Source organism: Nostoc sp. JL23, assembly GCF_017115065.1.
GTDB classification, from domain to species: Bacteria; Cyanobacteriota; Cyanobacteriia; order Cyanobacteriales; family Nostocaceae; genus Nostoc; species Nostoc punctiforme_A.
In genome coordinates this window covers 1-57,671 of record NZ_JABXKN010000098.1, presented here as the reverse complement: position 1 = coordinate 57,671, position 57,671 = coordinate 1, and the positions used below count along the sequence as shown (strand labels likewise).

Annotated in this window: 49 protein-coding genes and 1 pseudogene (1 of these 50 running past the window's edge); 24 read left to right on the top strand and 26 right to left on the bottom strand. The window is 40.9% G+C overall.

Features of this window, described 5'->3' with window-relative positions; all coding sequences use genetic code 11:
• Positions 1–291: the end of a DUF4079 domain-containing protein gene (locus HWQ42_RS19935; protein WP_292815353.1), read on the top strand. The gene continues 429 nt to the left of window position 1, outside the view; 291 of the gene's 720 nt are visible here — the last part of the coding sequence; its start codon lies off the left edge, out of view; its stop codon occupies positions 289–291.
• Positions 292–420: 129 nt separating this feature from the next.
• Here HWQ42_RS19935 and HWQ42_RS19930 read toward each other — a convergent pair whose 3' ends face one another.
• A complete protein-coding gene (locus tag HWQ42_RS19930; RefSeq protein WP_292815351.1) occupies positions 421–1,599 on the bottom strand; it encodes a hybrid sensor histidine kinase/response regulator in 1,179 nt (392 codons plus the stop codon).
• A gap of 540 nt (positions 1,600–2,139) precedes the next feature.
• Complete coding sequence (locus HWQ42_RS19925) at positions 2,140–2,334, bottom strand: hypothetical protein (RefSeq protein WP_292815349.1); 195 nt, start codon at positions 2,332–2,334, stop codon at positions 2,140–2,142.
• Positions 2,335–2,654: 320 nt separating this feature from the next.
• Here HWQ42_RS19925 and HWQ42_RS19920 point away from each other — a divergent pair, with 320 nt between their 5' ends.
• Positions 2,655–3,152, top strand: a complete 498-nt coding sequence (locus HWQ42_RS19920; RefSeq protein ID WP_292815347.1) for a GNAT family N-acetyltransferase — start codon at positions 2,655–2,657, stop codon at positions 3,150–3,152.
• 83 nt (positions 3,153–3,235) lie between these two features.
• Here the strand turns inward: HWQ42_RS19920 and HWQ42_RS19915 are convergent, their stop codons facing one another.
• A complete protein-coding gene (locus HWQ42_RS19915; protein ID WP_292815344.1) occupies positions 3,236–3,853 on the bottom strand; it encodes a class I SAM-dependent methyltransferase in 618 nt (205 codons plus the stop codon).
• Positions 3,854–4,439: 586 nt separating this feature from the next.
• On the opposite strand from HWQ42_RS19915, the gene HWQ42_RS19910 reads away from it, so the two are divergent.
• From HWQ42_RS19910 to HWQ42_RS19880, 7 genes are all read left to right on the top strand, one after another.
• A complete protein-coding gene (locus tag HWQ42_RS19910) occupies positions 4,440–4,727 on the top strand; it encodes a Mo-dependent nitrogenase C-terminal domain-containing protein (protein ID WP_292815341.1) in 288 nt (95 codons plus the stop codon).
• Positions 4,728–4,901: 174 nt separating this feature from the next.
• The gene (locus HWQ42_RS19905) at positions 4,902–5,576 is read left to right on the top strand and encodes a response regulator transcription factor (RefSeq protein WP_292815338.1); all 675 of its coding nucleotides are present in this window, start codon (positions 4,902–4,904) and stop codon (positions 5,574–5,576) included.
• A gap of 204 nt (positions 5,577–5,780) precedes the next feature.
• Positions 5,781–6,749, top strand: coding sequence for an arsenosugar biosynthesis arsenite methyltransferase ArsM (arsM, locus tag HWQ42_RS19900; protein WP_194042580.1), 969 nt, complete (start codon positions 5,781–5,783; stop codon positions 6,747–6,749).
• Between the two features lie 175 nt (positions 6,750–6,924).
• Positions 6,925–7,890, top strand: a complete 966-nt coding sequence (locus HWQ42_RS19895; RefSeq protein WP_292815336.1) for an inorganic phosphate transporter — start codon at positions 6,925–6,927, stop codon at positions 7,888–7,890.
• 43 nt (positions 7,891–7,933) lie between these two features.
• Positions 7,934–8,941: an arsenosugar biosynthesis radical SAM (seleno)protein ArsS gene (gene arsS, locus HWQ42_RS19890; RefSeq protein ID WP_292815333.1), complete on the top strand. Its 1,008-nt coding sequence runs from the start codon at positions 7,934–7,936 to the stop codon at positions 8,939–8,941.
• A gap of 272 nt (positions 8,942–9,213) precedes the next feature.
• Positions 9,214–9,984 (top strand): SDR family NAD(P)-dependent oxidoreductase, encoded by a 771-nt coding sequence (locus HWQ42_RS19885; protein WP_292815330.1) that lies wholly within the window; start codon positions 9,214–9,216, stop codon positions 9,982–9,984.
• Positions 9,985–10,046: 62 nt separating this feature from the next.
• Entirely contained in the window at positions 10,047–10,364 is a 318-nt protein-coding gene (locus HWQ42_RS19880; RefSeq protein ID WP_292815327.1) for a hypothetical protein, read from the top strand.
• Between the two features lie 453 nt (positions 10,365–10,817).
• Here the strand turns inward: HWQ42_RS19880 and HWQ42_RS19875 are convergent, their stop codons facing one another.
• On the bottom strand, positions 10,818–11,738 hold the full coding sequence (locus HWQ42_RS19875) for an alpha/beta hydrolase (RefSeq protein WP_292815324.1): 921 nt from the start codon (positions 11,736–11,738) through the stop codon (positions 10,818–10,820).
• An 83-nt stretch (positions 11,739–11,821) separates the two neighbouring features.
• Between HWQ42_RS19875 and HWQ42_RS19870 the strand changes: the two genes are divergently transcribed.
• A complete protein-coding gene (locus HWQ42_RS19870) occupies positions 11,822–11,992 on the top strand; it encodes a hypothetical protein (RefSeq protein ID WP_292815322.1) in 171 nt (56 codons plus the stop codon).
• A gap of 226 nt (positions 11,993–12,218) precedes the next feature.
• Here the strand turns inward: HWQ42_RS19870 and HWQ42_RS19865 are convergent, their stop codons facing one another.
• Together HWQ42_RS19865 and HWQ42_RS19860 are read right to left on the bottom strand one after the other, a co-directional pair.
• On the bottom strand, positions 12,219–12,569 hold the full coding sequence (locus HWQ42_RS19865; RefSeq protein ID WP_292815319.1) for a hypothetical protein: 351 nt from the start codon (positions 12,567–12,569) through the stop codon (positions 12,219–12,221).
• A 177-nt stretch (positions 12,570–12,746) separates the two neighbouring features.
• A complete protein-coding gene (locus HWQ42_RS19860) occupies positions 12,747–14,384 on the bottom strand; it encodes a hypothetical protein (protein ID WP_292815316.1) in 1,638 nt (545 codons plus the stop codon).
• 87 nt (positions 14,385–14,471) lie between these two features.
• Between HWQ42_RS19860 and HWQ42_RS19855 the strand changes: the two genes are divergently transcribed.
• Positions 14,472–17,762 (top strand): alpha-mannosidase, encoded by a 3,291-nt coding sequence (locus HWQ42_RS19855; RefSeq protein ID WP_292815314.1) that lies wholly within the window; start codon positions 14,472–14,474, stop codon positions 17,760–17,762.
• A 291-nt stretch (positions 17,763–18,053) separates the two neighbouring features.
• On the opposite strand, the gene HWQ42_RS19850 is transcribed toward HWQ42_RS19855, so the two are convergent.
• The 3 genes from HWQ42_RS19850 to HWQ42_RS19840 all read right to left on the bottom strand — a co-directional run bounded on the left by HWQ42_RS19850 (position 18,054) and on the right by HWQ42_RS19840 (position 20,253).
• Positions 18,054–18,431, bottom strand: coding sequence for a hypothetical protein (locus HWQ42_RS19850; protein WP_292815311.1), 378 nt, complete (start codon positions 18,429–18,431; stop codon positions 18,054–18,056).
• 496 nt (positions 18,432–18,927) lie between these two features.
• Positions 18,928–19,479, bottom strand: a complete 552-nt coding sequence (locus HWQ42_RS19845) for a DUF2231 domain-containing protein (RefSeq protein WP_292729525.1) — start codon at positions 19,477–19,479, stop codon at positions 18,928–18,930.
• Between the two features lie 33 nt (positions 19,480–19,512).
• Positions 19,513–20,253, bottom strand: coding sequence for a DUF2993 domain-containing protein (locus HWQ42_RS19840; RefSeq protein WP_292815309.1), 741 nt, complete (start codon positions 20,251–20,253; stop codon positions 19,513–19,515).
• A gap of 236 nt (positions 20,254–20,489) precedes the next feature.
• Here HWQ42_RS19840 and HWQ42_RS19835 point away from each other — a divergent pair, with 236 nt between their 5' ends.
• The 4 genes from HWQ42_RS19835 to HWQ42_RS19820 all read left to right on the top strand — a co-directional run bounded on the left by HWQ42_RS19835 (position 20,490) and on the right by HWQ42_RS19820 (position 23,639).
• Positions 20,490–21,056 carry an HD domain-containing protein gene (locus tag HWQ42_RS19835; protein WP_292815306.1) on the top strand — a complete coding sequence of 189 codons (567 nt, stop codon included), beginning with the start codon at positions 20,490–20,492 and terminating at the stop codon, positions 21,054–21,056.
• A gap of 267 nt (positions 21,057–21,323) precedes the next feature.
• Positions 21,324–21,779 (top strand): hypothetical protein, encoded by a 456-nt coding sequence (locus HWQ42_RS19830; protein WP_292815303.1) that lies wholly within the window; start codon positions 21,324–21,326, stop codon positions 21,777–21,779.
• Positions 21,780–21,821: 42 nt separating this feature from the next.
• Entirely contained in the window at positions 21,822–22,658 is an 837-nt protein-coding gene (locus HWQ42_RS19825; protein ID WP_292815301.1) for a protein-glutamate O-methyltransferase CheR, read from the top strand.
• Between the two features lie 201 nt (positions 22,659–22,859).
• A complete protein-coding gene (locus HWQ42_RS19820) occupies positions 22,860–23,639 on the top strand; it encodes a hypothetical protein (protein WP_292815298.1) in 780 nt (259 codons plus the stop codon).
• A gap of 96 nt (positions 23,640–23,735) precedes the next feature.
• Here HWQ42_RS19820 and truB read toward each other — a convergent pair whose 3' ends face one another.
• Positions 23,736–24,620 carry a tRNA pseudouridine(55) synthase TruB gene (gene truB, locus HWQ42_RS19815; protein ID WP_292815295.1) on the bottom strand — a complete coding sequence of 295 codons (885 nt, stop codon included), beginning with the start codon at positions 24,618–24,620 and terminating at the stop codon, positions 23,736–23,738.
• 452 nt (positions 24,621–25,072) lie between these two features.
• On the opposite strand from truB, the gene HWQ42_RS19810 reads away from it, so the two are divergent.
• Complete coding sequence (locus HWQ42_RS19810; protein WP_292815294.1) at positions 25,073–25,585, top strand: hypothetical protein; 513 nt, start codon at positions 25,073–25,075, stop codon at positions 25,583–25,585.
• A gap of 210 nt (positions 25,586–25,795) precedes the next feature.
• Here HWQ42_RS19810 and HWQ42_RS19805 read toward each other — a convergent pair whose 3' ends face one another.
• The 3 genes from HWQ42_RS19805 to HWQ42_RS19795 form a co-directional block, all read right to left on the bottom strand.
• A complete protein-coding gene (locus HWQ42_RS19805) occupies positions 25,796–27,553 on the bottom strand; it encodes an ATP-binding protein (RefSeq protein ID WP_292815291.1) in 1,758 nt (585 codons plus the stop codon).
• Between the two features lie 279 nt (positions 27,554–27,832).
• Positions 27,833–28,306 (bottom strand): response regulator, encoded by a 474-nt coding sequence (locus tag HWQ42_RS19800; RefSeq protein WP_292729550.1) that lies wholly within the window; start codon positions 28,304–28,306, stop codon positions 27,833–27,835.
• Positions 28,307–28,358: 52 nt separating this feature from the next.
• A complete protein-coding gene (locus tag HWQ42_RS19795) occupies positions 28,359–30,713 on the bottom strand; it encodes an ATP-binding protein (RefSeq protein ID WP_292815288.1) in 2,355 nt (784 codons plus the stop codon).
• Positions 30,714–30,918: 205 nt separating this feature from the next.
• On the opposite strand from HWQ42_RS19795, the gene HWQ42_RS19790 reads away from it, so the two are divergent.
• The 4 genes from HWQ42_RS19790 (at position 30,919) to HWQ42_RS19775 (ending at position 32,339) form a co-directional block, all read left to right on the top strand.
• Positions 30,919–31,185: a type II toxin-antitoxin system ParD family antitoxin gene (locus HWQ42_RS19790; protein WP_099102796.1), complete on the top strand. Its 267-nt coding sequence runs from the start codon at positions 30,919–30,921 to the stop codon at positions 31,183–31,185.
• Positions 31,182–31,490 (top strand): type II toxin-antitoxin system RelE/ParE family toxin, encoded by a 309-nt coding sequence (locus tag HWQ42_RS19785; RefSeq protein ID WP_292729558.1) that lies wholly within the window; start codon positions 31,182–31,184, stop codon positions 31,488–31,490. Before HWQ42_RS19790 ends, HWQ42_RS19785 begins: the two co-directional genes overlap by 4 nt.
• 169 nt (positions 31,491–31,659) lie before the next feature.
• Complete coding sequence (locus tag HWQ42_RS19780) at positions 31,660–31,902, top strand: AbrB/MazE/SpoVT family DNA-binding domain-containing protein (protein WP_094342324.1); 243 nt, start codon at positions 31,660–31,662, stop codon at positions 31,900–31,902.
• Positions 31,896–32,339: a type II toxin-antitoxin system PemK/MazF family toxin gene (locus tag HWQ42_RS19775; protein ID WP_292815286.1), complete on the top strand. Its 444-nt coding sequence runs from the start codon at positions 31,896–31,898 to the stop codon at positions 32,337–32,339. The genes HWQ42_RS19780 and HWQ42_RS19775 overlap by 7 nt, the downstream gene beginning before the upstream one ends.
• A gap of 111 nt (positions 32,340–32,450) precedes the next feature.
• Here HWQ42_RS19775 and HWQ42_RS19770 read toward each other — a convergent pair whose 3' ends face one another.
• The 4 genes and pseudogenes from HWQ42_RS19770 to HWQ42_RS19750 all read right to left on the bottom strand — a co-directional run bounded on the left by HWQ42_RS19770 (position 32,451) and on the right by HWQ42_RS19750 (position 37,227).
• Complete coding sequence (locus HWQ42_RS19770; protein ID WP_292815283.1) at positions 32,451–34,160, bottom strand: alpha/beta hydrolase; 1,710 nt, start codon at positions 34,158–34,160, stop codon at positions 32,451–32,453.
• A gap of 508 nt (positions 34,161–34,668) precedes the next feature.
• Positions 34,669–35,430 (bottom strand): annotated as a pseudogene (locus HWQ42_RS19765) (DMT family transporter); the annotation flags it as partial.
• A gap of 441 nt (positions 35,431–35,871) precedes the next feature.
• Complete coding sequence (locus HWQ42_RS19755; protein ID WP_292815277.1) at positions 35,872–36,645, bottom strand: hypothetical protein; 774 nt, start codon at positions 36,643–36,645, stop codon at positions 35,872–35,874.
• A 174-nt stretch (positions 36,646–36,819) separates the two neighbouring features.
• Complete coding sequence (locus HWQ42_RS19750) at positions 36,820–37,227, bottom strand: hypothetical protein (RefSeq protein WP_292815274.1); 408 nt, start codon at positions 37,225–37,227, stop codon at positions 36,820–36,822.
• Positions 37,228–37,294: 67 nt separating this feature from the next.
• Here HWQ42_RS19750 and HWQ42_RS19745 point away from each other — a divergent pair, with 67 nt between their 5' ends.
• On the top strand, positions 37,295–37,960 hold the full coding sequence (locus HWQ42_RS19745) for an O-methyltransferase (protein ID WP_292815272.1): 666 nt from the start codon (positions 37,295–37,297) through the stop codon (positions 37,958–37,960).
• Between the two features lie 56 nt (positions 37,961–38,016).
• Here the strand turns inward: HWQ42_RS19745 and HWQ42_RS19740 are convergent, their stop codons facing one another.
• The 5 genes from HWQ42_RS19740 to HWQ42_RS19720 form a co-directional block, all read right to left on the bottom strand.
• Positions 38,017–39,690 carry a fasciclin domain-containing protein gene (locus HWQ42_RS19740; RefSeq protein ID WP_292815269.1) on the bottom strand — a complete coding sequence of 558 codons (1,674 nt, stop codon included), beginning with the start codon at positions 39,688–39,690 and terminating at the stop codon, positions 38,017–38,019.
• 740 nt (positions 39,691–40,430) lie between these two features.
• The gene (locus HWQ42_RS19735) at positions 40,431–40,898 is read right to left on the bottom strand and encodes a GNAT family N-acetyltransferase (RefSeq protein WP_292815266.1); all 468 of its coding nucleotides are present in this window, start codon (positions 40,896–40,898) and stop codon (positions 40,431–40,433) included.
• A 42-nt stretch (positions 40,899–40,940) separates the two neighbouring features.
• Positions 40,941–41,591 carry a M14 family zinc carboxypeptidase gene (locus HWQ42_RS19730; RefSeq protein WP_292815263.1) on the bottom strand — a complete coding sequence of 217 codons (651 nt, stop codon included), beginning with the start codon at positions 41,589–41,591 and terminating at the stop codon, positions 40,941–40,943.
• Between the two features lie 147 nt (positions 41,592–41,738).
• Entirely contained in the window at positions 41,739–45,596 is a 3,858-nt protein-coding gene (locus tag HWQ42_RS19725) for a tetratricopeptide repeat protein (RefSeq protein WP_292815260.1), read from the bottom strand.
• A gap of 197 nt (positions 45,597–45,793) precedes the next feature.
• On the bottom strand, positions 45,794–46,492 hold the full coding sequence (locus HWQ42_RS19720) for a hypothetical protein (protein ID WP_292815257.1): 699 nt from the start codon (positions 46,490–46,492) through the stop codon (positions 45,794–45,796).
• A gap of 396 nt (positions 46,493–46,888) precedes the next feature.
• Between HWQ42_RS19720 and HWQ42_RS19715 the strand changes: the two genes are divergently transcribed.
• Complete coding sequence (locus HWQ42_RS19715) at positions 46,889–48,994, top strand: DNA polymerase III subunit gamma/tau (protein ID WP_292815254.1); 2,106 nt, start codon at positions 46,889–46,891, stop codon at positions 48,992–48,994.
• 72 nt (positions 48,995–49,066) lie between these two features.
• Here the strand turns inward: HWQ42_RS19715 and HWQ42_RS19710 are convergent, their stop codons facing one another.
• Positions 49,067–50,473 carry a glycosyltransferase family 2 protein gene (locus HWQ42_RS19710; protein WP_292729592.1) on the bottom strand — a complete coding sequence of 469 codons (1,407 nt, stop codon included), beginning with the start codon at positions 50,471–50,473 and terminating at the stop codon, positions 49,067–49,069.
• A gap of 644 nt (positions 50,474–51,117) precedes the next feature.
• Between HWQ42_RS19710 and ebsA the strand changes: the two genes are divergently transcribed.
• Positions 51,118–51,492: a type IV pilus biogenesis protein EbsA gene (ebsA, locus tag HWQ42_RS19705; RefSeq protein WP_104905290.1), complete on the top strand. Its 375-nt coding sequence runs from the start codon at positions 51,118–51,120 to the stop codon at positions 51,490–51,492.
• 167 nt (positions 51,493–51,659) lie between these two features.
• Here the strand turns inward: ebsA and HWQ42_RS19700 are convergent, their stop codons facing one another.
• Both HWQ42_RS19700 and HWQ42_RS19695 read right to left on the bottom strand, forming a co-directional pair.
• On the bottom strand, positions 51,660–52,463 hold the full coding sequence (locus HWQ42_RS19700) for a PEP-CTERM sorting domain-containing protein (protein ID WP_292815251.1): 804 nt from the start codon (positions 52,461–52,463) through the stop codon (positions 51,660–51,662).
• A 228-nt stretch (positions 52,464–52,691) separates the two neighbouring features.
• Positions 52,692–54,689, bottom strand: a complete 1,998-nt coding sequence (locus HWQ42_RS19695) for an AAA-like domain-containing protein (protein WP_292815248.1) — start codon at positions 54,687–54,689, stop codon at positions 52,692–52,694.
• A 572-nt stretch (positions 54,690–55,261) separates the two neighbouring features.
• On the opposite strand from HWQ42_RS19695, the gene HWQ42_RS19690 reads away from it, so the two are divergent.
• Complete coding sequence (locus HWQ42_RS19690; RefSeq protein WP_292815246.1) at positions 55,262–56,812, top strand: PAS domain-containing sensor histidine kinase; 1,551 nt, start codon at positions 55,262–55,264, stop codon at positions 56,810–56,812.
• Between the two features lie 308 nt (positions 56,813–57,120).
• Here the strand turns inward: HWQ42_RS19690 and HWQ42_RS19685 are convergent, their stop codons facing one another.
• Positions 57,121–57,498, bottom strand: coding sequence for an SIMPL domain-containing protein (locus tag HWQ42_RS19685; protein WP_292815244.1), 378 nt, complete (start codon positions 57,496–57,498; stop codon positions 57,121–57,123).
• Positions 57,499–57,671: the final 173 nt, after the last annotated feature.

Here is a 57,671-nt window from a genome sequence, read left to right as displayed (position 1 = left end):
CGCCGCACGAATGAGTGGTATTGGTCACATTATTATATTGGCATTACCGCAGCACTGCTGATGATTTTTTCATTAGCAATTGTTCAAGATATTTATCAAGATAAATCCAATCGCTGGCGTATCGTCCATACGATTTTAAACTGCATTGCTCTGTTGCTATTTATTGGACAAGGTATGACAGGAACGCGAGACTTGTTAGAAATTCCTCTGAGTTGGCAAGAACCCTATATTTATCAGTGTGATTTTGCTAAGAAAACTTGCCCAACGCCAAATCCTCAAGCACCAAAATAAGCAAGGGAAAATAACCAATACGAATGCCTTTTAGGAAGGCTGAGTGGAGAATCTCATTTATTTACTCAGAACTTGGAACCGACTAAACTTTAGCTATCTGCTAACGTAACTGTTTTGCCCAATGCCTAATCATTGTAGTGGCAAAGTGACAATTACTGTTGTGCCAACACCCTGCTCACTTTCTAATTGAATATGACCACCATGTAACTCCACACATTTTTTAACTATAGTGAGTCCTAGTCCTGTTCCTTGAATTACACCCACATTGCTGGCGCGATAGAAGGTTTGAAATAGATGAGCTTGGTCTTTTAGAGGAATGCCCATTCCCCGATCTCTGATCTGCAAAATTGCCAGGCGATCTTTGCAAATCAAATCAAACCAAATCGTGTCATTGTGAGGGGAATATTTGATGGCATTGGAAATCAAATTGGTTAAGATACAATTTAGTAAGTCTTCATCCATTTCAGCTTGAGTTGATTCCCCTTGAAAAGTAAAGATAATGTTGTGCTTACTACCTGCATTTAGTTGAAGAATATCTGTGATTTCGCTACAGAAATTTTCTAAATTTAAAGATGTAGGTTTGAATGCGAGTTTGGCAGCTTCCGTTTTACTCAAGAACAATATCTCATCTAAGAGATTAAGCATCTGGTTGATAGCATTTTGGATTCGATCAAAATATTTACTTCTCCGGGCATCAGTTAGTTTATTGCTGTTGTATTCAAGGATATCTACAGCCGTCCGAATCGTAGTCATAGGGGTGCGGAACTCATGAGAAACCATTGCTACAAAGTTTGACTTTAACTCGTTGAGTTCCTGTTCTTTCGCCAGCGCTTGACGGGTGCGTTCTTCACTTTCGCGTAGTTGGTTGAGAATTTCGCTTCTTTCAATGGCATAGCGAATGGCACGCACTAACCGTTGTATACTCATTTTATCTTTTACTAGATAGTCTTGCGCCCCTTCTGCTAATGCTTGCAGTGCTAAATCTTCATCATCAACACCTGTTAATACCACAACTGGGATATCAGGTACTGCTGCCTTAAATTCTTTTAACGTGTCCAGTCCAATAGAGTCTGGAAGGCTGAGGTCTAACAAAACTAGGTCGAATCTGCGTTGCTTTCGACTCCCTAGCTGAGAATTATCAAAGGTGGACGCAGAGTTTTCCCTGCTAGCTTCTATTGCCTCAGATAATCGTTCAACATGTAACATCTGCCATTGTTCTTGATCTGCATTTATAAATATCCGGTGTAGCAAATGAGCATCACTTGCACTATCCTCTACTAATAGAATGTGAATTGTGAGCTTTTCCATAGTACAGGGTTATATCAATTTGGTAGATAATCACCTGATTTCCTATTTTTTAGATAAGGCTAGAAATAATGCGCTTACTAGGAGCTTATTAGGCAGTTATTATATATATTTAAAGATACCTTAATTTGCGTTCAGAGTAAAATAAAATACTGTTCCTACGCCCAGTCCGGTTCCGACTCAGCCCAGATGCGAACACCATACTGTTCTCGACGATTATGAAGACGGCGAAAAACCTCAAAAATTTGCTCAAGATATTAAGACCATTATCTTGAGCGATCGCTATATGTCAATTACTTAGAGCTAGACTCAGTGCTATATTACAGTCAACGAGAACAAATTCCTGACCGCGAGTACCCACACGAGAATGAACATAGCTGCGGTAAGCTACGCTAACGCACCAACGTAGAGACAATGCAATTTTTGACACAAAAAACAAGTGGAGATGTAGTGTAACACCACATCTCCACTCTAAATTTACTGTATTAGGGTTACAAGAAAAGACCCTACGAGCTGATTAAAACTTGGGAAAGTTCAAATTAATTAACGTGACTCAGTTCCTTGATTGGGGCTACCTGCTACACCATCGTTTTCAGGAGCTTCTGGAGTAGCAGTGGACTTAGCATCACTCTTTTCCGCATCACCAGTTTTGCGGATACTTTCGTCGATAGGGGTTTCGCCGTCAGCAGAAGCAGTAGAAGCAGCTTGTTGATTATTAGATTTTTGTTGTTCAGCCATGATTACATCCCTTATTATTTATCCTTGGTATTATCTTAAAAAATTAGGAGTATGGGTGCATCTATCTAGAATATAGTTATGGCTGATTCCTCCCTCTATCATAAGTATTGTTTTGTACTACTCATGTCTGCTGACAAAAATCCATAAATATAGAAGTATGTTACTTAGAACCCTTGCTATTGTTAATGGAGAACCTAGAAGGGGTTTTATCTCCGAGATGCTTTTAAAATTGCTTTATTGATAGTTGCCAGGAAATGACAAATAATCTGACTGAATAATATGGTGTGATGATGGTGATACAAACTATCAAAGTCTAATTAATGAACCAGAACAATCTATCGTTACCATCTGGATGTATCCTTCGCAAGGCAACCTCTGGGGATCAGTGGTCGATTCGATTGCTGGTATTTTCAGCGAAACTCGACCCAACCCAGTTAAATTGGCAGCAATTTTGGGTAATTGAATACCATGAAAATCTTATAGCTTGCGGACAGCTACGTAACTTTTCAGGGGTACAAGAACTTGGTAGTTTGGTCGTTGCATCAGCTTGGAGAGGTCGCGGTTTGGGTAGTTTTCTAACGCAGCATTTGATTTATACAGCAACGCAACCACTTTATCTGGAATGCTTAGGTCAACGGCTGGTGCAGTTTTACAGTCGCTTTGACTTTGTGCCAATATCTTTTGAAGACTTGCCACAATTTCCCAAGACAACAGGCTTATCTACGCTCAAGGATAAATTTAGATTTTCGCAGTTAGCTAAAAGACTGCTCAAAGTTCCTGTGGTGTTTATGAAATATCAAGGTCAGGCTAATTCGTAATTCGTAATTCGTAATTTTAAGATATGCAGAACAAGGCTTGATACAAGATGTTTCCAGCCCTTTACTCTTCCCTATTCCCTATTTCAACTTGGAGGTTTAGCAAAAATTGTTAGTAAGACAGGCCCTAGTAAATAATGGTGATTCAAACACAATAGCCCAGCAGAGGAGCCAAGAAGTTGACGTTGATTAGGGCTGTAAAGTCTAATTCCACGGGGAGAGACTGGCAATAATTGAGGTTCTGTCTCTTTTTTGGAAGTAATATCAACTAAATAAAAGCGTCCACCAGGAGAAAGTACCCGTGCTATCTCACTAACCACCTGTTTGGGTTCCAAATAGTGCAAGAAGCTGATAGTACTAAAAACGGCATCAAATTGACCATCAGCAAAGGGAAGAGACTCAGCTTTGCCCTCAATATAAATTAAGCGTGGATGGTGGCGGTTGCTCTGTCTTGCTACCCGCAACATATTAGCAGATAAATCCAATCCGGTAGCTCGTAGATTGGGAAACTGAGTAGCAAGGCGCTCAAGCAAGCGTCCAGTACCACAGCCTATATCAAGTATATTTGCTGGCTCTGGTAAATCTACGTACTCCAGCAATCGTTGGTGAATGGCTCGATAAAACACTGAAGGAAAGAACCAATCGTAACTTGATGCCCATAGGTCAAAAAGCAGCTTTTTGTGATTGAAAAAATCATCAGTCATTAGTTTTCGCAGCTTTCTCAAAGCTTGATGCTTTTTGAGGGTAAGTTTAGCTGCGCCTCCAAGAATTTGGTTAACAACACAAATTAACGTAAGTTCGACAAGTCTTATTTGACCTCTCCCCCAACCCCTCTCCGACACGGAGAGGGGAGTAAAAAGCTTAATTTTCGTTGCTCCTCCCTTTCCGTTTTCCAGAGGGAGGCTGGGAGGGAGAGGTTCATCGAACTCATGTCAAATTAACTATAGCGGTTCTGAATTGGTTGTAATAGCCGAAATATTTGTCAAACAGTGCCAATTTGCTGAAAAGCGTTGTCCTGTCTAGATTTTTGCCCTGAAAATCGAGCTTTCCTACTAGAGAAAGGTTAGGGGGTTAGGTTTTGGATGGGTTTTTCAAGATGAAGTGAAAATCACGACAAATTATCGGGAACTGTAGTACTTGAATGTGTAGTTAACAGTACTCTTTCTACCTCTGTAGAGAGCCAAAGCAAAAGTAATAAGTGCATAAAACTACAAAACCTAACTGTATTTATTTATAGAGGTTCAAATACAAAAAACTCAATCTAGTTTGAAATTATCAAGGTAAAAAATTATGACAAGCTTTATGCAAGTTCACTCACACAACGACCTACTGCACCCAGTCCGCGAGTGGTTGGAAACGATAGAAATTCATAACTCCAAATTGGCTCATTTCCTATGCAAAGCTATTCCTGCTCAGTGTCCCTTTGAGCGAGACATCACACTGTTTGGTCGGAAGCTATTTCATATTCCACCTATGTGTAAATTAAATCCTCTATACGAGGAAGTGGTTGGTTTGCGTTTTAGAGCGCTTTGTTATCTTGCCGATGAATGTGGTGAAGATATTACAGCTTATTGCTGATAGCCAGTTGGATTGTTGTTTGATCGAGCAGCGAGCGATCGGTAATTGCAGGTTTACGGTTGTTACTTACTCAGGTTTATACTAAGCTAACGTACACCTAATTAGATGTTTGGCTATTTAAGTAGCTGGCACTATTGTTGCTTCCCGTATCCTGCTGAAATCATTAACATCATCATGACGCACATCTTACTGATTGAAGATGAGGTCAAACTGGCACGATTTGTCGAATTGGAATTGAATTATGAAGGCTATCAAGTCAGTATTGCCTACGATGGATTAACTGCACTCACCGCAGCAAGGGAGTTGCATCTGGATTTAGTAATTTTAGACTGGATGTTGCCTGGGTTGTCGGGGTTGGAAATTTGCAGCCGCCTGCGGAATATAGCTGAGAGAGTGCCGATAATCTTATTAACCGTCAAAGATGAAGTGAGCGATCGCATTGCAGGTTTAGACGCTGGTGCTGATGATTACCTCATTAAACCCTTCAGCGTTGATGAATTATTAGCCAGAGTCGGCGCTCACCTACGAAGAAGCAACCAAGCAGAGTACGCAGATGTTTTAGAATTTGAAGACCTAAGTTTAAATCGTCGCACGCGGGAAGTGTATCGAGATCGGCGGTTAATTGAGTTAACTGCTAAAGAATTTGATTTACTAGAATATTTACTGGCCCATCCGCGACAGATAATTAGCTGCGATCGCATTTTAGAGGAAGTCTGGGGTTATGACTTCATGGGCGATGCCAACATCATTGAACCTTATATTAACTACCTGCGCTTGAAACTTCAAGCCAATAACGAAAAATGTCTCATTCAAACTGTGATCGGTGTTGGCTACACATTGCATGATTGAATTGAGGATTGGGGCGAGACAAGCGAAAGACTTTTCAATAATTCTTCCTTATTCTCTCAGTGCCTATTGCCCAAAAGCAAAACCTTATGGCCATAGCAGATTTTGGCGTTTTTGGCAATCTCTACAAAAACTCATCCAACTTAGAATTAATTATATTACGATGCACAAAGCTATCATCATCCAAAATCCAAAACTCAAAGTGGCATGACCTATTTAGAAACAGCAGCGCAGTTCTACCGCGAAGTTGCCCAAACCCCGCAAGTTGGACTTTGTTGTGTACAAAGTACGCCCCTGCAACTACCAGGATTGAAAATTCCTTTGCCAATGCAGGAAATGAATTATGGTTGTGGCACCACTGTTCACCCCACCGAACTAGGAAACCAACCTACTGTGCTGTACGTCGGCGTTGGTGGCGGCTTAGAAGCGTTGCAATTCGCTTATTTTTCCCGTTATGCAAGTGCTGTAATTGCCGTTGAACCGGTTGGCGCCATGCGGGAAGCAGCTGCACGTAATTTGGAAATTGCTGCTCAAGAAAACCCCTGGTTTAACACCAGCTTTGTCGAAATCCGCGAAGGTGATGCTTTTAACTTACCTGTTGCTGATGCTAGCGTTGATATCGTGGCACAAAATTGCCTTTTCAACATCTTTGAACCAGAAGATTTAACTCGTGCTTTAAAAGAAGCATATCGGGTGTTAAAACCAGGTGGACGCTTGCAGATGAGCGATCCAATTGCTACTCGTCCCATTCCAGCACATCTTCAAGAAGATGAGCGACTAAGAGCCATGTGTTTATCAGGCGCGCTCACATATCAAGAGTATACTGAAAGGATTATAAATGCTGGTTTTGGTCAAGTTGAAATTCGTGCCCGTCGTCCTTATCGCCTACTAGATTCCCAGACTTATAATTTAGAAGAAAACCTACTTTTAGAAAGTCTGGATTCTGTCTCATTTAAAGTTGTAATTCCAGAAGATGGTGCTTGCATTTTCACTGGAAAAACAGCAATTTATGCTGGTTCTGAACCCTTCTTTGACGATTTGGCAGGTCATCTACTTCAGCTAGGTATTCCGGCTGCGGTGTGTGATAAAACTGCTGCTAAACTTGCTGCTAGTAAGCCAGCAGAAATAATTGTTACCGATTCAACCTGGCACTATAGCGGTGGTGGCTGCTGTTAATTTATCTAAGAAAGAATTCAGGTGTCAGGAGTCAGAATGGGCTAAACCTTAGCTATCCGCTAACAGAATGGTTCTGTGAGACTGGGTAATGAATGCACAATTTGAATATTTCACTAATTACATTCTGGATTCTGAATTCTGAATTCTGACTTCTTTCTTCTTTATAAACTCCAAAATGTTGTTAATTAGTCTATTTTTAGCTACGCTTTTTTTAGCATATTCAAATGGAGCAAATGATAATTTTAAAGGTGTAGCGACGCTGTTTGGTAGCCGGACTAGCAGTTATCAAACAGCAATTTTGTGGGCAACTTTTACAACTTTTGCTGGTGCAATAACTGCGACTTTTTTAGCAAGAGCATTAATTAAAAACTTCTCTGGAAAAGGACTATTACCTGATGCGATCGCTAATTCTCCAGAGTTTCATCTTGCAGTCGCGATCGCTACTGGATTGACTGTACTCATTGCCACCCTCATGGGGTTTCCCATTTCCACAACTCACAGTTTAACAGGTGCGCTGGTTGGCGCTGGATTAGTTGCGATTGGACTACAAGTTAATTTTGCAGCTTTGGGAACTTCCTTTATTTTGCCTTTATTACTCAGTCCAATCATTGCTATTCCCTTGGGAGCAGGTATTTACAGCTTATCTGGCTATATTAATTCAAAATGGCATCTACCAGTCAACCAAAAAATGATTGATGCTTGTCATTTTCTCAGCGCTGGAATTGTCAGTTTTGCTAGAGGATTAAATGATACTTCTAAGATTGTTTCACTCATCCTAATTATTGAGTATTTCTCGATTCAGGGAGGAATGATCACGATAGCGATCGCAATGGCACTTGGCGGTTTACTCAACTCCCAAAAAGTTGCAATAACCATGAGTGAAAAGATTACCTCAATGAATCATACTCAAGGCTTATCAGCAAATATAGTAACTGGGATTATGGTCATTGCAGCTACTCGGTTTGGGCTTCCAGTTTCTACCACTTACACTTCAGTTGGTTCTATTTTTGGGGTTGGATTAATTAGCCAAAAATCTAAATCTAATACTCGCGTTTTTTATCAGATTCTATTATCGTGGATTTTAACTTTACCAACTGCTGCAATTATTAGCGCAATAATATACAGATTATTGCAAGGTTAGAAAAATTGAATATTGTTGTGTAATTTTTCAGGGGTAGTAACTAATGCAAACTCAACCAAAAATTTTACTAGATACAGCAGTCACAGCCTTTAAAAATAAACTCAGTTCACCTTTGACAAAAAAAGGAATCACTGTTTTACAAGTTAACCTAGGTAAGCGTTGTAATCTTGCTTGTACACACTGTCATGTCGAAGCCGGGCCAAAACGTACAGAAGAACTTTCTCCCGAAATTTGCGAACAATTGATTTCACTAATCCATAAATTTCCCGAAATTAAAATTGTGGATTTGACTGGTGGCGCACCCGAAATGAATTATGGATTTAAGCCACTGGTAGAAGCAGCAAAAGCAACTGGTAAACAAGTGATTGTCCGGTCTAATTTGACTATTTATTTTGAAGATGGATTTGGTGATTTACCAGAATACTTTGCTAAACACCAAGTAAGAGTTGTAGCTTCCTTACCCTGTTACCTAGCAGATAATGTTGATAAAATGCGCGGTACTGGTGTTTTTGATAGTTCAGTCAAAGCTTTGCAGTGGCTTAACCAACTCGGCTATGGTAAAGACCAAAACTTAATTTTGGACTTGGTTTTTAATCCCCAGTTGCCCACCAATGAAAAATTTTCTTTAGCTCCGGAACAGAGTAACCTAGAACGAGATTACAAAATGTTCTTACAAGAACATTTTAATATTGTGTTTAACAACCTCTTCACCTTTACCAACTTACCAGTTGGTAGAACCAAAATGTATTTAGAACGGAGAAAACTGTACGCTAGCTATTTGCAGTTTTTAGAGTCGTATTTTAATCCCAGCACAGTTGAACATTTAATGTGTCGCGATGAACTTTCAATTGACTATCTGGGCAATGTATATGATTGTGACTTTAACCAAATGATGAATTTGCCTGCAAAAACTCGCAATGGTGAAATCTTGACAGTTGGTAAATTGTTAAAAGCTGGCAATTTAGACCTGATTAGTGAGGTGCAAACTGCTGCTTATTGCTATGGTTGTACTGCTGGGTGTGGTTCTAGTTGTGGTGGCGCTTTGCTCTAAGAACTAGAGCATTTACTTTTCTGGCCCGATATCTCTCAGGAAGAGTCAGCATTTGTACATCGCTTTGCAGTTCGACACTGCTGGCTTGGGCTGTTGAATACGCACGAACACTTGGTAAACGTTATTTACGTCTAGATTGCGATGATTTGCATCCGCGCCTGAGAGCAGTATATGAAGGCTTTGGTTTCCGTTATCACAGCCAGAGACAAATTGGTGCTTATTTCGTCTTTCGCTATGAATATCAAATACCTCCACAAGTTATCTAAATTGATATGTCTTTTATCGATGAAATTAATCCTGTCAATGCTTTGATTGTGGGAGCCAGCCAAGGTATTGGTTTGGGTTTTGTGAAAAAATTGCTACAAGATTGCAGAATAGCTAAAATTTATGCAACTTCTCGTCAACCGAAATCAGCCTCAGAGTTAATAGCTCTTGCAGACGAATGTCCTGAGCGATTAATTTGTTTGGAGATGGATATTACTGACGAGTTACAGATTATTGAAGCTGTTCAAAAAATACATACTCAAGTTAATAAACTGCATTTCGTAGTCAACTGTGTAGGACTGTTACATGAAGATATTTTGCAACCTGAAAAAAGCTTAAGACAGATCAATTCAGAAAATTTGCTGCGCTACTTTCAGATAAATAGTATTGGTGCTGTCTTACTGGCTAAACATTTATTGCCTCTGTTTCGTCATGGAGAACGCAGCGTGTTCGCCACTATTTCTGCTAAATTGGGCAGTATTAGCGATAACCAACTTGGTGGATGGTATGGCTATCGGGCTTCTAAAGCAGCACTCAATATGTTGATGCGAACTGCGGCAATTGAGTATAAAAGAAGTTGTCCGAAAGCATTAATAGTAACATTGCATCCTGGTACAACTGATACCCGGCTTTCTCGTCCTTACCAAGGAAATGTACCTGCGGAAAAATTATTTTCAGTCGAACGTACTGTTACTCAATTATTGGCTGTCATCGAACAGCTTCAAGAAGGCGATAGTGGAGAGTTTTTCTCGTGGGATGGGAACAGATTGCCTTGGTAACTGCGTTACGCTTGTGCTAGTAAAACTCACGTTACTTGTAACCAAAGCCTATGAAGTTTTTTGTGCCAGCAGCTAAGGATGATATCAAAGCAGAGCAAGTGTATAGTGCTTTTGCTCGGTCTGTCAAAGCACCAATAACCGAAAAGCGTATTTGGAAGTTACAGTGGCGCGATCGCGAAATAGATATGGAATGCGAGGTAGGTAAACCTTTACCATCCTCTTATCAAACGGGGAAAGAGTTAGTTATGGCAATCTTTGAGTGTGAAAACCTTTATAAAATTTGTACTCTTACCCGTGGAGGAGTAAAGGGAGAACCTATCTTGGTTGGCAAAAACTCTGTATCCTCAGCAACGTATTTTTCAGATAATGTAAATAACTGACTCTGCATTTTAATATGCGATCGCTCTGGTAATGTAGTAGATAAAATCGCCCACCAGATGTCTCAAGGTATGACTAACATTCAGATTTTCTTACCTGAGTCGATGAAAGTCTTTGTCGAAGAACAAGTAGCTAAAGGCGGTTATAGTTCAATACAGTTCAGTTAAGCATTGCTTTCTTCTCTCAGTGCCCTCTGCGCCTCTGTGGTTCGTAAAAAAAATTGACTTTGACAAAGAGTTTTAGCCTTAACTGAACCGTATTGGGTTATAGTTCAGCTAACGAATATTTCAACAGCTAATCTTTCAAGACCAACAGCTCAAGAGTCAAGAAGGAAAACGCCCTCAGTTGATGGCAAAGCTTCAGACACAGGCTCAACTGAACGATGAGGAGTTTGAAGTAATTGCAGATAAATTAGCTGACGAATTTGCAGCATACTTTGGGTCATAGTCAGAATACTAAGAACCAGGAAACTCTAACTCAGCGCTTCCCCGTGCTAACTGCACCACCTCAGATGGTAGGTGTCGCTCCAACCAATCTTCTAAATCAGCTAGTACCTCGCGGTAATTTATGTCACTCTGAATCTCGTGATAGGCTCCTGGATACTCGATTCTCAGCTTATCTGTGCAGTTTAGCCGTTGGTAAAAGGTGTCGCTTCCTGCTGGTAAAGCCACTCGGTCTGCGCCACCGTGGAGAATCAATAATGGTAATTGCCAATCACCTGCATGAGCATTAATCCAATCAACTGTTGCAAAGAATTCTGTAGCCAGACGGGCAGCAGCACGGGTATGTCGCATTGTATCTTGGGCATAAGCGGCTAAAATCTGCGGATCTCGTGAAGCAGCGCTAATGTCAATGCCTGTATTCAGGGTGAAACGCGGCCACACCCGTGAGAGCATTTTTCCTAAAAGTACCCGAATCGGTGAAACCCCTACTTTCCCCAAGGTTGGTGCAAGAGCGATCGCACCCTGCAATAATGATGCTTGCTGGGGATAGTGCAGAATGTAATCTAAGACAATCACTGCGCCTAAACTATGACCCAACAGAAAAACTGGACATCCAGGATTCTGAGTCTGAATTAACTGTAAAAAAGCTCCCAAGTCTTCACGAAACTCACTCCAAGCGTTGATATAGCCTTGCTGACCCGGTGAGCGTCCATGACCACGCAAATCTAAGGCGTAGACAGCGTATTGCTTGGGTATCAAATGCTCAATTACATTACTGTAGCGATCGCTGTGCGCTCCAAGTCCATGCACAATGGCTAATATTGCCCGGACTTTAACCTCTGGATGCCAGCTTTGGTAATACAGTTCAAGTCCTCCAACACCTTGGAATCTGCCTTCTTTACGAGAAGCTAGGCGATCGCTATAGTCAATCATAAGGTTAATTTTTTACATAATTTTCCCAACAAGCTACTAAAAAGTCAATATCAAAATATATACAATAATTCAAATTATGAAAATTGGGTAAAGAAGCTTACCTGACTTTGCTTCAGGGCATTGCTGAATTATGGGATGATTTCGCCCATTTTGTCACGATTTTTCAATGGTTTGAACCGCCAATTCATCCCGCATTATGCAACACCATCGAAAAAACTCTCAATCATCTGGAAATTATTCAAGGGCATTCCTAACCTAGAGCCAACTCTAGGCTGCGTCGCTTCGGGATGCGTTCAAAGTAAGGGTCGAACACCTCGCAAAGGCGGAGGGCAGGAGGGAAAACTGAAACCTGTTCTCTGCCTGTAACCATAGATAACAAGGGTTGAACCCTACTAAACCTACATGAAGTGCATCTAGGGGCCAATTTTAAAAGTGCGATTGAATATCTTTGCCTCTTATCAAGGGAGTTTAGCAATTACCTTATATCTGTAACAAAGTGGAAATTTTTTCTAATAAAATTACAGAAGAAAATGGTTTAAATAAAATATCTTGTTGTTTCAAAATAGTGTCACATTCGGAATTTTTTATTATTTGGTAGTTAAGCATAAATAGTAAGGGAATGTTTTGTATTGCTGCATCATCGCAAATAGTTTTCATAATGATTAAGCTATTGAGATCAAAAAAGGGATAATTACACAGAATCAAATCGGGTTGTTCTAATGTGAATAGATCATATCCTTCTTGGTAAGTATTTGTGGTAATAACATAGAACCCTCTCAATTCAAGTAATTCCTTTATAAGTTCTAATAGCAAAAAATCATCCTCAATCACTAGAATTCTGTGCATGATATAGTTAAAAATTTTTTTGAGCAAGCATTATCTGACGTTGCCGACTAAAAAGGACCAAACATAAGACCACAGATATAACCCACATTAAATCTGATGAGTATTAATTACGAATTACGAATTACGTTAGCGCAGCGGGGCGTAGCCCATTACGAATTAGTATTATTTTCCCTGCCATAGCTGCTGCAACGACTGAAAAATCTTTACAAATCTCTCTTCTAGCCAGACCATAACATAATCAAGCCATTCTAGAAGTTGCTCTAAAGGGTGCTTTTCATAGCCAGTTGAAGTTGCTGTGGTTTCTATCCAATCTGGCTGCGCCTCAACTTGACTGCTTTGGTGAAATTGCTGTTGCAAAATTTCCCCTTTACGACTCTCGCTTTTAGTTTGGGAAATGCGGGTTTGAGTTTGTTTGACAGAGGCGACTTTTCCAGATGTTTTTTGACTTGAGGTAAGATTACTACTTGGTTGTTTTCTTTGTACCAAACCAGATCCGACTTTAGGTTGTTTTACACTCAAATTCTTTTGTGGAAAATGCCCTATTGATAAATTTGGGGCGAAAGCAGGATTTATCTCTTCAGAAAGTGTAACTGGCTTGTCAGCAACGGTTTCGGTATCACCAAATAAATCATTCCATGTTAACCAAGGATCATCTCTTAAATCCTGGTTCTCTATCAAAGGGCTTTTGGACAAGACTTTTCTAAGACGTGACGAGAAGAGTTTAACTGGTAATCTTTCATTACTAGTTGTCTCAAGTGTTTTTCTATTACCAACACCAAAAAAGTAATTAAGCGCCGCCTCAATCAAAGCCTGAAAATTCTGTGAATGAGTTTCTAAACCATTAGCGTTGGACGAAATTTCTCCTTTGGTAGCTAATTGCTCTTTGCCATAAAGAAATATGTTTAACTGAGTTTGGGCAACTTGGACAATTTCCTGACTACGTTCTTGCACTGGGACTAAAGCATTCGATTCCAACTTAGCAATGGCTATATCTAGAAATGCTAATAATTTATCTGTATTAAGTAAATCTTTTGGTATACCCTCCGCTAAAACTGGAATTTTAGCTGGATTTACGTCAGTTAGTTTTACTAATAATCGGTCAATTTGTGGTAATAGCTGCGTTTCTTTTTTAGCTACAATCAAACGCCAATACTGCCAGTAATTAGCAACTTCGTTAATAATTCGGTCTTCTAATTTTGCCTGTTGTTCCGGTGTTAAAATATCTAGAATTTCATTGTCGGCAGTAACAAGTACTAAATTTCGACTGATCAAATTTGTGGCAATTCCTCGCACTATTGAAAGACGCTGTTGAAGGGCATTGTCTAATTGTGAAGGGTTGAGACTGACAGCTTGATTATCTGTAATATTTGATGATTGACTAAGATTAGAGTTATTTTCAACGAATTTCAGCCGAAAAACTCCCAATAAAGCTAAGGGATTGAAATGTTCAGATGCTTTTGTAGGAGTGGAGGCGGGTTCATCTGATGACAGATAATTGACTGCCTCTAGTACATTTTGAATGGGACTATCAGCATTGGGTAGAGTTTCAGGTTGGAAATCGGTATCATTTGGTTGTAACTTTAATCTAGTTTGTGGTTCTTTAGTATGTAGCGTTTTCCCAGATGATTCAGATGACTGAAACAGTAGATACACTGGGTAAAGTAGTACCTCGACACCCCACTTAGTGGCGACTTGCAAATGCCGGAAGGTATGTTCCCACTGTTGTGTCACCCGCCGAGATTGCTGGTGGACAAAGTTAAATAGTCTGCTTTGATAACGACCAGAGGAACCAGAAGACATAGTAGTAATTTTTTAGTTCAAGTCTTGTTAAGTTGTGAGACTCGCGCCAAACAATAAAAACGACCAACACCTCATCTTAGCGAATATATGACCCCGACTGTCTCTCAATCCCAGACCAAATTTATCTCACAAGCAATTGAGCAACTGCGCTCTTTTTGTCAAGTTAATCTTCAGTCTACGTGGCTGTATCAGGAATCTGACCTAGTTATTACTGATGTTGTAGCTGCTGATTTGTCTCATTGGCAACTTGCCCAGTTGAATGCTAAAGAACATATTGCTTGGACGGGCGGGAAGAAAGTGCTATGGCTAGTGCAAAGATTGGTTGTTCCCCAAGATTTACACGGTTATCCCTTGGCGGGGTTGTCTTTGCGGCTGGCACTGGTTTGGTGGGCGGATTCTGCTGAGATTTATGTAAATGGTGAGTTAGTGCTGGAGGGTGATTTATTTGATTGTTCGCCGAGAGTGCTTCTCAGTCAAGGGGTGACGGCAGGGGAAGAATTCACTGTGGCTTTGCGGTTAGTGAGTCCGGGACATTGTGATGGTGCTTTAGTGCGATCGCTCCTAGTGTATGAGTCTTATGTTGATAATAATCCCGATCCGGGTTTTGTGGCTGATGAGTTAGCTGTGGTGCAACTTTATTTAGAAAAATTTGCGCCGAAGAAGTTGGATGTTTTGGCGGCGATGGTGGGGGAAGTTACGAACCGCCTTCGCGAAGCGTCTCGTAGAGAAGACGCCAAGGACGCCAAGGAAGAGTTAGTAAAATCGTTTTTGTCTCTACGTCAAAATTTAATTCAATCTGACATCTTAGCCCCCCTTTTGAAGGGGGGTTGGGGGGATCAAAAATCTAAAATTTTTTTATTGGGTCATGCTCACTTAGATTTAGCATGGCTATGGCCTGTAAGTGAAACTTGGAATGCGGCGCAAAATACTTTTGAGTCGGTTCTGAAGTTGCAAGCAGATTTTCCTGAGTTAATTTTCTGTCATTCAAGTCCCGCACTTTATGCTTGGATTGAAGAACATCGCCCGGATTTGTTTAGGGCAATTCAAGCACAGGTAGCCGCCGGACGTTGGGAAGTTGTCGGCGGAATGTGGGTGGAACCAGAACTCAACCTAATTGCTGGTGAATCAATAGTTCGTCAGTTATTGTATGGTCAGCGCTACATCCAAGAAAAATTTGGCAAGTTTTCAACTGTAGAATGGGTTCCAGATTCTTTTGGTTTCTGTGCAACTTTACCGCAGTTTTTCGCTAATGCCGGAATTGAGTATTTTGTGACACAGAAGTTGCGATGGAATGATACTAATAAATTTGATTATGGGGCTTTTTGGTGGCGATCGCCTGATGGGTGCGAAGTCTTTAGTTTGATGTCTGCACCCATCGGTGAAGCTATAGATCCAGTTAAAATGGCAACTTATGCTCTTGAGTGGCAAACTCAAACTGGTTTACCAGAATCTCTCTGGCTTCCCGGTGTCGGCGACCACGGCGGCGGCCCCACCCGTGATATGTTAGAAACCGGTCAACGCTGGCAAAAGTCTCCTTTATTTCCAGACTTAGAATTTACGACGGCTGAAAAGTATTTACAGCAAATCAGTAAAGGAGGCAGGAGGCAGGAGACGAGAGGTAGTAGTGATGATTCTTCCTCATTCCCTACTTGGAATGATGAACTATACTTAGAATTTCATCGCGGTTGCTACACTACCCACGCAGATCAAAAACGTTGGAATCGACGTTGTGAAAATTTATTATATCAAGCTGAACTATTTGCTACGTTGGCAACTGTAAGCTGTGGTGTGACATATCCTAAAGTAGAAATTGAAGCAGCTTGGAAATTAGTTTTATTTCAACAGTTTCACGATATTTTACCTGGTTCTTCAATTACCCAAGTTTACACAGATGCGTTGCCCCAATGGCAGCAAGTGGAACAAATGGGAACGAAAATATTACAGGAATCACTTTTAGCGATCGCATCTCACATTACCCTATCAGAACCACCAAAACCCGATAGTCGGCCTATTTTTGTTTTCAATTCTCTCAATTGGCAACGTTCTGAGGTAATCTCTGTAGTCTTACCCACGCCACCAACAAGTACCCAAGAATGGCAGATTTTCGATGCTTCTGGAAAGCAACTTGTCTCCCAATTATCTGAACCATCAACCCTACTATTTCTCGCCACCGAAATTCCACCCGTAGGCTACCGCATATTTTGGCTTTCCCGTTCACTCTCCAGTCCAAACGATATGAATCGCGTCTCTCCCTCATCTCCCGCATTTTTCCCAGACTGGATTTTAGAAAATGAATTCTTGCGAGTTGTTATAGATCCTGACACCGGAGATTTATCAAGTGTTTTTGACAAAACTTATCAGCGAGAAGTTTTGAGTGGAGCGGGGAATCAACTGCAAGCTTTTAAAGACAGTGGGCAATATTGGGATGCTTGGAATATAGACCCCAATTATGCTCAACATCCCTTACCCTCAACAAATCTTCAATCTATTCAGTGGTTAGAACAAGGCCCAGTGCAAAGTCGTGTGCGCGTGGTGCGTCAGTTGGGTGAATCGGAATTTTGCCAAGACTATATTCTGCAAGTTGGTTCACCTCTACTGAACATTGCTACAACTGTCAATTGGCAAGAAAATCATGTCTTAGTGAAAGCTGCTTTTCCTCTAAATATTGAAGCTGACTTTGCTACTTATGAAATTCCCTGTGGCGCGATTCGCCGACCAACTAAACCGCAAACCCCCGCAGAACAAGCAAAATGGGAAGTTCCCGCTTTGCGTTGGGCTGATTTAACAGCAGAAGATACACAGACAAATACCGCAATCCCAAATCGTTATGGTGTCAGTTTGCTCAATGATTGTAAATACGGTTATGACAGCAAACCAAATCAACTCCGCCTAACACTGCTACGCAGTTCTAATTGGCCAGACTCAGAGGCTGACCGAGGTTTTCAGGAGTTCAAATATACCTTGTATCCTCATGCTGATAGTTGGGAATCAGCCCATACAGTACGGCGTGGCTATGAATTGAATATACCGTTGCAAGTGATATTGAATTGGCCACTGGCTCAACCCGGAGCTACCGCTAACAGCACTATTGAAGGAGTAAGTTTCCTAAATTTATCAGCTGAAAATTTAATCTTGATGGCCTTGAAGCCATCTGAAGATGACCCACAGCAGTTAATTCTGCGATGTTATGAATCTCACGGAGAAATAGCCGAGTTATCTTTGCAAAGTGATTTAGGGTTGAATCTCGGAAATACAGTAGATTTATTAGAGCGTTCCGCCAGTACTGAATTTTCATCGCAGCAAAAAATCTCGATTGTACAACCTTGGAAAATCGCCAATTTCAAGGTGATACCAGCGATTAATCCCAGGCTGAAGTGAGCCGCTATAGTTAATGGTTAGTAACCACTAACCATTAGACATCTGGTGAAATTAAATATGTGTTATCTAAAACCCTTTTAGAGATGTAGCAGTGCTGCTTCTCTACATTCTTTCTCACCAGATTCCTATTAACAATTGCCTTATTTGTATCACGAGTCCTCAATAGACATCTCTAGAAACCATAGGCATCATGTAGCTGAAGCCTTCCCACACCACTTTCTAGAAGCAAGCTACGCGTAGCGTCTCTGTTAGAAGAAGAGGATTATGCCTACGTCATTTTCACTTATTTCTCTAATAGCGTCGTCGGATAATCTGGTATCGTCTGTTGGGCTGCCGTCGTTCGATAATCTGGCGTTGTCCAAAGCCCTGCCGTCGTCGGATTATCTGCCGTTGTCTGTAGGGCTGCCGTCCTCGGATTCTCTGGTATCGTCCATAGGGCTGCCGTCGTCGGATTATCTGCCGTCGTCGGATTCTCTGGTATCGTCTTGACTGCCGTTGAGCAATCAAAAGCTCTCCAGTTTTATTTCCAACCAGGTTGGCATCTGGGGCAACGCTCTGTTCATTCAGAGTATTACTTAGAGAAATATCTTTCGCTTCAGCTAATGAGGGCGGGGACACAAAGGCAAATAGCAACATTCCTATTGAGGATAGTTTCCTGAAACCTTTCATGTTTTTGCTTCTCTAAACTTTGGGTAATAACTTTATTAAAACACTTTAAACTCTGAAAATTACCGCTACCGCACTTTTTTAAACTCAATTTGGTATGAAATTATCTATTGTAATTTCACCCTTTTGTATAATTGTAATTTTTATAAGCTTGTGTATATAAATAGTTAGTAATTAACAGAATGTAATTTTTTTCACCACTTAGATAAAGTATACATTAGATAAAGTATACAGTTAGTAATTAAATACGCTAATTTTTTTCTTGTGAGATGGGTTTAAAAGCCTTACTTGGTAAGAGAAAGACCCTCCCAAATTTTGATTTGGTAAAACCTTATATCAGACTTATCTCCACCCCACAAGATGTATCAAAACTGTATCAAATACAAACGATAACTGCTAAATATTCTTAGCGGAAGCTGTAATTAATAATCTGTCAGTGGGTTTCTAGCTCCGACCAACTATCTTGTTAATTGCTGCATTTTTACTGTTTTCTGCCTCTTTAAGGATATCTTCTACTACCTCCACCCACTACACCAATTTTGTGGCGATAGGAGAGTTCAGCACCGAACCAACCAGAAGCACTAGTTAGTGTACCGACAACAAGCGATATTAACAGTCCCCAAGGTACTATTCGGGATTCAGCGTCGCCCAAGCGGAGGAGAAAGTTAACGAGGGATAAAACTAGTATAGAAACGTTAAGTATCAAATGCGTCCAACCGGCGGTGCGCTTGCGGACTCGTTCAATTTTCACAAAGTCGCTAAGACCGATCGCAGATGCAAGGATACCTCCACCTAATCCAAGTCCGATTAACCATAGCGAAGCCCTAGCCCAAAAGAAATCGCCAGTTAACCAATAACCAATGTCACTGCCCAAAGCGGCGGCTAAAAAAGCTATGGGAAAGATCACACTCAACGGGTGTAGGGGATGTCCGGCGATCGCAACTGTACTAGGTACACCAGTATCACGATACTCACTGTCGTTACTTTCAATAACTGGTGGAATATTTGGAAAAGGTGTTGAACCTGTTTGTGTTGTTTCTGTAGTTTCCATTATTAGTATCCTGAATTTATGAACGTTACATTTTTAAGCTGAAGGAATTTTTTCCACATAAGCTTCAGCCTGTAGGATTAGTTTGCCTACTTCTACTTTTAGTTGGTTGACTTGCAGACTCATACCATCTAAATCAAAGTTACTTAGATTCAAAATTTCGCTAGTTTGATCTATCAAAGCTTTTGTCAAATCTGGCGATATTTCCTCACTTTCGCTATACTCAATATTTTCCAAAGCAACACTTTTTCCATTGCTGCTAATCTTGGGGACTGCGGAAAAAGCAACTTGCTGATTTTCATCAGTTTCTACTAATTTTATGCTGGCATTTAGTGCTACTTTCCCATCACCTGGTAATCGAAAATCTACATCTTGAGGTTCAATACTCCTCAGTTGTCCTTTAATATGTATTTTTTGACTTTGCAGTTGTGAACGCACATATTCGGAATTGAAGGCACGATTAATATCAGCTTCGGTTAAGACAACCTGTGCATGAGCTTCAGTCGGTTTAGTTAGTTCAATTTTGCCAAAAGCCACACTTAGAGGATTAATGGCAACACTAGTCATCTGCATTTCCAATTCCTCCATGCGGAGGTCTTTCTGCATAACCAAACCTTCACCTGCAATCCTGACTTTATCCACCTCTCCCTGAACCAGTTTTAGCGGGTCTGTTTTGATGTCTACATCTAAATTTTCTACTTCATCTAATTGACTAGATAATCCTATTTCTGCCGCTTTATTGAGAGCTTGCTCTCCTAATCCAGGATTGTCTGGCATTATCTAAATTAACTCCTAGTTTAAAGCACATCCTTGAGTAAATTTAATAAACTAACAGCAGAGTTTTATCTATCTGGCGATGGAATATAGATTTAAATGTTGTCTACCTAATTTCAAATTTCAATTTTACCCTTTTCATCTTTTATGACCTCTGCACTTGGAGCGATTTGTTATAAAATTGACACAAACCCAATATTTCGGTTGAGTTCTTCTGACTGCTGGAACTTTTTTATACAATGCTCTCAGAACGTTTTACCACAGCCCTTACCTACGCCACCCAACTACACGCTAACCAAGTTCGTAAAGGTTCAGGTGTCCCCTACGTTGCCCATTTATTAGGTGTCGCCAGTATTGCTTTAGAATATGGGGCAAATGAAGATGAAGCGATCGCAGCCCTCTTACACGATGCGATCGAAGATCAAGGTGGCGCTGCAACACGAGAAGAAATTCGCCGTCGCTTTGGTGACAATGTAACGGCAATTGTCGATGGTTGTACTGATGCTGATACAACTCCAAAACCCCCTTGGCGACAGCGAAAGGAAGCATACATTGCTCATATTCCTACTGCTTCCCCATCAGTTCTACTTGTGTCATCAGCAGATAAACTTTACAATGCCCAGTCTATTCTCAAAGATTATCGCATTGTAGGCGAATCACTTTGGGAACGTTTTCATGGGCGTAAAGAAGGTACTCTTTGGTATTATCGGGCGCTTGTAGATGCCTTTAAAAAGACTGAAACAACTGTAATCATTGAGGAATTAGAACGGGTGATTTCACAAATTGAGGTATTAGCATCTAAATAAAAAAGTTTATTTATCCATAAGTAGATAAAAAATTTAGAAGAATTTAGACAAATAGCTTTTTTACAGAAACGATCTAGTTATGTCTCTCACGAATAAATTTTGGCTTTTAGGTTCTCTCTCTAGATAAAAAATCTTTCTCTCGATAGATAGGTGTACTGAAATTATTATGGCTGGTATGTTACCAATATGACGATAGTAAGAAAAAACACTCTAAATCCAACTGTAAATCCTTCTGTAAGCCCTCCAGAAAACTTGGCAGAAAAGTATATGGAGGCAGAGCGTATGCATGATGTTCTGATTTTACTGCAAAACTTGATTAACAGTGAAGAAGCCACTGTAAAACTAATTCTGGATTGTCTTTATGATGTTGGTTCAGTCAATCTGATCAATCAAAAGCTTCGCCTGAAACCCTTAAACAGGGTGATGAAATTAATTGCCAGAATGTCGAAACCAGTTTTTAAAACCTTAGCTTTAAATTGGTTTAAAAAGAACTGTCCCCAACTGATTACTAATTGGCTACACACGCAAGTATCTTTTGAAAAGCCCCAAAAGACACCCGAACAAGTAGCTATCGAAGTTGTACAACTGGAACCATATTCCATACCACAAACAGAAAGTCTAAGCCAAGAGATTAAAAATCTGCGCTATCAGGTTAGATGGCTAGCTGGAATTTCAATAATTGCGATCGCTGTTTTAGTAGTAAAAGCCACTTGGTTAAGCTGAAACCTATGAATCATGAATGATGAATGATGAATTATGAGTATTATGCCTCTACCAAAACCAATATTGGAGGATATAGAAATACACCTGCTATTGGAGGGTGTGTATCAGTACTACGGTTATGACTTTCGCAATTATGCTCTTTCCTCACTCAAGCGTCGTATTCAGGGCTTCATGCACTTAGAAGGGTTAGCAAATGTTTCTGCATTACAAGAGCGATTACTCCACAATCGTCCCTATTTAGAAAGATTTTTACTTGCTCTGACGGTGAATGTAACATCAATGTTTCGCGATCCCAGCTTTTATAATACCTTCAGAAATCAGGTTATTCCCTTCTTACAAACCTATCCGTTTATTCGCATCTGGCACGCTGGATGTTCAACTGGTGAAGAAGTCTATTCAATGGCAATTTTACTGCAAGAAGAAGGACTTTATCACCGTTGCCGCATATATGCCACTGATACGAACGAGAAGGTATTACAAAATGCCAAAAGTGGGATTTTCTCGCTGAAAATGATGCAGGAATATACTCAGCTTTATCTAAAAGCAGGCGGCAAGAAATCTTTCTCAGAATATTATACAGCAGCTTATGACAACGCGATTTTTCGCTCATCCCTAAGAGAAAATGTTGTTTTTGCCCAGCATAATTTAGCCACTGATAGTTCTTTTAATGAGTTTAATGTGATTCTTTGTCGTAATGTCCTGATATATTTTAATCAGTTACTTCAAAAACGGGTACACGAACTGTTTTATAATAGCCTTTGTACTTTTGGTATCTTGGGTTTAGGAAGACAAGAATCTATCAGATTCACCTCTTATGAGCCTTACTATGAAGAGTTAGTCAAGGGTGAGAAAATATATAGGAAAGTAGCAGGTATGTGAAAAGAATGCTTTGAATGGGTAATTGAATTATGAATTATGAATTATCTGAAAATAACTAATAGCCAATACCCCGAAAATTAGGAATAAAATTGCGCTCGTTGTCAAAAGACAGTCTGTCAAACATTTTTTATTGTGTTCAGAAGATAGATTTAGCGAGCGTTTAAGGTAAATTACATATTAAAGTATTTAAGGAGATTGTCGATGCAACTTCTCGAATGTCCTCCTGTTGCAGTCATTGCTGGAGAAAATGCGGTTCATGTTTCTCAACTACCTTCTATATGGCAAGACATTGCTAGAGGAACCACGAGTGTCGGACTTTCCCAACCCCAAAGCTATGTTGAGATGGCGCAATTATTTTTGTATAAATTAGAACGTGGTGATGTTGACTTATTTAGCGATCGCCCCCAACTAGCTCACCTAATACCATCATTTTCCCAGCTATTTGCACAACTGGCATGGGAAACCTTAGAGTTTTTTGGACAAGACTTTCTCAAACCCAGCTATCCGAATTTTGCAGAAATTCTCCGTGATGTGGAGTCCAAAGGAATCGATTACGCTGATGAAATAAAAGTGGCTCGTATTGGCATAGATTTGTTCAATGAATTTGGTTATGAACTACCAGCAAGTTTTTATCACGTGCATTTAGCACCAATTTACCGCGATCATGTTTTTGAAGAACGTGCCTTGCGATTCGATAAACGTGATATCGAACACAAACGTGCTTGGGATGCCATACTCCATGCGGGTAAGGTATTTGCTATTCAAATGAAGGTGCAAAGTATTGCTTCTAAATACGGTTTTACTTATCAGCATGGCTGCGGTTGCAACTCTCATCTATCTTCCATTGATGTATCTCGTGGGGCGTTTGAATATGAATTGAGTCCCGACAAGCGTCAGCGATGGATTCGCAGTTTCATCTGGACTGCTTGGTACGAGTATGCCTTCTTTGCGATCGTACCTAATACGAGTTATTTGGTTTAATGCCTCGTCTTAAAAAGAAAAAGTAAGTGGACTAGAATAAATCAAACTATGTTATGTAATTTAATTATTCACAGCCACTTACTTAGAACAACATTTTTAAGAAATCGGTTCAAAAACCATTTGCGGAATTAACACTTCATCTTGTAATTGTCCAACACCTATAAAGTGAGTCTCTTCTTGATAAACTCGCACTATCCCAGTAAACTCAGAATTTAGAGAAACTCGCTGACCTTGACACCATTTTTGAGCAGATATTGCTGGTAAAGTCACAGACAACAAATGTTGTAAGGCGGCATCAGGGGCAAGAGGTTGAAATGTCCCGCCTTGCAATTTAGTTTCTAAGTCAGTGAAAGTGAGACTATCTGTTAAATCGAAACCACTGCTTTGGGTACGGCTCAAAGCTGCAAGAGTGCCACCAGTTTCTAAGATTGCACCTAAGTCACGAGCGATCGCTCTAATATATGTACCAGATCCACAGGCGATCGCCACATCCAATTCGGGAAAATCTCCTTCTCTCCAATCCAAAATATCTATCTGAAAAATTTCCACTGTCCGCACTGGAACTTCTACCATTTTCCCTTGGCGTGCTAAGTCGTAGAGACGTTTCCCATCCACTTGAATTGCACTGTAATTCGGTGGTATTTGCTCAATCTTGCCTTCAAATTGTGCCAGTGCAGTTTTCACCTCTGTCAAACTCAATCCGGCACAAGCTTGAGAATTAATGATTTCACCTTCTAAATCATCGGTTGTAGTCCGCACACCCAGACGAATCGTAGCCTTGTAAGCTTTGTTTTCTGGCAGATATTGCAATAATCTTGTGGCTTTACCAAGTGCGATCGGTAAAACCCCTGTCGCTGCTGGATCTAAGGTTCCCGCATGTCCTACACGTTTGAGGCGCAACAATTTTCGCACCCGCGCTACGCAGTCGTGGGAAGTCCAGTCAAATGGTTTGTTTAAGTTGAGAAAACCTTGAAATAACACAAAATCAATACTAACAGCTTCTAAACTCTATTAAATACTTATTTAATGCTCCAAGCATTAATATTTAGCAATTAAAGTTTATCGAAACAGAATTCAGGAGTCAGGAGTCAGAATTCATTCTGACCGAAAAAGCGGATAGCGCAGCGGTAGCGAGTTGTAGAGAGCGTCTTGATTCTGAATTCTGAATTCTGCATTCTTCTTCAATTAAGCATTATTTTATCAGTATCAAGACATTATCTAGGCACTTTACCGAATAATATACAAAGAGTGCAGATAACGCCGAGTATTTTGCGCAAATATCACGATGTCATTTATAACTTGCAAGACATAAAATTGTAATAATCAAGAAATTTAATAGAAAACTTAATGAAAGTTTTTCTTGTAAATCAAATATTTGACCTGTAGCGCTTTTAGCAAAACCACTATCAATAGTTTTCATAAATATAAATCAAATGAAAAAATCAATTTTCACTACTACATTGTTTTTTTGCTCTATGTTGATTATGAGTTGTAGTAACTCTGACAATAGTGCTGCTCAACAGAATAAAGTTAATCCAGTAAATACTGCAACAGCTACCCTTAATTCTGAATCTATTTCTGTAAATCAAGGAAAACTAGATAATAATAAAAATAGTAAAGAAACGATTAATTCAGCATCAACTGGAAAAACATCTCTTAAAAAGAATCAATCTAAGGAAATTAAAAACGATAATCCAATTTCTGGTACTATCAAAGATATGCAAAACGGAGACTTGAAATGCTACGTTACTGTTGTCGATGAAAATGGCAAAGTCTATGAAGGTGTCGGTGCAGTCTTTGAGGTTTGCGAACCAGAAAAATACGTCAACAAAAAAGTAAAAATGTTTTATTCTCTAGAGAACGTCAGTGATTGCCAAAGTTCTGAGCCTTGCGGAAAAACAATCAAAGAATGGTTGATTAGTAAGATAGAAATTCAAGAGCAATAATTACAATATGCTCAGGACTTACGCAAACTCTACAATTCTTGGCGTTCTTGGCGGCTTGGCGGTTCGAGAAATTAAGATTTTTGGCGATTTTTGCATAAGTCCTATAAAAAAAACGAACCGCCAAGGACGCAAAGGGCACAAAGGAATAAGAGTTTTAGAGAGTTATTGCGTAAGTCCTAATGCTTTTTAAAATTATATAAATCAAGTGGATCAAGTGGATGAAGGGGATAGTTGACCAGTTGGGCATATCTTCGGTAAGCTAACTGTAACTTTAGTTCCTTGCCCCACTTCACTTGACAAGGTAATATTGCCACTATGTAACTCGACACAAACTTTAGCGATCGCTAGCCCTAAGCCTGTACCAGGAATTGTGTCAACGTTACTTCCACGACTGAAGGATTGAAACAAATTTTCTTGATCTACCATCGGGATACCAATTCCACAGTCTTTAATGTAAAAAATTGCTTCTGATTCTTTGCCGATCAGATGAAATTCTACACTACCTCCATCTGGAGAGTACTTAATTGCATTGGACATCAAGTTAATAAAAATTTGTTGTAAAAGTCCGCGATCGCCCCAAAATCCATGATGATTACCAGTAATTTTAAAAATCAATTCGTGGCGATCGCCTACTGTTTCTCGCTCTTGTTCTAAAAGGTCAGAAAAAAATTGCAGTAAATCGACTGAAATTGGTTGAAACTTGGGTTTTTCCAGTTCAAGTTGGTTAACCAGAAGCATATTATCCACAAGTTTTGACATATACCTGGCTTTCTGTTCAATGATTCCCAAGAACCTGTGTTGTTTAGACTCATCTAACTGCTGGCTATGTTTTACTAAAGTTGATGCCGCAGCCAGAATTGAAGTTAGCGGCGTTCGATACTCATGGGAAACCGTTGTAATTATTTGGGATTTAAATACATTGAGTTGCTTTTCTTTGGCAAGGGCTGCTTGAGTTTGAGCTAATAATTCCGCCTGTTGAATAGCGATCGCTAATTGTACTGATACTTCATTGAGCATTTCTGCATCATCAGTTTGCCAGTGTCGCTCCCCGGAATTATGGTGAGCAATCAATAAACCCCAAAGCTTGGGTGTTGGGTTCCCATTATTGCTCAGATTAATCGGAACTACCAGATTTGCCTTAGTATTGAATTGCTCTTTTAGATTGACACAATTACACAAGCCAAGCTCATAGATATAAGGGATTGGGGAAGGTATGCCTCCCTCTGGGGATAAGGAGTAATGGGTATTGGGCACAAGAGACACAGGGGCGCAGGGACAGAGGGGCAGAGGAGAAAAACCTACTCCAACTTCCTCCCTGCTCCCCTGCTCCCCAATCCCAGCACCGACGCGATCGCACAATGCCAGAGTGCGGTATGACTCAACTGATGAGGCGACTATTTTACCATCTGTATCTGGGGCAAACTGATAAACCATCACGCGATCGCACTTCAGAAGTTGCTGTACCTCAGCTACAGCCGTATTCAAAATTTGCTCTAAGTTAAGAGACTGACGAATTCGTAAAGCAGTCGTGGCAATTAGGCGCTGTCTCTCCTGAGTTTTGATCAGCTGGGCTTGCAAGCACGATTGCTTGATGGCGTTGCGAACTGCTAGTTGCAGCACATCCTGTGTCACATGTTGCTTGACTAAATAATCTAAAGCACCCCGTTTCATTACCTGCACAGCGATTTCTTCATCACCGCGCCCTGTCAACATAATCACGGGGATAGAAGTCTTAAATATCTCCTGCTGCATCTGATCGAAAAGTTCTAACCCACTCATATCAGGTAGGCAAAAATCCAGCAAAATGACATCGCAGCGTACTTTTTGGCACAAAGCAATTCCTTCTTCTGCACAGTCTGCCTCCAAAATCTGGTAGGACTGGTGCGGATCTTTCAAAAGATATCGACGATAGATTTTCCGATCTGCGGCACAATCATCAATGATAAGTAGCGTCCATGTGTCCAACATAAGGTTATGAGGATCAGGGAGCCATATAGATCCCTTTTATCCAGATTGTGTTTTCTTGCATAATTCTAAAAATAATATAAAATAAGTGTAAATAAAATTTAAATTCTTTAGTAATCCTAAAGAAACACCAAATAGTCAAAAACAGGAAAATGGGGAAAAGGAATCTAACAGAGACAAACAGACACAGTGACTCAAAGAGGAAAATGTCTCTGTGTCCTCTGAGCCGTCTCCTTTATGATCGTTTTTCCCCTACTGCTACATCAACAAAAAATAAATAAATTAATCCAACACAGGCGGCGTATTGGCTTCCAGCCAGTAATCTACAAATGCCTGGATCGTCTTTTTTAGTTCCAGAGCATCCATCGGTTTTACCAGATATCCATTTGCGCCCTTTTGGTAGCACAATTCAATATCCTTGGGGTTAGATGATGTGGTAAAAACAACGATGGGGATTCCCTTGAAAGTCTTGTCTTGCTTGAGCCGATCTAAAATGTCACGCCCATCAATACCTGGCAAATTCAGATCGAGCAAGATCACAGAGGGTCGTAATACTACTTTTGAGTTAGGTAGGTCTTCGCCTTTAGGGTAGGCATCGTTCCCCAGTTGATAGAGAAACTCTAAAACCTCATCTCCATTAGTACAACGGTGTATGGGGTTCTGGACGGACATACGCCGCATCAGACGTTGCAGCATCCGAAAATCTTCATTGCTGTCCTCAACAACGAGCAGCGGTTCATGAAGTTTTTTTGTCATTCGCGATCTTAAAAGAGCTTAACAAAAATATATATTTAGCCACTATCTTAAACTATTCCAGCGTAAAATAGAACATTGAGCCAACCCCTACAGTAGATTTCACCCAAATTTTACCGTTATGAAGCTCAACAATCTTCTTAACAATAGCTAGTCCCGCACCTGCTCCTCCACCGTATTTTTCCTGGGAGTGGAGCCGCTTAAATAATCTAAAGATAGTTTCTAGGTGATGGTGTGGAATTCCAATACCGTTATCTCGGATATAAAATATTGGGCATGGGGCATGGGGCATGGGGCATTGGGTATGAGTTATTCCCCTTGTCTCCCCCTGCTCCCCTGCTCCCCTGCTCCCCTGCTCCCCTGCCCCCTTGCTCCCCTGCCCCTCTGCCTCTTCTTGAGAAAAGTAGCCAATTTCAACCCATTGCTCCGCCTTATCGTTATATTTGAACGCATTACCAAGGAGATTACTGAAGACTTCATTAACCAGGACTCGATCGCACAAAACTGTTGGTAAAGGCCGAGGAATGCGAATATCCACAAGCCCAGAGTCTTGGCGACTAGCACGAAAAACGTCAATTACTTGGTTGAGCAATTCGTTGAGGTCAGTTGCTTGCAAACGCAGTTGGGCTTGTCCTAACTGCGATAACCGCAGCAGAGCATTAATCAGAGTTTCCATGCGTACAGACAAGGATACTACTGTTTGCAAGCACTCAATTCCCTCATCATCTAATACTTGGGCATAGTCTTCTAGCAACACTGTTGAGAAGTTATAAATGCCCCGCAAAGGTTCCTTGAGGTCATGGGAAGCAGCATAGGCAAAAGATGCTAGTTCTTGGTTGCTGCGCTCTAACTCCAGGTTGATTTTAGCTAATTCATCCGCTTTCGAGAGTACAATACCAACGATCGCATTCCTCAGAGCGATCGCACTGTCAAGTTCACAAGGTTTCCAGGGTAGAGAAGTTAATCTAACCGTTTCTTGCCATTGTTCAAAGGATTTTCGGGGAGACAGGGTATAGCTACCGTCTGCCTGAGCTTGTATGGATTCTTGTGGATTTCCTGCCCAGTGTACCGTTTGGATAACTTCAGGGCGAAACCAAAGGATGTAATAGCACCGGACTTTAGAAATTCGCAGTAGCAACAAGCCACTAGCAGTATCTTTAAATATCAGCGCCTCTGAGTTAAGCTTTGGCAGAGAATCAGTAGAAAATAGGTTGTCACTAACTTGGGTATCCGCCCATTCAATGAGTGCCTGAACTTCATGAATATTCGGTGTTGTTCCCACAAGGTTAATTTCATTATCCAGACAAACCGCCGCTCCTGAAGCACTCACAAGATCGAGCAAGCGAATTTCCGGTTTGATTAGGGCATCGATAAAATTGTCTGCTTGGGAAATAGATTCTAAAAACTCAGACTGTAGCGATTTGAGTTTTACTTTATAATCCCATTCTGAGTAACTAATTTTGTGCGCTAACTCTGAAGAAACAATCTGTCCCAAAAATTCGCACATCTTGAGGACTTCGTAAGAAACATACTTTGGTGTTTGATGGTGACAGGATATTAATCCCCAAAGCTTCTGCTCTTGAATAATTGAAATCACCAAAAGAGCCTTCACCCCCATATTTTGATGATATTCAGTACAACACCGATCAAAACTCCGTAGCAGACAGTAGCTTAAGTCAAGATGTTGATGTGTTGTCGGATTTTCCGTTGGAATTAGTTTGATCGGTTCGGCAGTTAAATCGGGGAGAAATCGGAGAAAGCAGCGCGTGTATAACTCCCTAGCCTGCGCTGGAATATCTGTAGCGGGATAGTGGAGTCCTAAATAAGGTGATAAATCTTCCCGTTTAACTTCTGCAACAACAGAACCCGCTTCTGACTCGTCAAATTGATAGACCATCACCCGATCGAAACCGATGATTTTTTGGACTTCTTGTGCGACTAAATGCAAAAATTCTCCTAGATTGGATGTGCTTTGCATTTTAGCGATCGCTTCACCCGCCAAAGCATGAAAGCTTAAGAAACTCACCTCAGATTCAGAGTCAGTTGGTTCTAGCTCCAGAATCACAGCCTCTTCTGTACGATGAGCAATAGCATCAAAGTATCTTTCACCATTTAAAGTATTTATTAATACTTTGAAAGCATTAGCAGTGCCAATTTTTTTTCCTAAGCACTGCTTGACAATTTCCACTTGCCGAGGGTCAATTAAATTGCTCAAGGGCCGACCGAGTAAATCTTCTGGCTCTTTGCCCAAATATACTTGAGTATTGTTGCTAACTTGCAGTATCTCTAGGTGAGTACTGAGTGCCAGTAGAACGCCATGAGGTTGAATAGAGCCAGGTATATGAATTGGTTTGCGATCGTGGTTAGTCAGGGCAGTAGCTTGGGCTGTAGTATATTCCGGCTGGCTCATAACTGAACTTATGTAAAGCTGATTTTTACAATAACGCAATTAAATGTCATATTTCTTTAAAGTATATGTTCTGAAGTTTGAATGCGATCGCATATCAACTCTACTTGTTACGGTTTTTACGTAGATATTTGCGAAAGTTTTCACTGGCAAGCAATAACAAAAACTGTTATTATAATGTCTATTCTTGTTATAAAGAAATAGATACATGAATATTTCCCTTACTCCTGAGTTGGAAGCCTTCGTCCAAATGCAGGTTGAGTCCGGCTTGTACCATTCTCAAAGCGAGGTGATTCGGGAGGGGTTGCGTCTTTTGAAACGCTTTAACGACCATTCCGAAGAGTATAAATTGTGGCTCAATGAGCAAATCGCTATCGGTCTTTCGGAGCTTGATAATGCACAAGGTCTTCCCCAAGAAGGTGCGCGAGAGCGCATCCGCAATAAAGCACAACAATTGATCAAAAAATCGTTGTGACGAACCCAAAACTTTATATTCTCTCCCCGCAAGCTGAAAACGACCTCGCGGGAATTTATGCCTATATCGCGCGAGATAATTCGGATGCTGCCGAACAGGTGCTAGATAAGCTTCTTTGTGCTTGTGAATTACTGACAGACAACCCCAGAATCGGACAGTACCGTTACGACCTGACTCCGCTTCCCGTCCGTTTCTGGTTGGTGCAGCCCCGATATTTCCTGATATACAGAGGTGAAAACCCCGTTGAAATCGTGCGTGTACTGGCAGCAAACATGGATATTGCGCGGGAACTCGCCGGAGAATAATTAGAAGATGGTTTTCGGTACGTTATGGAAGCCGTAACATAGCGAAAATACAAATTATGGTATATTCAAAGTAGATACTTAAAATAGTCAAAAATTAGGTGCGTCAAGCTCCGAAAGTTTTATGTTTGGGTGTGAAATTCTCTAAGAAAGCATTTATTTTGAGGTAGTTATGACTACAGTTGTTGCTAAGTGGGGAAACAGCCTAGCTATTCGACTTCCGAAAGCTTTGGCTGAACAAGTTAATGTCAAAGAGGGGACAGACATAACTTTCAGCATTTCAGGCAATAGTATTGTCATCACGCCGCAGCAGCGAAAAAAATATACGCTTGATGAATTATTGGAAGGTATGACTCCAGATAATTTCCATTCTGAAATAGATACTGGATCTGCTGTGGGGAATGAAGTTTGGTAGTTAAACCATACATTCCAGATAGAGGTGATATTGTCAAGTTAGACTGCGGAACTACAAAGCAAATTACGGCTGATTCGATCCGACATGTATTAGCCCTGAGAACATCAGGAATGTCATTTGAAGATATTGCTGAAACCCTTAATGCTGAACTAAAACCTCAAGGGCGTGAGCAGATGGGCTATCGTCCTTTTTTAGTTATGTCACCATTAAAATACAATCGAATGGCTTCTATAGTTCTAATTTGTCCAATTACTAATCAGAAAAAAGGTCTTAACTTTGAGGTTCCACTTCCTGACGGAATGATAACCAGTGGCGTGGTGCTAGCCGATCAGATCAAATCACTAGACTGGAAAATTAGAAAGGTTTTGTTTGTAGAGAAAGTTGAACAGGAGTTAATTGAAGAAGTGCAAGCAAGAATTGAACCTCTAATTTTATAAAGAGGCAAATAAATTTTACAGACGTAATTAATTACGTCTGTACAAATCAAATAAAAATCATCACATGCAGCAATGCAACACCAATATCCAACATCCAAAATCCGAAGCTGACTATGGTGTTGGGAACTTTTTTTTTACGAGTTTGGCTCCTTTAATATCCAATAATTGTACTAATTCAGTTGTATTCAATGACTTGACGAGACTCAAACCAAGAGACTTACTAGAAATGCTTTGAGTGTAGGCGGCGTTCAGGTACGGTGTGTATTGCGGCTTGCCTGCAATGTATGTTTGGAAAAAAGGTAAACTTAAAATATTCATGTAACCACGTGCTTGAGAAGCATCGCCAATCATATCAGCAGGTAATGCTACTTGTTGATTTGCAGGGTTTGCATTGCCAATGGTGGAAAAGTGTGTACCACCTTCAAGCATGACGAGATACTTTTGGGAATTTGCCAACCAGGAAAAAGGTAAAATTTGCTCGGATAAAGCTGGTGCAACTGTATCATCACTACTGCTGACAATCATTACTGGAGTTTTGATTTGACTTAAGCCAGCTTTGCCGAAAATCGAACTAGTAATGGGATTAACTGCGATCGCAGCTTTTACTCTCTCATCCCGCAGGTTATAATCTTTGCCAGACTTGCTAATACTCAATTCTAAAGCGCGACACTGGAGCAGTAAAGACATATTCCAGGTTTTTTGGAGTGCTGCTGGTTGACAGTCTTGTTTTAGCTGCTCAAAGTTGATTTTAGCGCCTGCCAGGGCCAAGGCTGTATAGCCTCCCAAAGATTGACCAAATACTCCGACTTGTTGCAGATTTAGGCGACCTTTAAACCGTGAATCAGATTGATTACCTTTTTGCAATTGATTCAGTATATATGTTACATCCATTGGTCGGTCTTGAAATTCACTTGGTTGTGCTACTTCAATGGCGCGTCCTTTTAACAGAGAACGCAATTGTTTCGCATCACTACCAGGGTGATTGGGAACGACGACGGCAAATCCGTAAGAAGCTAGATGAGTGGCTAAATATTGAAAGTTACTGCTGTCTAAACCCAAACCGTGAGAAATTACAATTATCGGTGCAGTCTTCTGGACATTGGGAATGTAAACATCAGTCAATAAAAGGCGATTGCGGGTTGAGTCAAAAAACTTCAGGATGTATTTTTGCGACTTAAATTTTCCCGGAACCTTTAAATCGGGCAATTGCGAGAAATTTGGTGGGGAAATGCTCTCAGCTTCTATTTTAGACCTTTGGGAAACAGCTGCGATCGCCTGATGGGTTTGGTTAACAAGTTTCTCCAATTCCGTAGCTATTTCCAAAGTCTCGGCGACATCAAGGCGAATGCTGCTGGTGGGATATTTACGCAACACATTTAAAAGTGTCAAGCCTCCCGATTCACCAGAGGCTAAAATTAGCGCCGAACGCAAAGTACCAAATCCTGGTTCTGATTGACTGGTTTTAATCACTTGCGCCAATCGATGCAGTAAAAATTCTCCTTGTGGTGTGTAGAGAAGTTGCGAAACTACTACTGGACTAACTTTCACACGATTAAGCAAAATCCGCCGCAATTCTTGAAGCTGTTCTAGAGGCAGATATCGCTGATAGGCTGCTAAGTCTTCGTTAATTACACCTGTTTTGGCGTAGTTCTCTAAAGTTGTGACTGAAATTGAAAGCTCCAAAGCTGAATAAGATGCATAAATCCGCTCTGCTGCCAAGACAGAATTACTAACTCCAAATGTTGGCAGCGCCATTGAAAGAACCAGCAATAAAGAATTTTTTCTGAGGGTGCTGGCCCAATTACCAAACAAACTATTCATCGCTCAACTGTTTCGGTGGTCTGGTTTTATCAGGTGTTGGCTTTGGTAGTTATTCGGGCGCCCTGCTTAGTTTACTTAAAGTTATTAGCCTCAATTTTATCAAAACAGAATTTAGGAGTCAGGATTTATAATTCACGATGAATTAATGTATGACTTGCGAATGTAGCTGGCTGAAAATAATGGGTATAAATGGGTTTAAAATTTCCACCAAATCTGAGATTTAGTAGTCAAAAAAAGTAGTGATTCCCAATTCCCTAGTAATGTATTCTGACTCCTGAATTCTGATTTTTGAATTCTTTTGCAAGGATATTTCGGCTATAAAGTCAACAATCAAATCCTACAAAGTCACGCAGATGGGTAAAGTATCTAGATGACTTCAGTAGTTTGCCTTCACTATTAAATCATAACAAATAAAAAATAGTCTGCCTCAGTATTTATGTTGTAGCTTTGAATATTGCACAATTTCACTAGATGAAAAATCCAGTAAAAATCCTGAAAAACATTGCAATTAATCAGCTTTTCCCAAGGCGATCGCTACTGAACCTGTAACTACTAAACCCTCTCCAAATATTGCTATGAGGGTGAAGTGTTCTGGTGGTGTCCAAGAAGGTGCAATAACTGATACAACTGCGACTGATATTAATGTCACAATGGGAGCTAAAGCTATTACTGCACTTACTCGTGATGCTTCCCAATGTTGTAATGATTCAGAAAAAGCACCGTAAGCGATTAAGGTATTCAAGGCACAAAAAATCAACATTTATAAATGGAAAGTATCAAGTATAAAAAGTGATTTAACTTTTGCTATAGGAGTGAATAATAAAGCACAGCCCCCATAAATTATCAACATGATGCTGGTGGAAGATAGAGATTGTAATAACTGCTTTTGTGCCAAAGCATAAATAGCTCAAGCCGTTGATCCTAGCGCAATTAAAACACTGCCTAGTATATATGTCCCATGTGCTGTAATTAAATTCGTTAGTTGTTCGCGAAAAAATAAAAGATAACCACAAATCATGACACTAACGCCAATCCATTGAGACAGCCGATAACGTTATTTAAAAATTACTAACCCTCCAAAACCTAATAAAAGGCTAGATAATTGAATGAGAACTTCAGCGTTAGCAGGCGATGTTAATGCTAAACCTTGGGTAAAAGAAAAGTAATTAGTCCCTAAGAATATCGCTAATAATTTTCCAGAAGCAGAGCGCAGTTGTTCTAATTTGGGTAATTTGCCGCGTATCCCTAAATACACAGCAAGCATTTAATATCTATGTAATTGACGAGGAGGAATTATTAATTATTCGGTTAAATAATATGAAATACTAAATACAAATATTGCTAATAGAACAGGAATCATTTTACTAAAGTCTATTCGCTTTTGTTGAACCATTTCTAAACAAGATATCGGAATCATCAGAGGCCAGAAGATAGTTGTCACCACAAACATCACAACCGATAAAAATTTATCTTCTGGATTGGAAGCAGGATGACATAGGGAAAATATTAACCAATTAGTTAAAAAATAGCATGTCATTAATAAGTAACCAATAGTTAAAGTCAGTTGGATCTGATTCACCGTGAGTACTCCTGAAGTTATGTAAGCTTTACTATAGCCTTTCCTTTTTAAATAATTTTTTTAAATTTTGGATGATGAATATTCACTATCATTATCCAAAACTTAAAATTAGTTCAGTTATTAGAGCAATAATTAAGCGGTCTTAAAAAATCGAATAATTTCGCGGACATGATCAAGAAATTGCCCGTCGGTGGAAAGTTGCGCGATCGCATTTCTGGCTTCTCTCCCCAAACGCTCATGTTCTGTTTGATTTGTCGCCCGTAATTCTTCTAAATTAGCCGCAATTCGAGCTAAATCTCTGCGAGTCTCTTCGGCAAAACGTTGTTGAGTTGCGGGTAAGGAATAGGGTTGTTCTGGGTTGAGTTGATCTTCCAATGACTGGATTTTTTGTTCCAATATCGAGAAGCGATCGCGCAGTTCAAAAATATCTTCGCGCGGATACTTCCATTCTTGGCGAATCATCGCTAACCGCGCATATAAATACTCGTAAGCGCGAATCGCGGGACGCAGAATTGTTAATAACAAAGCTGCACCAGAACTTATATATCCAACTGTACTAATACCAGTGGCAGCAAGGGTATAAAGACCAATGGCTGAGAATAAGTGTAAAGCAATGGCAACCCAGAGCGATCGCTTTGCCAACGCTGTGACATATTTTACTTGTTTCTCATCGACTGGAATGCCTTTCTCAGTTGATTGTGCTGCTTCTGCTAAGACTTCTTTGGCTTGAAAATGCACATTCCACGGTACGGTAACAATTACCAACAGCCACCAAAAACTAGCACCACCAATTACCCAATCAAGAAAGTTACCAGCAGGGATGTGCAACCATTGCAGTAAGCCAAAAGCTGCCAGCACCACAACCACAATTCCTGCAATGGAACTGATGAAAAAGTTAATATACATCTTGCCTTGTGTCCGGTGAAACTATACCTCGATCATGACTTTGCCCTAGCAGTTATACGTAAATGCTTGTGATGGTTTTTTGAGTAGCACATATCCCACTGTGCGGAATTCAAAATTTCAAAACCCTTAATGTAGTTCTTCCATAACCGCGACAAACTTAGCTTTATTTCTTGTTTACTCAACTAAATAACTGCGCCAAATTGATTGAGTATTTTTACTGCCTTTTTCTGGAATTAGCGATCGCCAAGTTTTACCTTCTTGCTGAATTTGTAGATAAACATCAAAGGGTTGTTTTGGTTGCGTCAAGCGTCGTTTTGGCAGCTTAACAATCAAGTCATAGGTTCCTCGGACGTGGAAAGCTGGTAAATTGTCAATCGTCAGGGGTTGTTCCTGGGTAATTGATAGCCGCTTGATTTCAAATCCTTGAAAATCTAGATCCAACTGTTGGCTAAGTTTTTGTTGAGTTTGTTCTAGCCCAAGTGCGATCGCTTTTTGCACTAACTCGCTAGTCGGTAACAGTCCAATACTGCCACAAGCTGTTACTAGCACCAGCAATATTGCTGTCAAAACTAACCGCACCATGTTATTCCTGAGATTCCACTTATCAGCGATAGTATAACTGTAGATTCTCTCAATTCTCTCATCTACCATGCCAAAACAGTCTATAGGTCTTGATAATCAACTCTACAATTATCTTTTATCCGTTTCGCTACGAGAACCAGAAATTCTTGGGAAGTTACGCCAAGAAACCGCCAATCATCCCCGGAGTGGAATGCAGATTTCACCAGAACAAGGGCAGTTTATGAGCCTTCTGGTACAGTTAATTGGAGCGAAGAAAACCCTAGAAGTTGGAGTGTTTACGGGTTATAGCTCACTTTCTGTAGCTTTGGCACTACCGGCTGATGGCAAGATTATTGCTTGTGATGTGAGTGAAGAATTTACTGCGATCGCTCGACGATATTGGCTAGAAGCTGGGGTTGCCGATAAAATCGATCTACGATTGGCACCAGCTTTGGAAACTTTAGATCGGCTATTGGCAACTGGGCAAGGCGAGACTTTTGATTTTGCCTTTATTGATGCTGATAAAGAAAATTATGATGGATATTATGAGCGATCGCTGCAATTAGTGCGTCCAGGTGGATTGATTGCGATCGATAATGTTTTATGGTCTGGACAAGTAGCTGACGAGCAAAATCAAGATGAAAGCACCCAATCTATCCGAGCGCTGAACGAGAAGTTACATCATGACGAACGCATTACTCTCGCCCTTGTCCCCATCGCCGATGGACTTACTTTAGCAATCAAGCGATCTTAATACAGCAGAGCGCACAATAACTGTGCGCCCTTATTGCGTATTCTGCTTCTATTGACTTAGAAGTTGAAGCCAACTCCCAATAGTAGCCCTACATCAGTATCATCGAGAAAAGAAGCATTTACGGAACCTGTCACTGTAAATCGAGAACCTACAGGAACGTCTACACCACCAGTTAGCAGTAATCCAATATCAGTATCCAGATTAGCTTCAATTGCTACCCCAGCACCGATAAAAGGAGATATACTATAGCTTCTCTCGCCTACCGAACCAGCTCTGCGGGGAGAAAAATCTAAAGTTACAGGAACCAAAAATATTGTATCGTCCCCAAAGATCACCGATGGTCTAACTGATATATTGTTTGTCAGACCAAGTTTGCTGATTACTGCAAAGTTACTATCGCTCAAAGCTGAATCGTTGCCGCTCAAACCAATATTACCACCACCTCCGATATAGCTTCTGCCACCACGAGTACTTCTGCCTACGTTAACATCAGGCGTTGTACTTCCTGTTGATGGCTGATTTAACTGACTGATGTTAACATCAGGCGGAATCAGGACTTGGTTAATTGCATGGATAACACCATTGCTAGCTTTCACGTCTGCCTGGAGAACTCTGGCATTATTCACCGAGACTTGACTGTTAGCGGAATCGATTTTAATATTTACTGGTCTTCCTTCATCGGTTGTCAATTCCCCTGCCGAGAGTTGACTAGCTGTTACCGCACCGGGAACCACATGATATCTTAAAATCTTAACTAACGCTTCTCTGTTCTCTGGTTGCTGTAACTGTTCTAAGGTAGCAGCAGGCAAGGCAGCAAAGGCATCATTGGTGGGAGCGAAGACTGTATAAGGGCCTGGCTGTTGAAGAATATCTGTTAGACCGGCTGTCTTTAATAAAGAAGTCAGAGTTGTAAAAGAACTACTGGATGCCGCCAGAGAAACAATATCAGTACTTGTGGGAGTTCCAGCTACAACGTACTGACTAGCTGGAAGATTGCTAGCAATGGGTTGCACCCGTCCCTGTTTAACTAAAGCTTGATATAAAAGTGCTGCTGCTTCAGCACGAGTCAAAGACTGTTGCGGATTGAGTTGTTTTACATCCGGGTAGTTGACAACAAGATTACCTACTGTCGCTGCTGCCACACTGCCAACAGCATACTCTGGGATAGCTGAGGCATCGTTGTAGTAATTAGTGAGAGTACTTGTATCGCCACCAGTTAAACCTAAGCCACTACTTAAAGCAACGATCCCCTGTACTCTAGGAATTTCTTGATTTGGTCTAAACACGTTCCCAGGATAGCCTGCTAAAAATCCAGTTTCGTAGGCGTTTTGAATTGCAGCAGCTGCCCAGTAGTTAGCAGGAACATCACTAAATCCACCCGCACTTAATTGCCGAACTCGGTTTTGGGTACTGAAAGCTTTTTGAATCAAGGCAGCAAATTCAGCACGAGTCACAGGCTGATTTGGTCTATAAGTACCATCAGGAAAGCCACTAATCACGTTATTCTCAGCTAGGGCTTGAATGAAGGGACGTGCCCAATAATCTGAGGAAACATCAGACAGGTTAACTGTTGAAGTAGGCGATGGTGTCGCAGGTGATGGTGTTACAGATGGAACAGGAGTTTGAGATGAAGCTGGGGCAGAAATTACGATGGGAGTTATTGTCGCAGCTGTAATTCCCAGAACTAGCAAAGTAACCTTTGTTGATGACCAACGAAACAAACTAGACATGGAAATATCCTCTTTTCAATTTCTTGGGTTGACTATTGGAAAATACTGGATGCAAGGTTAAGTGAATACAAATATCCAGATAATTATTTGGTTCGCCTTAATATGGAAACCAAAAATGAAACCCGTTAACTCTGAAAAATTCAAATGTGGGACATTATGAGTAGCTGCTCTGATATCTCATAACATTTATCCAAATGTTTACCACATGTAGTATCGGATTCCTATTTGCTTTTTAAAGAACCGCAGATCGCACTAAAGAGAAGCAGGCATACCAGGGTAATCTCTTCTGTTGCAACAATAAAGATAATTAATGCAAGTAGGCGATTTTATCAGTTCTAAAATTGCAGTCAAGCAGTAAAATAATTGGCCTTTAATAGCCCTGTCTTTATAATTGCCGAGGAGGGTTCATGCCGTCAAACTTAATGTATCATGATCTTTAGCAATATTTAAGAAATAAAATGCCTTTTGGCGATATGATGTATTATTAATCTTTTATCGAAATTATACAACTAACTCAGGGCTGGATTTTGAGGAAAAACTTTCACTCTTTAGATAGTTGTCCTTGATGGCAAATTTTCAAATACTAGACTGGAAATTAGCGATCGCAATCAAAAATTTCAAGCCTGATTGCGCCAAGATTTTTGGCTAGGAATTATTTTTTTACAAAAGACTATTTTTTAAAAGCGAACCCAAAGATAAACTAGGATTTTTGGAAGCTGGCTAATCTGTCTCAATTTTGCTCACAACTCCTCTGGAGGTAGGGCAACAAATCCGGTTTTTAGTCCACGCTTGAATCCTGCTTTTTCATAGAAGTGCAACGTCTCCTCGTTTTTTGAGCCACTTAGAAGCATCACTTTATAGCACTTTTGCTGCCATGCTAAAGCTAAGGCATAATGTAGCACTTGTGTACCTAATCCCTGTTGTCGAAAATCGAGATGGGTGACAACATTTTCAATGATGCCGTATGGACGTGCGCCACGCGTCAAGTTGGGAACAATGGTTAAATTACATGTTGCTACTAGCTGGCTATGAACATCAGCCACGATGTAATACAAATGGGGATCATGTAAAATCTCATCCCAGATAGATTGTAAAACATCATCAGCTGGTAGAGGCGCATCGACAGGATTTAGGTGGTTATATAAAGCCAAAAGTTGGGGAAGTTCGTCGCGTGTAATTAGGCGAACGGTAATTATAGGTTTAGACAAAGCTCTATTAGGATAATATCGCAGGAAGTATATTTGACAATTTCAATCGATGTATTTATAATCATTAATTCCAGCTTGGCGCTGCGGACTCCAGACTTCTACTGTCCAGGCAAATAGACCTTGATATTCATAAGCCCAGTCGTCAAATGTCCCTGTAATTACGTCTTTGGGGTCATAGCGGAAATCATGAAAGGCGGAGATGGCTGGGTATTGAGTAAGTTCAGTACCTTTTGCGCCAATACGTTGATAAGTGCGGAGGTCATTAACGGGGAATTCGTCATCGCTGAGGTGGGTGTAGGGACGGATGAGAACACCGCTAAAAGTATGAAAGGCGATCGCTCCTGTAATATTAGGATGTGTAGTGATAAATTGAACTAGCGATCGCACTTCTGTTTCAGATGTAGGATAAGGGCCAGACCCCCATTGCTCAGATTCTTGCCGCCATAAAAATGGAAAATTCCGGTTCAAATTTAGCCCTTCCTTAGAAGGCTGAATTTTAATCTGAACTCCGTCATAATTTTCTATATTTCCTTCTAGTAGTACGCGATAATACTGTCCACCTGTTTCTGTGGGTTCGCGTCGCACCAGCAGACGAGGTTCAGTAGGACAGACTTTCCAAGCCCCATTGTCATCGGGGATTCGCATCAGTAAAATCCGACCATCGCCATCGATAGCTTGTTCCCGATCCGTCAAACACACTTCAGTTGCTTTTTTACTAAATTTTACAGCTTGACTACTGAGTTCTTTGATTCGAGTCTTTAATTCTTCAATTCTCTTCCTTGCTAACGCTGCGCGATCGCAAATCTAAAAACCAAAATTATTTGACTAAGTTTGAAAAGATTAATTTGGCTTACCCGTAATCGTGAATGCTGCCCAGTAGTAAGGATGGTTATAAAGAATTTTATCTGATGCCATTTTACTATTTCTATATAGTTGCGTCGCTAAATAAGTTTGAATTCTTACTTCCTCTGGATGCAGATTATTCAAAATATCTTCATACCATTTTGTCAGTTCTCCAGCAGTTAGTTCTTTTAACCATTGTGTGGCTTCCGCTAAAGCAGTAATTGCTGATTTATTGGGCTGTAATCGTCGGTAAAACTCGATCATTACTAAGGCACTAGCCGAAGATTCTACACTCCAGAGAGTACTCACTACATGAGGTACGCCTTGAGTTACAAAACCACTGACTAAACTCACATATTCGCTACTGATGGTGTAGTTGTTAGTACTTAAATTTTCACAAGCAGAGAGGGTAATCAGGTTGTAACTATCTAGATTTTGTTGGCAGATTTCATCTAGATTAAGTTTGTCTTCACCTGCTAATGCTAATTCTGATTTTTTAGGTTCAGCTAAATTATTAGTAACATGACCCGTAAAATGCAAGATATTATAATTCTCAGATAGGGCATTTTCAACAATACTTTTCGTAGCTTCTGCCCCCTGAATTCGTTGGATATTATTGAACATCTGACTAACAATTTCAGACTCCAGTTTGGCAAATTTCAGTGTAGGAGAACCTGTACTTTCAGGATGTTCAACACTGAGCAATAACTTATTTTGCCACTGCCAAATATCCTCAGTTCTGATTGATAAACCTATTTGGGCACTAGGTAGATAGGTAACGCTGAAATTTGATTCCACATTTGGTAACTCTTCCAGAGATGGCGAAGAAAGATGGAAAAGTGTATGAATGGGCAATCTGTACAAGTCACGGTGAGGAATTAAGACCAGTTGGGTGATGCCTTCGAGTTCCTGTGCAATTGTAGAAATATTCAGAATTTCATACAGTCGCAACAGTTTCTCTTCCATATCAACTCGCCAAGAATGCTGACTTTTACTTTCTCTGTCGTGGGCTGTGCTGCGATATTCTTGGTATTGTTGATGCCAATCTTCTAGCCAAATTTCAAATTCAATTAGGCGTTGCACTGCTTCGGGTAGAGGCAATTCATTTAGACGGATAGCGTCTTCTCCTAAAGGTATTACCCCAGCATCTTGCATGGGTGTAAACAGGAGAATTGGTGATGGAGCTTGGTCTTTGAGAATAAAAGTATGTAGGGAAACTGGACTAATATGCCAGTAAATAATTGCTGTTGTGGGATTGAATAGTTGTTGAATTGCGCCATAATAAGGCGAGTAAATATTATGATTCCAACCAGAAAGCAGCCAGTTTAAACAAGCATTTTTACCTTGTTCGGCAATTTCCCAAGCTTCTACTAAATCACCCGACTCCACAGCTAAATCAACTGCCAATTGATCGAAGCCGGCAAATTTTAGAGCTAGTTGTTTTTTACTTTCGTCTGAGCGAGTTTCTTCACTCAGTAATTGTCGCAATAAATCTGTCCCACGTTGCAGCAATTCTTGAACTTGTGTGGTTTGTCCCAAACCCATCAACACTTTGCTTAGAGATTGTAAAACCTCTAAATGCAACTGGGGAAAATACTCTAATGTCAGGGTTAACAGCGCCTGATGATACTCAGATGCAGCTTTGCGCCAATAATCCCGCGTACTGGTATGTTTTTTACCTTGTTCGTAGTAAGTATTAGCGATCGCAAAATGCAATCTACCCCAACCTTCTGGATGGGTATCTGTCCGTAGATGCTTTAACCCTTCTTCGTAGCTGGCTAATTTTCCTTCGTAGCCGCCCTGTTGTAAGGCGGGATTTGCCGCGATGATACTACTGGACAAATTCAGCAATACATCATAATTCACTAAATGACCGATCGCAGTTCCCCGGCCAATCCAAGCTTCCCAATAATCTTGTTTGATTTGCAAAGCGTTGTCATAACAAGCGATCGCTTCGGCAAATTGTTCTAAATGAAACAGTGCTATTGCCTGATTATACCAAGCTAAGTGGAAGTCGGGTTTAATGGCGATCGCTTGCCGATAGGAGGTGATCGCTTCTTCTCTCCGTCCTAAGTTGTCTAACGCTATACCTCGGTTGTACCAAGCTAAGTAGAAATCAGCTTGAACTGAAAGTGCTTTATCCCAAGAGGCGATCGCTTCTGACCACCTACCTAAATTAAACAGCACTACGCCCCGGTCTATCCAAACTTCGTGGTACTCTGGGTTAATTTTTATAGCTCTGTCGTAAGATATAATCGCCTCGGCAAATTGTTCGCTGACAGCTAGGGCTATGCCTCGGTGATACCAGTTTTCCTGGTCTTCTGGTTCGAGTTGCAGCGCTTGGTCATAACTAGCAATCGCTTCTGGTAGCCAACCTAATTTCAGCAGTGCCAAACCCTTGCTAGACCAAGCTTCTTGATAGTCTGGCTTGATTTCTATAGCTTTGTCAAAAGAAGCGATCGCTTCTTCAAAGTATCCTAATTCTCCGAGAGTTCCACCCCGATTGTACCAGGCTTTGTAGAAGTCTGGTTTCAGTTGTGTAGCTGTTTCATAAGATGCGATCGCTTCATCAAAACGTTCTAAATGGAACAGCGTCAAGCCTCGATTAAACCAATATTCTGAGAATTCTGGTTGCATTTCAATGGCTTGGTCATAAGATGCGATCGCGCCCAACAAATCACCCGTTTTCGCTTGGCTTAGACCTTGGTAAAACCACCCTTGAGCGTCGGTAATCGGATTATCGTTATGTCGCTCAATAATACCAGGGGAATTACTGCTTTGAACTGCCAAATCCGAAGCAAGTTGCTGGACTAAATTGCTACTTTGATCCAACCTCACCCACAACTCATCTAAAGTATTAGCCACATTCGGCTCTAAATTCGTCAGAGTGTTATCCCAGGTTTCCACCGAGGAAGACGTTGCTAATTCAGTCTTTTGCCTAGTGGAAAGGAGATTTACTGGTGTTGTAATTTGAACAATTTCTTCTTCGTCAAACCTCAATTGGGTTAACAAAGTGATTGAATCTTCTGCTGCGGGCAGAGGAAGATTTTCTGGGATTGTGGTTTGGGCGTCTTCCCTTTCATATTCCCATACCACTTCCTCTAAGTTTTCGGGTAATCTTTCCTCAAAAGAGTCATTTTGGGGTGTTGACGTTATTGGTTCAACATCTGGTGCATCATATTCCCATAATTGTTCACCTAAACTAAGAATTAGCTCTTGTCCAGGGGGAGTTGGGAGAATTTCTTCATCGGGTGTACTTTCTATTACATCTGGCTCATCATACTCCCATAACCGCTCGCCTAAATTGCGGATCAGTTCTTGTCCAGGAGTGATTTCTATTACATCTGGCTCATCATGCTCCCATAACTGTTCGCCCAAATCGCGGATCAGTTCTTGCCCAGGAGTGATTTCAACATCATCTTGTGCCTTATTGTCCTGATAATCTTCTATTTCTGTAGGTAAGTTTTGCATTAGCCGAATGCCAATGTCATAAGCAACTTCTCCAATTCTGCCAACACCAAGTTCCCCCAATTGCACCATCTGTGTTGCTAAAAGAGGATTTGGTGTACGTGAAGCTAGCAAGCTTTCACCAAACATCACCAACCAGTCTATCCAACGTTCAGCCGGAACGCGATTTTCGATCCGTTGCAGATACCTCAATGCCCACTGTCGTCCTCGTGCTTGATGCACGCCTTCTAACAATTGGATAAACAATTGTTCCAGATCCGCATTGGTTAGTTCTGGTAGTACCCCCACCAGATTGCGTCCTCTCGCACCCTTGAGAGAACTATTCTGTTTACTTGCAATGAGGCGCTTTAAAAACCTTTTAAGCGACTGCGATATCCGCCTGAGCATCTGCCACACTCTTGGATTTTGTTTTTCTAGATTGTAGCCATCGTTGTGTTAAAAAAATCATCAATTACGTAAAAATCCATTAGATTCGGACAGCGCTTCCGTAGCAGGTTAGCAAAAAATATACAAATCTTCAAGAGCATAGCATTACAACGTTACAATTCCCAGATTTAACTCTTGAATTTGACTCTGGCAAGCAGTTAATTTTCAGTTTGCTCTGTAGTCGATTGACCAGCAGGATATAACTGACTAATTAATGCCTGGACAAGCACTTGTGGATCGTCTGTTTCAACGGCAAGCTGTTGAGCAATTTGCTGACGTAAATTTTCATCCTCCTGCAACATCACAAACAACTGTTCTAGGGTGACAGTTTGGTATTCTCCCTCTGGAAGGTTCTCTGGTGCATCTGCTGACTCTGATACTGGGGCAACTACCTCAGATGGCAAAGGAGTGCTAAAAGCATCTGGCCCTTCGTATTCCCAAACTGGTTCGCCTTCATTGCGTGTCAACAACTGCATCCCGATATTATAGGCAACATCTCCAATTTCTCCGATGTTCAACTCACCCAATTGCACTAACCGCGCAGCCATTTCATTATTGGGTGTAGGAGATGCTAGCAATCTGTCGCCAAAGCGCCCCAACCACTCAACCCACTCTTGAGTTGTGATGCGATGTTCGATATTATGCAGCCACTTCTGTGCCCATGCTTCTCCTCGTGCTTGATGTACTCCTTGCAACAGTTCGTTGAAGAGAAATTCCAGATCCGTATCGCTCAAGGGTGGTGCTGGTTCTTTTTGGACATTTCCCCTAGATTTTGAGGTATTCTGTTTTCCACCAAACAAGCTCTGAAAAAGCTTTTTGAGCCATTGAAATAGCCGCTTGAGCATCTGCTGCACCATCGAGTTTTACTTTATCTATAAAATTGTAGCGATCGCACTGGACTATGGCGTTAGTTCAGTCAATAAAACGTATAGTCATTGGTCATTCGTCATTGGGCATTGGGCATTAGTCATTGGGAACTTATTAATTCTTCTCCCTCTGCCTCCCCACTCCTTTATAAGAACAAATGTACTAAATGATATGCTATAATTCCGATACATTGATGTTGAAATCATAGTAGAGGATAAGCTCTGGTTACTTGCTTTCCTGAGTGCCAAAATTCACGGCATTAGTTGAGTGCAAGGGCTATGGCAACATCGATCAACAAAGCAGGTACGAGAGTTTAAAATAATTGAATCCTAAACTCGACTCGGTGCTACTAATCAACATTGAAAGGCATTGAAGTCTATTTTTCCATGTCTTACGAACCCCTGCACCACAAATATCGCCCCAAAAGTTTTGCTGAACTGGTGGGTCAAGAGGCGATCGCGACCACCCTCACGAACGCGATCGGCACATCTAAAATCGCCCCCGCCTATTTATTCACTGGGCCAAGAGGTACGGGGAAAACTTCTAGTGCCCGGATTCTGGCTAAATCCCTCAATTGTCTAAAAGGTGATCAGCCCACTGCTGAACCCTGCGGTGTATGTGAGGTTTGTCAGGGAATCACCAAGGGCTACGCCTTAGATGTAATTGAAATAGACGCTGCCAGTAATACTGGTGTCGATAATATCCGCGAGTTGATTGAAAAAGCCCAGTTTGCTCCTGTGCAGTGTCGCTACAAGGTTTATGTAATCGATGAATGCCACATGCTCAGTACCCAGGCATTCAATGCGCTACTAAAGACCCTAGAGGAACCACCGAGACACGTAGTTTTTGTGTTGGCGACAACAGATCCGCAACGGGTGTTACCAACAATTATTTCGCGCTGTCAAAGGTTTGATTTTAGACGCATTCAGTTAGAGGCGATGGTGAAGCATTTAAGTGCGATCGCATCTATAGAAAACATTCATATTTCACATGATGCTGTCACCCTGGTAGCCCAACTTTCTCAGGGGGGATTACGGGATGCCGAAAGTCTACTCGATCAATTGGGCTTGTTAGCGGGTGAAGTCACACCAGAGCGAGTTTGGGATTTGGTGGGAACGGTAAGCGAACAGGATTTGTTAGCGCTTTTAAATGCGATCGCTCAAGATAAACCGGAAGCAGTTCTAGACTGTACTCACTACATTCTAGATCGTGGTCGAGAACCCCTAACTATTCTGCAAAATCTCGCTGCTTTTTACCGCGATTTACTCATAGCGAAAACAGCACCCAACCGCCACGATTTGGTTGCTTGTACTCAGCAAACTTGGACAGCGCTGGTTGAGTTTGCTCAATACTTCGATATCAGCACGATTTTGGCGGGACAGCAACACCTGCGAACATCAGAAGTACAAATTAAAAATACCACCCAGCCGCGTTTGTGGTTGGAAGTAACATTACTAGGATTGTTACCTAGTGCGACAAATATTCAGCCACAAGCCCCAAGTGTCGCACCGCGAGTTAATACACCTGCTGTATCTCCAAGTTATCCTCCAGCAGTTGCCCAAAATCACCCAGTCTCTTCTGTACCTTTAGCTGAACCGCAAACAAATCATAATTCTGCATCTGCCAATCATCAAACGGCTGCCCAAACTCAGCTCGTCACTTCATCTCCCCCAGTTGAACAGCAAACAAATCACAATTCTGTTGCTAAATCAGTTTCAGCACCAACTCCAGAACCTGTTGCTGTTCCTGTTCCAGCTGCGAACATTGAACCAGTAACTTCAGAAGTTGTTGGCGAAGCAGAATATGACTTAACTCAGATTTGGCAACAAGTGCTTGCCAACCTCCAGCCAAAATCAAGGCAAGAAATGCTGCGTCAAATGAGCCAACTCATAGATTTTGACGGTGTTGTGGCTCGAATTGCGATTAAACAGGCATGGTATGACAAGGGTAAATCTTATCTACCGATGATTACGGCAGCTTTCCAGCAGACTTTCCAGCGTGAAATCCAGATAAATATAGAAAAAGGAATTTCTTCAAACTCTACCTCAGCTAAAAAAAATCCTCCGCCAAAAGACTCTACTCGCGTTCAGCAACCACCAACTCCCAGTTACAACCAGCAAATTTCGTCTCCAGCGCCAGCACCACAGCCAACTAATCCATCACCAGCAACAGAAAAAAGCGAGTTGGCAGCAAGAAATGGCAATGGTGTAAATGGAAATAGGGCAAATGGAAATGGCGTAAATGGAAATGGGGCAAATGGAAATGGTGTAAATGGAAATGGGATAAATGGAAACGGGATGCAAACTGTGCCTCCACCCCCAAAACAAACACCCGCACCTGATTGGGAAGTTGATGAAGTAGCGATCGCAGCTCAACGTGTAGCAGAATTTTTCAACGGACAAATTATCCGTTTTGCAGATGATTTCCCAGAATTCTCTGATTCCATAACTACACCAGAATGGGTAGAGGAAGCAGAAGTTGATGATGAATAAAAAATGCAAAATTATTTTTGGTAATTTTGCATTTTGAATTTTGAATTTTAAATTTTGAATTCCCCAAAGGGGCTATTCCCCATGCCCAGTATGCAAAGTTTTCACCCATTTCAGGCGCTTTGGTCTTACCGACATTCGAGCAGTAGTACTGCTCATGACGACTAACCAGTGCAACATATATAAACTGCCGCGCAGGGTTTGCACCAGCATTATAAAATATGTAGAAAGTGGGAATTTTTGATCTTGACGTACCCGCTTCAGACCTGTAAACATCCCTACCATCGACATAGAAATAGACAAACCAGTGATCGGACTTAACATTGGTGGACGATGACGAGCGATCGCCATTAATAAATCTGGGACTGCTGCTGTTGGCAAGATATACATAATCAGCATAAAAATCAGCAAATCCCAGCTTTTACGCGTTCCCATGCGGTTTTTGAGAATTAAATCCCAATAATCCAAATAGCGCTGATAACCGCCTTCTGCCCAACGGTTGCGCTGATGCCAGAGTGAAACTGCACTTGTCACTCCTTCTTCTTGCACCGCTGGATGGAAAACACACTCAATATCCCATTTATCCAAATGTAAACGGATTGTCAAATCCAAATCATCGGTAATGGTTTCTTCATTCCAGCCACCACAGCTTTCCAAGGCTGAACGCCGGACAAATTGACCATTGCCCCGCAGTTCGCCAATGCCACCAAGGGCAGTCCGCTGTTGCTGGAACCAGGTATCAAGTGCCATTTCTGCCATTTGACCCTTAGTCCAAAAGTTGTCTTTAGCGTTGGCGATCGCTTTTCGCACCTGCACCGCCCCCACGTTTTCTCTTTGAAATAAAGGTATTACCTGTTGCAGCAAGTCTGGTGTGACTTGGGCATCAGCATCAAATACTGCTATAATGTCGCCCTTTGTCAGCGGCAACACCTGATTCAACGCCCCCGATTTGCCACCAGTAGCTTCTGCTGAACGCCTTAGTACTTTCAGTTGGTCGTGTTTCTGTTCGAGTTCCGTTAATAAATGTGGCGTGCTATCACTGCTGTGATCGTCAATTATCCAAATTTCGTACTGCCCACCTGGATATTCCAGATTACAAAGATTTTTGACTAATTTAGCAATTACCGCTTCCTCATTTTTCGCAGCTACTAGCACAGAAACAGAAGGTAAATCTCCCTGTATTTCTTTTGGATAGCGACGGGATTTAGTAAACACTACCACCAAAGCATGAAATCCTAGAATGGTGGTCAGTCCTAGAATAAAAATGGAAGCCCAAGAAACTAAATGTAGAGCGATCGTGCCACTCCAGACGATAGTCAAGACTAGAGCTGCTTTGCCTCTACGACCTTGAAACCGGGATGGTAGAGACATAGAATCTGTCTCTAACACTGACTCCTCATCTACTGATAGGTCAGACAACAAGGAGTTGAGCGGATCAAGCTCTTGATAAGAATCTTCTTCGGGCCAGGAATTCGCTGGCATAGGTTAGGTTGCTTGATTCAAAAACCACTATTTGTCTACAGTTAGTAATTTTACGGACAAATATCCCTAAGCTACTTTTCCCGATATTAATCGGAATGGGCAAACTGCAATACCCGCTATCCCTAAGCCAAAAGCCGCTGGGACTACCTTTGTTGTCACCGTCACTGTGCGTAATTACCTCATATTAACCGCGTTTACTACTCTTAGACAGAAGCTTGATTCCTTTGATAGCCAGTTGGGCAGGAAGCTTGTAGAGTCGGACTTTCTCCCATGAGAACTCCGGTTTGGGTAAAGTAATAGCAAGGTAGCAGCAGCTTTTTGTTGGGAAAAACTGCAATAACGGCATCCACCACTTTACAGTAGACATTTTTAGTGTTAACGTTCCCAGATTCGATAACAGTTAATGCAGCATTATTGTAACCGAAATTTTAATATTTCTTAGTAGTAACTTCATTTATTAAGCATGGGGCATTGGTATTGGGATTAGGGAAAGGTGATAGGTGATAGGGAATAATCTGTACCCTGTAACCTATACCCTATTCCCTTCTTCACTGACCACTATGTGCTTTAGACACATCTTTTGGGAATACTACTAACATCCACTAATATCCCCAGTTGCTAACTAACTTGAGGAATATTTAACTATGTCTATTGAGCAACTCCAGCCTGCAACTCAACAACAAGCCAGTGTTTACTTACCTTATGTTCAGGGCGCTAGGCGCAATTTCTTACCCTATGCCATCAGTCTTTATCAAAAAGGGGTTTTGGAGGGACATCGAAAGATCGAAGCCAGCGAACATGTCCCCTTTGTCGCTTCCTGGAATGTTGCTACTTTACCCTCAGACTTAACCCGTTGCCGAATTCAGTTTGATGGCAATGCTGACCTGAGTTATGAACTGATGATGGCTAGTTTCGAGTTTATTAATTTTTTAATTGAACTGATGGACAACTATAAACGTTATCGCGTAACCGATTTTTCACAACCGTTTTACCGCAAGCTACTGCGTATAGATGATTGATTCAACTCAGCCGGATGTGCAAAAGTCCGGCTTATTTTAAATTGATAGATAAATAAGTTCGTAGTAAGGGCTTTAGTCCTTATTTTCTAAGATTATTTGCTCACAAGGCACTGATTTTTACAATTCAGCTTTAGCCTTGTGAGCTTTCTTACAACAACCTTTCAGTTTTAAAATGTCTTCCTAAGTCCGCTGTCTTTTCTTCTTTTCAGAACGATACCAAAACTAGCAACCATCAGAGTTCCGAGAAGGCTAGCGGGTTCTGGAATAGAAGTTTCATTTATAGGTACTTTGATTCTTAGATTTGCCAAGCTAGCGTTAGTTATGGTCAAGGATGTTACGCTTGGCAAACCTGGGATATCGGACTGGAAATCAAAGACTGTGGGAGTTAAATTCCCATTGGGATTACTATATCGTTCCCCATATCCACTCACTTCAAAAGTACCTTGATACTTCTTTCCGGTGCCTGGGTCGGTGACAGTACCAGTGTAGAAAGCTTTTGTGAGATTAAATTCATCTTGAACTACTCCTTGAAATGTGGTTCCTGGCAATTGTCCCTGGTAGAGGAAGGCAGTCAACTGACCACCAGAAAGCACCGGCGATGTCAGAACACTATTAAAGGAGACAATGGGAATACCTTTAAAGTCAACAAAGTAATGCAGACTTCCATCAGAGCGTGTTTCTACCTTTAAATAGTCTGACTGGTATACAGGAACATAATTAGGATTATTATTAGTACCTAAGTTCCGGTAATAAGTTCCAGTTTCATCCGTATCAATACGAGTAGTACTATTATTGAAATTGGGATTATTTCTGGGAAGTTCGATAGTTCCTGATAGTGTGCCAGTGCTTTGAATTGTGATGAATTGAGCAGCAATTGCACTTGCTCCACTGATAGCGATCGCTACTGCTGCGAGACAACTGCTGCTAACAACTGCAAAACCTAACTTAATCCCTGATGAACTCACTTTCATTAACAAATTTTTCCTTTAATTGCCGATGGTAAACACACGTAATCTACTGAGATTCATTGCAAATCTTTCTCAAGCATGATTTTATTATTCCCAAGCTGGTGATGGAAGTTTCATCGGCAATAAAAAGTCTTGTCAATTGCTGCTTTTATACTTTCATTTGCGAAATATGTTAGAGACAATTACCTCATTAATCAATTTTAATTTCGTTATTTGATGAAAATTTTTATATTAAACTACAACGCGATCGCGTCCTTTTCTTTTGGCTTGATAGAGTGCTTCTTCAGCTGCATTAACTAAAGTAGCAGGTTCAATTCCTATTACCGGAATCACGCTAGCTATCCCTAGACTCACAGTTAAAACAGCAGCAGGTAAACCACCAATGTTAGGATACTCACATTTAATACCCAAAGCTTTTACTTGCTCTCGAATATATTCAGCAATGTCCATTGCAGCAGTCACATCTATTTGAGCAAGAATGGCGAATTCTTCACCACCATAACGAGCTACTAACACTCTGTTGCTTTCGTCTCGAAAATCTCCTTTTTGGGAACTTACAAAAGCACTACCAGTTGAATGATTCATATTCCTACTGGATAAGAAAGTGCTATTACTTAGTGAGTGCTTGATGCAGTTACAGATAGTATTAGCGATTTGTCTTAAACACTCATCTCCTGCCGAGCTACCATAAGTTTTATTATAAATTTTAAAATAATCGATATCGCACAAAATTATTGATACTGGAGTGTTTTCACGAGTGGAATTTTGCCACTCAATTTGCAGGTAGGTTTGAAAGTAGCGGCGATTTCCTAATTGAGTTAGTTCATCTAAGCTAGAGAGGAAGAGAAACTGTTGATTTTCTTGCCTCAACCGTTCAACATGAGTATTGTTGAAATGCTCACTTTTTTTGAGATATTGTCGGAAATATAACCGATATAATTCACACGCAGGAGTACTGCGATCGCCTTCTAAATTAATTAGCCCTAGACTCTGTAATTTATATGCCAATCTTGGCTCTAATTTCACATAATTTGTAGTATTAATCACTTCATAAAAAGCATCTACCAATTCTGGCTCATCTCGTAGTGCTAACACATACTGCCTTAAATACTCGTTATAGATTCCGGCATCTGTAGATGCTTGTTGTAATAACTGCCCTAAATCCCCTTTGAATCCACCTTTACCTACAAGCTGATACAATGCCAATCGCACTAAATAAGGGTTTCCTCCCACCATTGCCATCAAACTATCGGCATCTTTATCATCTGTCCAATCCAACCCGTGACGTTGTGCTAAATCTTCCACCTGCTCTTTCGTAAAGGGAGGTAAATTAATTGTCAAACCAATATTAAATGGCGATTGAGTCAGTTTTATGGGAACAAGAATTTCTGTTGAATAAACCAAAACCAGACGTAATTTTTGCCAAATTTCTACCCTTTTAGCTTGTTCATGCCACGATCGCACTAATGGTAGCAATTCTCCAGCAATTTCCTGATACTCAAATACCCAATCCACCTCATTTAATATTAAAACCAGGGGACTTGAGAGCGCAGACAATAAATATTTTTGGAAATAGATAGAGCAGCTGACTTTGCTACCCATATCTTCATCCCAATAATCATTAAGTTTTGGTTCTAGCTGTAACTCCCGACTAACATTGGCACAGAACCAGCGCAAAAATTTATCCAAACTGGCAAATACTGCTTTGTCTGCTTGCTGAAAGTCCAAAGTTACGGTGCGAAAGCCTTGCTTGTTAGCGTGTGCAAGCAAGCGCAAAACCAGAGAGCTTTTCCCCATCTTTTTGGGTGCTTTGATGCAAATTACACTCCCAGGTTCAGCTATTTCTGCGTAAGCGAGTTCTTCAATTGGTGGGCGAGGGATGTAAAATCTGGAATTAAGCGATACTGGCCCACTAGGAAATTCTAAGGATATCGCCGTGGCGGCTCGGTTGAATTCCTTAATTAACTGCTGATACGCTTCGCTAAGATGGTGATTTTCTAGAGTCTGGCGAAAGTTGGATTTATGTATTGGTTCTTTGCAAAAATTACTCAGTACTTGCCATAAATGAGCAGCAATTTTCTTGACACGTTCCTCGCCGTAGTGTACCTCATCGGCTATATTGGTGTAGGTTTTTCCTTCCCACGAAGAACGCAATATCAACTCTTGGAGCGTCGTTAAACCGGTTGCTTGACTGGCTTTTAGTAGCAATACTAGTTCATCTATAGTCATTACTCATTGACTCTAATTCAGTATGATATTTTCTTCACACCATTCAGCTTTGGAAGTCAATGTAGACTGCCTTGTATGCATAGCAGCCAGTCCTGACTAAAAAAGCTACAAAAAAGCCTTGACAATTTTTTGCATCCTTAAATTATTTGACATGATTTAATCATAGAATTTTTTTTACAAATTTTTTGGGGTTTTTAGGTAATTCTATGTGACTTGAACTACTTTTTTAAGACATATCTTAGAATGTAGATGCACACAACGTAGCGATTTTTTCTAAAAGATTGCTATGGCGATCGCAACAGAGGTTACACTCGTACGTTTACCTTTTTATAAATTCCATCCCAATTTATGATGTGGGCTGATATATCCGTAACGTACAGCAGATTTCAAGTTGATGAGGTACACAAGCTAAATCTGTTATCCAGGTATAAAGTCTGTTTTACTTCTGAATTCTGCTGTACGTTACAGCCTAATAAACCAACTAGGCGGATTTGTCCATAACTGAATCGTCAGGGTGCTAAGACAGCGTAGAGAGAGAGCTACAGAATATCTTCCTCATCGTACCAGCAGCTATGCATATCCAAGAACCCGCTACCCATGAATCAGAAACTCCACTTTCAGTACAAGATTCTCAGAATTTCCCAGAAGCCAAAGACTTATCTCCAGAAAATTTAGATACTTGCCAATGCTCACAAGCCGTCTTACAAATGGCATTAATCACTAGTGGCTTGGGGTTGTGGGATTGGAATCTGGTAACTGACAAAACCTATTACGATCCCCAGTGGAAGAGCATCCTGGGATATAAAGTAGACGAAATCGACAACGATTATAAATCCTTTGAACAACTTGTACATCCACAGGATTTACCAAGAATTCGCCAGGTATTGCACGATTATCTCCAAGGATGCATACCTGTGTTTGAAGTCGAATTGCGAATGTTGACTAAATCCGGGGAGTGGAAGTGGATTTTGACTTGTGGCAAAGTATTTCAACGGGATAAATTCGGTAAGCCAGTGCGGATGGTGGGAACGCACAAGGATATTACTCAAGAAAAGGCGATGTCTACGACGGGCTGCGCCTACGCTACTCAACAATACCAACTATTTGAACAACTCCAAACAGAAATTGCTCAACGCCAGTTTACCGAGGACCAAGTTAGGGAAAAATCAGAGCAACTAGAAATTACCCTTGATGAACTCAAATATACCCAAAACCAGTTATTGCAGAACCAGAAAATGGCTAATCTCGGTCAACTGGTGGCGGATATGGCTAACGAAATTAACAACCCCGTTAGCTTTATCTACGGCAATCTCCATCCTGCTAGTAAATATGCTGAAGATTTAATCAGAATTATTGAACTTTACCAATATTACTATCCCACGCCTACCCCAGTTATTGCCTTACATTTGCAACACCTTGACCTTGGTTTTGTGAAGACAGACTTTTTAAAATTACTGTGGTCAATGCGAGCCGGTTCTGAGCGCGTTCAAGAAATTGTTTTTGCCTTGCAGAATTTTTCCACCTCTGACGAAGGTCAAATGAAAAAGGTTGACTTGCATGAAGGATTTGATAGTGTTCTCAGGATTTTGCAGCATCGTCTCAAAGAAAAACCTGATAGAGCAGAGATTAAAGTAATTAAAACCTTTGGTGAATTACCTTTAATTGAGTGTTATCCTGGTGAACTAAATCAGGTATTCATGAACATCTTAACTAATGCTATTGATGCCTTAGAAGAGAGGATGAAGCATGATGATTCTTTTACTCCAAAAATCCTGATTCATACAGAAGTTGTTAGCAGTCATTTATCATTGGTCAATAATCATGAACCTTGGGTAAATGACAAACTACTAGGGAAAAAACACAAAGTTATCATTCGTATTTTTGACAATGGCAAAGGTATACTTCCCCATATCCAAAGACATATATTTGAACCGTTTTTTACAACTAAGCCAGTAGGCAAAAGTCAAGGACTAGGGCTATCAATTAGTCGGCAAATTATAGTTGAAAAACATCAAGGTAAACTTAAGTGTAATTCTCAATTAGGTCAAGGGACAGAGTTGATCATTGAGATGAATACAACAGCAAGACACTATGCCGCGATTAGAAAACACGCCAGCTTTTAGGTAATGAACTTTGGGGAGGAGATATTAATTTTTGCAAGTCGATGCATTAACAAGGCGGCATTCGCAATGCAAGTCGATGCATTAACAAGGCGGCATTCGCAATGCAAGTCGATGTATTAACAAGGCGGCCGCTATATTCACATATCTGATACTAATTCAATTAATGATTGCAACACATCCTTGGGTAAAGACGCGATTCATCGCGTCTCTACAAATGGTTTTTTTAAAATGCCTTGTAAAACGGCTTTGGTCTGCACAACCATTTTCCATTCGTTGTCCCAGCACATATTGATAGGGCGCTACACCCATTAGGCAAGAGACGGCGATTTATCGCATCTTTGCGATCTAGAAATTTCATCAAACTGAAGTGTGTTGAGGCCTTCAAAGCTGGTGAGGGTTTGAGTATCATCTTTATAGCTATAGACAGGATTTAGTTGAATAGATGTAGTTTGAAGTTCTTGCGCTCCAAGCTTTTGCAGTACATCAACTACCGCTGTTGAACGTTGAGCAACTTGTTCTTGAACTTCGGTTGCAGTTTTTCCCTCTACTTTAATCCCCAATTGCACCTCAGTTAAAGTGGTTGCAACACTGACCTCTCCTTTACCAGTAACTTCCAATATCTGAGGAGTTTTGGGAGCGGTGCTACCAATGAGGGAATCGGCGATCGCAAGACCCGGATTTCTCACACCGATGAGATTATCAGTAGCTGTGAGAGTCCCTGCTGAATTTGGAGAATAACTGATATCTAGAGAAACACTAGCTTCTATCGTTTGAAGAGCAACAATTATAGTCGTATCTCGACACTAGACCTCTTGCAAAAGTCGGTCAGGCAAATTCGGTTTGGAGGAGATGAAGCTCG

What these genes read in the sequence shown, in the direction of transcription:
- HWQ42_RS19930 (WP_292815351.1), bottom strand. Translation starts at nt 1,599, where the DNA reads ATGGAAAAGCTCACAATTCACATTCTATTAGTAGAGGATAGTGCAAGT.
- HWQ42_RS19925 (WP_292815349.1), bottom strand. Translation starts at nt 2,334, where the DNA reads ATGGCTGAACAACAAAAATCTAATAATCAACAAGCTGCTTCTACTGCT.
- HWQ42_RS19920 (WP_292815347.1), top strand. Translation starts at nt 2,655, where the DNA reads ATGAACCAGAACAATCTATCGTTACCATCTGGATGTATCCTTCGCAAG.
- HWQ42_RS19915 (WP_292815344.1), bottom strand. Translation starts at nt 3,853, where the DNA reads ATGACTGATGATTTTTTCAATCACAAAAAGCTGCTTTTTGACCTATGG.
- HWQ42_RS19910 (WP_292815341.1), top strand. Translation starts at nt 4,440, where the DNA reads ATGACAAGCTTTATGCAAGTTCACTCACACAACGACCTACTGCACCCA.
- HWQ42_RS19905 (WP_292815338.1), top strand. Translation starts at nt 4,902, where the DNA reads ATGACGCACATCTTACTGATTGAAGATGAGGTCAAACTGGCACGATTT.
- arsM (WP_194042580.1), top strand. Translation starts at nt 5,781, where the DNA reads ATGACCTATTTAGAAACAGCAGCGCAGTTCTACCGCGAAGTTGCCCAA.
- HWQ42_RS19895 (WP_292815336.1), top strand. Translation starts at nt 6,925, where the DNA reads ATGTTGTTAATTAGTCTATTTTTAGCTACGCTTTTTTTAGCATATTCA.
- arsS (WP_292815333.1), top strand. Translation starts at nt 7,934, where the DNA reads ATGCAAACTCAACCAAAAATTTTACTAGATACAGCAGTCACAGCCTTT.
- HWQ42_RS19885 (WP_292815330.1), top strand. Translation starts at nt 9,214, where the DNA reads ATGTCTTTTATCGATGAAATTAATCCTGTCAATGCTTTGATTGTGGGA.
- HWQ42_RS19875 (WP_292815324.1), bottom strand. Translation starts at nt 11,738, where the DNA reads ATGATTGACTATAGCGATCGCCTAGCTTCTCGTAAAGAAGGCAGATTC.
- HWQ42_RS19860 (WP_292815316.1), bottom strand. Translation starts at nt 14,384, where the DNA reads ATGTCTTCTGGTTCCTCTGGTCGTTATCAAAGCAGACTATTTAACTTT.
- HWQ42_RS19855 (WP_292815314.1), top strand. Translation starts at nt 14,472, where the DNA reads ATGACCCCGACTGTCTCTCAATCCCAGACCAAATTTATCTCACAAGCA.
- HWQ42_RS19850 (WP_292815311.1), bottom strand. Translation starts at nt 18,431, where the DNA reads ATGAAAGGTTTCAGGAAACTATCCTCAATAGGAATGTTGCTATTTGCC.
- HWQ42_RS19845 (WP_292729525.1), bottom strand. Translation starts at nt 19,479, where the DNA reads ATGGAAACTACAGAAACAACACAAACAGGTTCAACACCTTTTCCAAAT.
- HWQ42_RS19840 (WP_292815309.1), bottom strand. Translation starts at nt 20,253, where the DNA reads ATGCCAGACAATCCTGGATTAGGAGAGCAAGCTCTCAATAAAGCGGCA.
- HWQ42_RS19835 (WP_292815306.1), top strand. Translation starts at nt 20,490, where the DNA reads ATGCTCTCAGAACGTTTTACCACAGCCCTTACCTACGCCACCCAACTA.
- HWQ42_RS19830 (WP_292815303.1), top strand. Translation starts at nt 21,324, where the DNA reads ATGGAGGCAGAGCGTATGCATGATGTTCTGATTTTACTGCAAAACTTG.
- HWQ42_RS19825 (WP_292815301.1), top strand. Translation starts at nt 21,822, where the DNA reads ATGCCTCTACCAAAACCAATATTGGAGGATATAGAAATACACCTGCTA.
- HWQ42_RS19820 (WP_292815298.1), top strand. Translation starts at nt 22,860, where the DNA reads ATGCAACTTCTCGAATGTCCTCCTGTTGCAGTCATTGCTGGAGAAAAT.
- HWQ42_RS19810 (WP_292815294.1), top strand. Translation starts at nt 25,073, where the DNA reads ATGAAAAAATCAATTTTCACTACTACATTGTTTTTTTGCTCTATGTTG.
- HWQ42_RS19805 (WP_292815291.1), bottom strand. Translation starts at nt 27,553, where the DNA reads ATGTTGGACACATGGACGCTACTTATCATTGATGATTGTGCCGCAGAT.
- HWQ42_RS19800 (WP_292729550.1), bottom strand. Translation starts at nt 28,306, where the DNA reads ATGACAAAAAAACTTCATGAACCGCTGCTCGTTGTTGAGGACAGCAAT.
- HWQ42_RS19795 (WP_292815288.1), bottom strand. Translation starts at nt 30,713, where the DNA reads ATGAGCCAGCCGGAATATACTACAGCCCAAGCTACTGCCCTGACTAAC.
- HWQ42_RS19790 (WP_099102796.1), top strand. Translation starts at nt 30,919, where the DNA reads ATGAATATTTCCCTTACTCCTGAGTTGGAAGCCTTCGTCCAAATGCAG.
- HWQ42_RS19780 (WP_094342324.1), top strand. Translation starts at nt 31,660, where the DNA reads ATGACTACAGTTGTTGCTAAGTGGGGAAACAGCCTAGCTATTCGACTT.
- HWQ42_RS19770 (WP_292815283.1), bottom strand. Translation starts at nt 34,160, where the DNA reads ATGAATAGTTTGTTTGGTAATTGGGCCAGCACCCTCAGAAAAAATTCT.
- HWQ42_RS19755 (WP_292815277.1), bottom strand. Translation starts at nt 36,645, where the DNA reads ATGTATATTAACTTTTTCATCAGTTCCATTGCAGGAATTGTGGTTGTG.
- HWQ42_RS19750 (WP_292815274.1), bottom strand. Translation starts at nt 37,227, where the DNA reads ATGGTGCGGTTAGTTTTGACAGCAATATTGCTGGTGCTAGTAACAGCT.
- HWQ42_RS19745 (WP_292815272.1), top strand. Translation starts at nt 37,295, where the DNA reads ATGCCAAAACAGTCTATAGGTCTTGATAATCAACTCTACAATTATCTT.
- HWQ42_RS19740 (WP_292815269.1), bottom strand. Translation starts at nt 39,690, where the DNA reads ATGTCTAGTTTGTTTCGTTGGTCATCAACAAAGGTTACTTTGCTAGTT.
- HWQ42_RS19725 (WP_292815260.1), bottom strand. Translation starts at nt 45,596, where the DNA reads ATGCTCAGGCGGATATCGCAGTCGCTTAAAAGGTTTTTAAAGCGCCTC.
- HWQ42_RS19720 (WP_292815257.1), bottom strand. Translation starts at nt 46,492, where the DNA reads ATGGTGCAGCAGATGCTCAAGCGGCTATTTCAATGGCTCAAAAAGCTT.
- HWQ42_RS19715 (WP_292815254.1), top strand. Translation starts at nt 46,889, where the DNA reads ATGTCTTACGAACCCCTGCACCACAAATATCGCCCCAAAAGTTTTGCT.
- HWQ42_RS19710 (WP_292729592.1), bottom strand. Translation starts at nt 50,473, where the DNA reads ATGCCAGCGAATTCCTGGCCCGAAGAAGATTCTTATCAAGAGCTTGAT.
- ebsA (WP_104905290.1), top strand. Translation starts at nt 51,118, where the DNA reads ATGTCTATTGAGCAACTCCAGCCTGCAACTCAACAACAAGCCAGTGTT.
- HWQ42_RS19700 (WP_292815251.1), bottom strand. Translation starts at nt 52,463, where the DNA reads ATGAAAGTGAGTTCATCAGGGATTAAGTTAGGTTTTGCAGTTGTTAGC.
- HWQ42_RS19695 (WP_292815248.1), bottom strand. Translation starts at nt 54,689, where the DNA reads ATGACTATAGATGAACTAGTATTGCTACTAAAAGCCAGTCAAGCAACC.
- HWQ42_RS19690 (WP_292815246.1), top strand. Translation starts at nt 55,262, where the DNA reads ATGCATATCCAAGAACCCGCTACCCATGAATCAGAAACTCCACTTTCA.